Annotated in this window: 46 protein-coding genes (1 of these 46 running past the window's edge); 30 read left to right on the forward strand and 16 right to left on the reverse strand. The window is 67.2% G+C overall.

The window, feature by feature from the left end:
• Nucleotide 1: 1 nt before the first annotated feature.
• From V6B97_RS17445 to V6B97_RS11375, 3 genes are all read left to right on the forward strand, one after another.
• Nucleotides 2-118, forward strand: coding sequence for an integrase core domain-containing protein (locus V6B97_RS17445; RefSeq protein ID WP_442935459.1), 117 nt, complete (start codon nt 2-4; stop codon nt 116-118).
• 154 nt (nt 119-272) lie between these two features.
• Nucleotides 273-1,685: an EAL and HDOD domain-containing protein gene (locus tag V6B97_RS11370; RefSeq protein ID WP_333506627.1), complete on the forward strand. Its 1,413-nt coding sequence runs from the start codon at nt 273-275 to the stop codon at nt 1,683-1,685.
• A 2-nt stretch (nt 1,686-1,687) separates the two neighbouring features.
• Nucleotides 1,688-3,067: an L-serine ammonia-lyase gene (locus tag V6B97_RS11375; RefSeq protein ID WP_333506628.1), complete on the forward strand. Its 1,380-nt coding sequence runs from the start codon at nt 1,688-1,690 to the stop codon at nt 3,065-3,067.
• Between the two features lie 91 nt (nt 3,068-3,158).
• Here V6B97_RS11375 and gap read toward each other — a convergent pair whose 3' ends face one another.
• Nucleotides 3,159-4,157, reverse strand: a complete 999-nt coding sequence (gene gap / locus V6B97_RS11380) for a type I glyceraldehyde-3-phosphate dehydrogenase (protein ID WP_333506629.1) — start codon at nt 4,155-4,157, stop codon at nt 3,159-3,161.
• A 21-nt stretch (nt 4,158-4,178) separates the two neighbouring features.
• The gene (gene fba / locus V6B97_RS11385) at nt 4,179-5,102 is read right to left on the reverse strand and encodes a class II fructose-1,6-bisphosphate aldolase (protein ID WP_333506630.1); all 924 of its coding nucleotides are present in this window, start codon (nt 5,100-5,102) and stop codon (nt 4,179-4,181) included.
• An 868-nt stretch (nt 5,103-5,970) separates the two neighbouring features.
• Here fba and V6B97_RS11390 point away from each other — a divergent pair.
• From V6B97_RS11390 to V6B97_RS11400, 3 genes are read left to right on the forward strand one after another with little or no spacing between them, the layout of a single operon-like run.
• Nucleotides 5,971-6,648, forward strand: a complete 678-nt coding sequence (locus tag V6B97_RS11390) for a vWA domain-containing protein (protein ID WP_333506631.1) — start codon at nt 5,971-5,973, stop codon at nt 6,646-6,648.
• Entirely contained in the window at nt 6,638-7,399 is a 762-nt protein-coding gene (locus tag V6B97_RS11395) for a PP2C family serine/threonine-protein phosphatase (RefSeq protein ID WP_333506632.1), read from the forward strand. The genes V6B97_RS11390 and V6B97_RS11395 overlap by 11 nt, the downstream gene beginning before the upstream one ends.
• 2 nt (nt 7,400-7,401) lie before the next feature.
• Nucleotides 7,402-9,558, forward strand: coding sequence for a topoisomerase DNA-binding C4 zinc finger domain-containing protein (locus tag V6B97_RS11400; protein WP_333506633.1), 2,157 nt, complete (start codon nt 7,402-7,404; stop codon nt 9,556-9,558).
• A 298-nt stretch (nt 9,559-9,856) separates the two neighbouring features.
• Here the strand turns inward: V6B97_RS11400 and surE are convergent, their stop codons facing one another.
• Nucleotides 9,857-10,630, reverse strand: a complete 774-nt coding sequence (gene surE / locus V6B97_RS11405; RefSeq protein ID WP_333506634.1) for a 5'/3'-nucleotidase SurE — start codon at nt 10,628-10,630, stop codon at nt 9,857-9,859.
• Nucleotides 10,631-10,947: 317 nt separating this feature from the next.
• Between surE and V6B97_RS11410 the strand changes: the two genes are divergently transcribed.
• From V6B97_RS11410 to ipdC, 6 genes are all read left to right on the forward strand, one after another.
• Nucleotides 10,948-12,024 carry a 3'-5' exoribonuclease YhaM family protein gene (locus V6B97_RS11410; RefSeq protein ID WP_333506635.1) on the forward strand — a complete coding sequence of 359 codons (1,077 nt, stop codon included), beginning with the start codon at nt 10,948-10,950 and terminating at the stop codon, nt 12,022-12,024.
• Nucleotides 12,025-12,061: 37 nt separating this feature from the next.
• Nucleotides 12,062-12,712 (forward strand): dTMP kinase, encoded by a 651-nt coding sequence (gene tmk, locus V6B97_RS11415; protein WP_333506636.1) that lies wholly within the window; start codon nt 12,062-12,064, stop codon nt 12,710-12,712.
• A gap of 47 nt (nt 12,713-12,759) precedes the next feature.
• Nucleotides 12,760-14,079: a histone deacetylase family protein gene (locus V6B97_RS11420; protein WP_333506637.1), complete on the forward strand. Its 1,320-nt coding sequence runs from the start codon at nt 12,760-12,762 to the stop codon at nt 14,077-14,079.
• Between the two features lie 204 nt (nt 14,080-14,283).
• Entirely contained in the window at nt 14,284-14,970 is a 687-nt protein-coding gene (locus V6B97_RS11425) for a lactate utilization protein (RefSeq protein WP_333506638.1), read from the forward strand.
• A 191-nt stretch (nt 14,971-15,161) separates the two neighbouring features.
• On the forward strand, nt 15,162-17,297 hold the full coding sequence (gene sucD / locus V6B97_RS11430; protein WP_333506639.1) for a succinate--CoA ligase subunit alpha: 2,136 nt from the start codon (nt 15,162-15,164) through the stop codon (nt 17,295-17,297).
• A 59-nt stretch (nt 17,298-17,356) separates the two neighbouring features.
• Nucleotides 17,357-19,066, forward strand: coding sequence for an indolepyruvate/phenylpyruvate decarboxylase (ipdC, locus tag V6B97_RS11435; protein ID WP_333506640.1), 1,710 nt, complete (start codon nt 17,357-17,359; stop codon nt 19,064-19,066).
• 187 nt (nt 19,067-19,253) lie between these two features.
• Here ipdC and V6B97_RS11440 read toward each other — a convergent pair whose 3' ends face one another.
• The 3 genes from V6B97_RS11440 to V6B97_RS11450 form a co-directional block, all read right to left on the reverse strand.
• Nucleotides 19,254-19,811, reverse strand: a complete 558-nt coding sequence (locus V6B97_RS11440) for an ABC transporter C-terminal domain-containing protein (protein ID WP_333506641.1) — start codon at nt 19,809-19,811, stop codon at nt 19,254-19,256.
• A 217-nt stretch (nt 19,812-20,028) separates the two neighbouring features.
• Nucleotides 20,029-20,640, reverse strand: coding sequence for a hypothetical protein (locus V6B97_RS11445; protein WP_333506642.1), 612 nt, complete (start codon nt 20,638-20,640; stop codon nt 20,029-20,031).
• Nucleotides 20,641-21,230: 590 nt separating this feature from the next.
• Nucleotides 21,231-21,581, reverse strand: coding sequence for a YkgJ family cysteine cluster protein (locus V6B97_RS11450; RefSeq protein WP_333506643.1), 351 nt, complete (start codon nt 21,579-21,581; stop codon nt 21,231-21,233).
• 309 nt (nt 21,582-21,890) lie between these two features.
• Between V6B97_RS11450 and V6B97_RS11455 the strand changes: the two genes are divergently transcribed.
• Both V6B97_RS11455 and V6B97_RS11460 read left to right on the forward strand, forming a co-directional pair.
• Nucleotides 21,891-22,154 (forward strand): hypothetical protein, encoded by a 264-nt coding sequence (locus V6B97_RS11455; RefSeq protein ID WP_333506644.1) that lies wholly within the window; start codon nt 21,891-21,893, stop codon nt 22,152-22,154.
• A gap of 358 nt (nt 22,155-22,512) precedes the next feature.
• Complete coding sequence (locus V6B97_RS11460) at nt 22,513-24,225, forward strand: sensor domain-containing diguanylate cyclase (RefSeq protein ID WP_333506645.1); 1,713 nt, start codon at nt 22,513-22,515, stop codon at nt 24,223-24,225.
• A gap of 56 nt (nt 24,226-24,281) precedes the next feature.
• Here the strand turns inward: V6B97_RS11460 and V6B97_RS11465 are convergent, their stop codons facing one another.
• The 3 genes from V6B97_RS11465 to hpsG form a co-directional block, all read right to left on the reverse strand.
• A complete protein-coding gene (locus V6B97_RS11465) occupies nt 24,282-25,700 on the reverse strand; it encodes a sigma-54 interaction domain-containing protein (protein WP_333506646.1) in 1,419 nt (472 codons plus the stop codon).
• A 199-nt stretch (nt 25,701-25,899) separates the two neighbouring features.
• Nucleotides 25,900-26,829: a (2S)-3-sulfopropanediol dehydratase activating enzyme gene (gene hpsH, locus V6B97_RS11470; RefSeq protein WP_333506647.1), complete on the reverse strand. Its 930-nt coding sequence runs from the start codon at nt 26,827-26,829 to the stop codon at nt 25,900-25,902.
• 147 nt (nt 26,830-26,976) lie between these two features.
• Complete coding sequence (hpsG, locus tag V6B97_RS11475) at nt 26,977-29,472, reverse strand: (2S)-3-sulfopropanediol dehydratase (protein ID WP_333506648.1); 2,496 nt, start codon at nt 29,470-29,472, stop codon at nt 26,977-26,979.
• Nucleotides 29,473-30,018: 546 nt separating this feature from the next.
• Between hpsG and V6B97_RS11480 the strand changes: the two genes are divergently transcribed.
• From V6B97_RS11480 to V6B97_RS11555, 16 genes are all read left to right on the forward strand, one after another.
• A complete protein-coding gene (locus V6B97_RS11480; protein WP_333506649.1) occupies nt 30,019-30,855 on the forward strand; it encodes an amidohydrolase family protein in 837 nt (278 codons plus the stop codon).
• Between the two features lie 634 nt (nt 30,856-31,489).
• Nucleotides 31,490-32,614: an ABC transporter substrate-binding protein gene (locus tag V6B97_RS11485; RefSeq protein WP_333506650.1), complete on the forward strand. Its 1,125-nt coding sequence runs from the start codon at nt 31,490-31,492 to the stop codon at nt 32,612-32,614.
• A 121-nt stretch (nt 32,615-32,735) separates the two neighbouring features.
• Nucleotides 32,736-33,611, forward strand: a complete 876-nt coding sequence (locus tag V6B97_RS11490) for an ABC transporter permease (protein WP_333506651.1) — start codon at nt 32,736-32,738, stop codon at nt 33,609-33,611.
• Entirely contained in the window at nt 33,608-34,459 is an 852-nt protein-coding gene (locus V6B97_RS11495) for an ABC transporter ATP-binding protein (protein ID WP_333506652.1), read from the forward strand. Before V6B97_RS11490 ends, V6B97_RS11495 begins: the two co-directional genes overlap by 4 nt.
• A 190-nt stretch (nt 34,460-34,649) precedes the next feature.
• Nucleotides 34,650-35,459 (forward strand): ABC transporter permease, encoded by an 810-nt coding sequence (locus tag V6B97_RS11500; RefSeq protein WP_333506653.1) that lies wholly within the window; start codon nt 34,650-34,652, stop codon nt 35,457-35,459.
• A gap of 10 nt (nt 35,460-35,469) precedes the next feature.
• Complete coding sequence (locus V6B97_RS11505; RefSeq protein WP_333506654.1) at nt 35,470-36,432, forward strand: ABC transporter ATP-binding protein; 963 nt, start codon at nt 35,470-35,472, stop codon at nt 36,430-36,432.
• 246 nt (nt 36,433-36,678) lie between these two features.
• Entirely contained in the window at nt 36,679-37,416 is a 738-nt protein-coding gene (locus V6B97_RS11510; RefSeq protein WP_333506655.1) for a sulfite exporter TauE/SafE family protein, read from the forward strand.
• Nucleotides 37,417-37,936: 520 nt separating this feature from the next.
• The gene (locus V6B97_RS11515; RefSeq protein ID WP_333506678.1) at nt 37,937-39,547 is read left to right on the forward strand and encodes an efflux transporter outer membrane subunit; all 1,611 of its coding nucleotides are present in this window, start codon (nt 37,937-37,939) and stop codon (nt 39,545-39,547) included.
• 38 nt (nt 39,548-39,585) lie between these two features.
• A complete protein-coding gene (locus tag V6B97_RS11520; RefSeq protein ID WP_333506656.1) occupies nt 39,586-40,812 on the forward strand; it encodes an efflux RND transporter periplasmic adaptor subunit in 1,227 nt (408 codons plus the stop codon).
• Between the two features lie 30 nt (nt 40,813-40,842).
• On the forward strand, nt 40,843-43,989 hold the full coding sequence (locus V6B97_RS11525) for an efflux RND transporter permease subunit (protein WP_333506657.1): 3,147 nt from the start codon (nt 40,843-40,845) through the stop codon (nt 43,987-43,989).
• A 2-nt stretch (nt 43,990-43,991) separates the two neighbouring features.
• Entirely contained in the window at nt 43,992-44,672 is a 681-nt protein-coding gene (locus tag V6B97_RS11530; RefSeq protein ID WP_333506658.1) for a DUF3313 domain-containing protein, read from the forward strand.
• A 171-nt stretch (nt 44,673-44,843) separates the two neighbouring features.
• On the forward strand, nt 44,844-45,989 hold the full coding sequence (locus V6B97_RS11535; RefSeq protein WP_333506659.1) for an MlaE family ABC transporter permease: 1,146 nt from the start codon (nt 44,844-44,846) through the stop codon (nt 45,987-45,989).
• Nucleotides 45,986-46,924, forward strand: a complete 939-nt coding sequence (locus V6B97_RS11540; RefSeq protein WP_442935486.1) for an ABC transporter ATP-binding protein — start codon at nt 45,986-45,988, stop codon at nt 46,922-46,924. Before V6B97_RS11535 ends, V6B97_RS11540 begins: the two co-directional genes overlap by 4 nt.
• Nucleotides 46,924-47,907 carry an MlaD family protein gene (locus V6B97_RS11545; protein WP_333506660.1) on the forward strand — a complete coding sequence of 328 codons (984 nt, stop codon included), beginning with the start codon at nt 46,924-46,926 and terminating at the stop codon, nt 47,905-47,907. Before V6B97_RS11540 ends, V6B97_RS11545 begins: the two co-directional genes overlap by 1 nt.
• On the forward strand, nt 47,907-48,614 hold the full coding sequence (locus V6B97_RS11550; RefSeq protein ID WP_333506661.1) for a PqiC family protein: 708 nt from the start codon (nt 47,907-47,909) through the stop codon (nt 48,612-48,614). The genes V6B97_RS11545 and V6B97_RS11550 overlap by 1 nt, the downstream gene beginning before the upstream one ends.
• 121 nt (nt 48,615-48,735) lie before the next feature.
• Entirely contained in the window at nt 48,736-49,884 is a 1,149-nt protein-coding gene (locus tag V6B97_RS11555) for a GGDEF domain-containing protein (RefSeq protein ID WP_333506662.1), read from the forward strand.
• Between the two features lie 41 nt (nt 49,885-49,925).
• Here V6B97_RS11555 and V6B97_RS11560 read toward each other — a convergent pair whose 3' ends face one another.
• From V6B97_RS11560 to V6B97_RS11590, 7 genes are all read right to left on the reverse strand, one after another.
• Nucleotides 49,926-51,863, reverse strand: a complete 1,938-nt coding sequence (locus V6B97_RS11560; RefSeq protein WP_333506663.1) for a CobW family GTP-binding protein — start codon at nt 51,861-51,863, stop codon at nt 49,926-49,928.
• A gap of 189 nt (nt 51,864-52,052) precedes the next feature.
• A complete protein-coding gene (locus V6B97_RS11565; RefSeq protein ID WP_333506664.1) occupies nt 52,053-53,324 on the reverse strand; it encodes an MFS transporter in 1,272 nt (423 codons plus the stop codon).
• Between the two features lie 23 nt (nt 53,325-53,347).
• Nucleotides 53,348-54,292, reverse strand: a complete 945-nt coding sequence (locus V6B97_RS11570) for an MBL fold metallo-hydrolase (protein ID WP_333506665.1) — start codon at nt 54,290-54,292, stop codon at nt 53,348-53,350.
• A gap of 469 nt (nt 54,293-54,761) precedes the next feature.
• On the reverse strand, nt 54,762-55,961 hold the full coding sequence (locus V6B97_RS11575) for a threonine synthase (protein WP_333506666.1): 1,200 nt from the start codon (nt 55,959-55,961) through the stop codon (nt 54,762-54,764).
• A gap of 11 nt (nt 55,962-55,972) precedes the next feature.
• Nucleotides 55,973-56,356, reverse strand: a complete 384-nt coding sequence (locus tag V6B97_RS11580) for a RidA family protein (protein ID WP_333506667.1) — start codon at nt 56,354-56,356, stop codon at nt 55,973-55,975.
• Between the two features lie 27 nt (nt 56,357-56,383).
• Nucleotides 56,384-57,085, reverse strand: coding sequence for a helix-turn-helix transcriptional regulator (locus tag V6B97_RS11585; protein ID WP_333506668.1), 702 nt, complete (start codon nt 57,083-57,085; stop codon nt 56,384-56,386).
• Between the two features lie 221 nt (nt 57,086-57,306).
• Nucleotides 57,307-57,671, reverse strand: the 3' end of a protein-coding gene (locus tag V6B97_RS11590) for a twin-arginine translocation signal domain-containing protein (RefSeq protein ID WP_333506670.1). 808 nt of this gene lie beyond the right edge of the window; 365 of the gene's 1,173 nt are visible here — the last part of the coding sequence; its start codon lies beyond the right edge, outside the window — the gene reads right to left on this strand; its stop codon occupies nt 57,307-57,309.

Genomic DNA, 57,671 nt, shown 5'->3' on the forward strand with positions numbered 1-57,671 from the left:
CATACGAACAAAGGCTCTTTTCCGATGGCTCCACCGTTACAACAATCTCCGCCCCCATTCTGCCCTTGGGGGCAGAACTCCGGCAGAACGACTAGCGCAACGGGGAACAACCTGTTGACACTCTACACCTAACGGCTGCCGCACTCCCTCATGGCAGGCTCGTTTTTCTTACCAACGAACGAAGATCCTAATTTGGAAACAGCCCCTAGCGCGCCCCTGGCGCAGGGATGGGGGAACATCGGGGGGAAGGGATTTCGCTCATGCTCAGGCGCATGCGATCGTTGCTCGGCCTTGCGGATGCCGACGAACCGTCTTCCCTTGCCCCGTCACGAGCGGCGGCGCGGGCGGCCGATGGCACGGCGTCGTCCCGGTCGGCCGCCGAGGCCGCCCCGGCAACCTGCCTGGCGGACGCGGCCTGCGGCCCGGCGATGCTGGTGGCCCGGCAACCGGTGTTCGATGCCTCGGGAGAGGTGTGGGGCTACGAACTGCTGTTCCGCCAGCCCGACTGCCCCGAGTGCTACGGAGATGGCGTGGACGCCAGCGTGGCCACCGCCTCGGTCATGGCCGACGGTTTCGCCATGTCCCGCCCGGCCTTGGGGCCGGGCCAGCGCCTGCTGGTGAACTTCGGCGAGGACATGCTGCTGGCCGGTGCGCCGCGCATCCTGCCCGCCGACGTATGCGGGGTGGAAGTGCTGGAGACGGTGCCCGCCACCGAGGCCCTGCTGGGGGTTCTTGCCGACCTCAAGTCCGAGGGCTACCTGATCGTGGTGGACGACTACGCGGGGCAGCCCGGCATGGACGCGCTGCTGGACATGGCGGACATCGTCAAGATCGACGTGCTGGGCCGCCCGCTGACGGACCTTGCCCGCGACGTGGCCGGGCTGCGCGCCCGCCAGTGTCTGCTGCTGGCGGAAAAGGTGGAGGACCTGGCCACCCACCGCCAGTGCGAGGCCTTGGGATTCTCGTTGTTCCAGGGGTTCTTCTTCAGCCGGCCGGAACTGGTGCACGGCAGGCGGCTGGACAGTTCGCAGGCGGCCAAGATGCGCCTGCTGGCCACCCTGGCCCGCGAGGACGTGAACATCAAGGCCGCCACCGAGGTGGTGCGCTCCGACGCGGCCCTTTCGTACAAGCTGCTGCGCTACATCAATTCCGTGCACTTCGGGCTGCCGGTGAAGGTCACGTCCATCCAGCACGGCATCTCGCTGCTGGGCACGCGCAACCTGGTGCAGTGGCTGTGCGTCACCGTGCTTTCCGAATTCGACACCGGCCCCATGGCGCGCGAACTCATCGCGGTTTCGGCCCTGCGCGCCAAGTTCCTGGAACTGTGCGCATCCCGCGCCGCCGTGCGCGCCGGTCAGGAGCCGCCGCCCGCCGTGCCCCGGCCCATGCCGCAATCGGGGACGCTGTTCATGCTCGGGCTGTTCTCGCTGCTGGAACCCTTGCTGTGCCTGCCGCTGGCGGAACTGCTGCGCGCGCTGCCGCTGGTGGACGACCTGACCGAGGCCCTTTCCGCGCACACCGGCCCCTACGCGCCGTGGCTGGTCCTGATGGAACACTACGAGCGGGGCCGCTGGGACGAGGTGCTGGCCAGCGGGGCGGCCATGGGCCTGACCCAGGCCGACCTGGCCATGGCCTACGCGGGCGCGCTGGAATGGACCGCCTTCTTTCACGACAACCGGGAGTAGGAATGCAGCCCCTGGTCGCCACCATAGAGACGTCGCTGTTCGACATGTTCGAGGCGGGTCCCGGCCCGTCCAGCTCCCATACCATCGGCCCCATGAAGGCGGGACACGACTTCCGTTCCCTGTGCGCCGCCCTGCCGTCCGACGTGCTGGCCCGCGCGGCGGACATCCGGGTGCGGCTGTACGGTTCGCTGAGCGCCACGGGCGTGGGCCACGGCACCACCGGCGCGGTGCTGGCCGGGCTGCTGGGACACCGGCCTGCCACCTGCCCGCCGGGGCTGCTGGAATCGCTGCCCGCGCTGCCGGAGGCGGAACGCACCCTGCGCCTGGGCCCCGCCGCCATGGTGCTTTCCGAAGGCGCCGTGCTGCGCGACGCGGTGCAGCACGGCTACCCCTTCAGCAACACCCTGGTCATGGAACTGCTGGACGCGCACGGCGCGGTGCTGTGTAGTCGTGAGTACTATTCCGTGGGCGGCGGGTTCATCCAGTGGAAGGGCTGGCGGCCCGAGGAGCGCGGCAGGCCCGTGCATCCCTACCGCAGCATGGCGCAACTGCGCGCGCGGCTGGAGGAGACCGGGCTGACCATCCACGAACTGATCCTGGAGAACGAGATGGCGGTCACCGGCATGGGCCGCGCCGCCATCCTGGACCGGCTGGCCGCCATCATCGAACTGATGGAGGCCAGCGTGCGGCGCGGCATCGAGGACGGCGGCCCGCTGCCCGGCACCCTGGGTGTGCACCGCAAGGCCCGCGTGCTGCTGATGCGCGCCCAGCGGCTGCCCAACGAGGTGGATGCCTTCCTGGGGCGGCTGAACGCCTATGCCTTTGCCGCCGCCGAGGAAAACGCGGCGGGCGGGGTCATCGTCACCGCGCCCACCTGCGGCGCGGCGGGGGTGATGCCCGCGCTGCTCTACGCCATGCGCCACGACCTCGCCATCGGTGACCGGGCCGTGCGCGAAGGCGTGCTGGCGTCGGCCGCCGTGGGGTTTCTGGCCAAGCACAACGCGGGCATCGCCGGGGCCGAGATGGGCTGCCAGGGCGAGGTGGGCGTGGCCTCGGCCATGGCGGCCGCCATGCTGGCCCATGCGCGCGGCAACCCGGTGCACGTGGTGGAGAACGCGGCGGAAATCGCGCTGGAACATCACCTGGGCCTGACCTGCGACCCGGTGGGCGGCTTCGTGCAGATTCCGTGCATCGAACGCAACGCCGTGGGCGCGGTGAAGGCCTACAATGCCTGCCTGCTGGCCACCTGCGAAGACCCGCGCCACCACCGGGTGACCCTGGACAGCGTCATCGCGGCCATGGCCGAGATAGGGCGCGACATGAACGCCAAGTTCAAGGAAACCTCTTCCGGCGGGCTCGCGGTCAGCGTGGTGGAGTGCTGACCGGCCCTTTTCGTCCGATATCCGAAAGAGAGCGGCGTCCACCCCCTGCGGGATGGACGCCGTCATTGCTTCAATCGATCGGCGACAGCCCCTACAGGTCCTTGCCGACCATGCGCAGCAGCCGCACCAACTGGTTGGTGAAGCCCGCTTCGTTGTCGTACCAGATGATCAGCTTCAGCATGGTGCCGCCGATGACGCTGGTGCACGGCGCATCCACCACGCCGCCGTAGGTGGAGCCCATGTAGTCCACGGACACCAGCGGTTCTTCGGTGTAGCCCATGTTGCCCAGCAGCGGTCCCTCGGCCGCGGCCTTCAGCAGGGCGTTCACCTCTTCCACGCTGGTGGGGCGTTCCAGTTCGCAGGTCAGGTCCACCAGAGACACGTTGGGGGTGGGCACGCGCACGGCCATGCCGTCCAGCTTGCCCGCCAGCGCGGGGATGACCAGCGTGGTGGCCTTGGCCGCCCCGGTGGTGGTGGGAATCATGGACAGCGCGGCGGCGCGGGCGCGGCGCGGGTCCTTGTGCGAACCGTCCAGGATGCGCTGGCTCATGGTATACGAGTGCACCGTGGTCATCAGGCCGTGCTTGATGCCGAACGCCTCGTGGATGGTCTTGGTGGCGGGGGCCAGACAGTTGGTGGTGCACGAGGCGGCGGAGATCACGTCGTGCCTGGCCGGATCGTAGTCTCCATGGTTCACGCCCATGACCACGGTGACGTCGGCGTCCTTGGCCGGTGCGCTGATGACCGACTTCTTCGCGCCGCAGGCCAGGTGCTGGGCAAGACCGGCGCGGTCCTTGATGGTGCCGGTGGTTTCCACCGAGATGTCGATGCCGAGGTCCTTCCACTTCCATTCGCCCGCGCGCTCGCGGGTGACGGCGATGTGGCGCCCGTTGACGATGAGCCCGGCGTCGTCGTGGCCCACTTCGCCCCGGAAGGTGCCGTGGCACGAATCGTACTTGAACAGGCGGGCCAGCGAGGCGTTGTCGGCGCGGGCGTTGATGGCCGCCACGCCAAGGTCGTCGGTGTCGGCCAGCAGTCTGACGAGGTAGCGGCCGATGCGGCCGAAACCGTTCATCCCAAGCTTGATCATGAGTCCGTTCCCCTGAGACGGTTAGATCTTGTTCGAGCAGCCCAGCACGTTGCGGATCTTGTGCTGCACCATGTTCTTCACGGCGTCGCGCGCGGGCTTGAGGTACGAGCGCGGGTCGAAGTCGGCCGGCTTTTCCATGAAATGCTTGCGGATGGTGGCGGTCATGGCCAGGCGGATGTCGGTGTCGATGTTGATCTTGCACACGCCGAAGGTGGCCGCCTTGCGCAGCAGGTCTTCGGGCACGCCCTTGGCGCCGCCCACCTTGCCGCCGTAGGCGTTGGCCATGTCCACGAATTCCTGCGGCACGCTGGAGGCGCCATGCAGCACCAGCGGGTAGCCGGGCAGCATGGCGGTGATCTTTTCCAGCCGCTCGAAGTCCAGCTTGGCCTCGCCCGCGAACTTGTAGGCGCCGTGGCTGGTGCCGATGGCGATGGCCAGCGAATCGCAGCCGGTGCGCTGCACGAAGTCCACGGCCTGGTCGGGGTCGGTGTAGACCGAATGCTCGGCCGACACGTCGTCCTCCACGCCCGCCAGCTGGCCCAGTTCCGCCTCCACCCACACGCCGCGCGCGTGGGCGTATTCGACGACCTGCTTCGTGACGGCGATGTTCTCTTCATACGGCAGGTGCGAGCCGTCGTACATGACCGAGGTGAACCCGCCGTCGATGCAGTCCTTGCAGATCTGGAAGTCCTGCCCGTGGTCCAGGTGCAGCACCACCGGCAGGTCGGTGTCCAGCAGGGCCGCCTCGATGAGCTTCACGATGTAGTTCTGCCCGGCGTACTTGCGGGCACCGGCGGAAACCTGAAGGATCAGCGGGGCCTTTTCTTCGCCGGCCGCCTGCATGATGCCCTGGATGATCTCCATGTTGTTCACGTTGAAGGCGCCGATGGCGTACCCTTCCTTGTAGGCCCGCTCGAACATCTGCTTGGGACCGGTCAGCGGCATGGGTTCCTCCTGCTGCGCCGGACGGGCGTGCTGCCTGCTGGTCCGGCGGTGGAAATGAGTTCGTCGGTCGCGTTCCGCCAGGGGGCCGGGCGGGGGTGTGCGCGATCCGCGCCATGCCTTCGGAAGGCCCGCCCGTGGCACGTCCGCAGCCCTCCCGCAAGGAAGGGACCGCGTATGATGCCATGGCGCAGGGCGCGGGTATGGCCTCTCGACGAAGGCGCGGGAAAGATATCTGAATCCGTGGGAAAAATAAAGACGGGCCGCGTGGGGTGTCTGTTTATGACGGATGAAGTCAGGGGGGTGTCTTTGCGCTACGGGCGTTGGTGGAGAACTCATGCCGTCCGGGGTAAAGGGCGGAGAATCGTTCGTTCATGGCGTGCCAGCGCGGGCATCTCGTGGCGAGACAAAATATGGACGCCGGAAGTTTTGGCTAACGCTTGGGCATTGGCCGTAAGACCCGTGCTGTTTGTGACAAGCAGGAGGCACACTGGCTCGGCAAGTGCATACCTGTCGCGTGCGGCAATGATTTCGGTCACTCCAGAGTGGTCGATATGTTTTTTTGGGGGGTGGGTAACCGCCCCCTGAAGATTCTGATCACGAAGCACACGAAGAAGTGCTCGAATGGTATGGCAGAATCTTTGAACCTGAAGATATCGACCCGGAAGGTGTCAGCGTTTTGATGAAGCGTTTGGCAAACAGGAGAAAACAGAAAATGTGAGGCAAGGTCACTTCTCCGGACGGTTACGAGCGGTTACGATTGACGATGATAGTGACAAATGGCAGGCTAGAAGTGAACGCCTAAAACTACTGCGAAATTGACACTGCAACACAAAACTAAAATTAACGGGGTGAAGGGGGCGTGATTCCCATGAGTGAATTTGATCAACAACCATTCAGCGATGTGGAATTCGCGGAAAACCCAGAGCAGAGATGTCCTGTAATACTCCTATTAGATACATCTTATTCCATGAGCGGCAAGCCAATTTCGGAATTGAATGAAGGGTTAGCTACTTTGCGCCAAGAACTCATGAACGACGCCGTGGCCGCAAAGCGTGTGGAATTAGCTATGGTCACTTTTGGGCCAGTCGAGGTCAAATCCGACTTCGCTACAGTGGATCACTTCTATCCCGAAACGCTGGTGGCGGACAATGCGACGCCGATGGGCGAAGCGATTGTGACTGGGCTCACCATGCTCCGTCAGCGTAAAAAGCGCTACCGCGAGAATGGTGTTAAATATTACCGCCCGTGGGTGTTCCTTATTACCGATGGCGCCCCGACCGATAGTTGGGAGGAGGCTAAGCGACGGGTACACCAAGGCGAAGAGAGCAAGGAATTCATGTTCTATGCTGTAGGTGTGGAACAGGCGGATATGAACGTTCTTGGACAGATCGCCACGCGTCAGCCGCTCAAGCTGAAAGGGTTGGCCTTCAAGGAGCTATTCCAGTGGCTGTCCAACTCCCTAAGCGCTGTCTCTCAGTCCAACCCTGGTGATGCCGTCCCACTCGAAAACCCGGCCGCCCCGGACGGCTGGGCTGTTGCAGGGTGAAATTGTGGCCTGGCGGTGGGCGTCCGCGTCCGTAATCGGAACGTCGCACATTCAGAACGATGGCAGGCTGCAAGATGCCTACGCTGTTGCCGCATTCGAAAACGGTGGCATTTTCGCTGTTGTTTCGGATGGCGCAGGCAGCGCCAAATTTGGCGCGTACGGCGCATGGCTTACTTGCCGCTTCCTTTCGGTTCGATTTCGGGAATGGGTTCGCGTCAATCCAGACATGCCGTCGAATGAAGAATTGGCGGATTGGATTGATGAACTGCGGGACCGAATATCGGCAATAGCAACCCGGCGAGAGTCTACATCCCGGCAATTCGCCGCGACGTTGGCGGCAATCGTTGTCACGCCGAATGAGGCTGTAACGCTCCACATCGGCGATAGCGCCGTTGTCGGCCGGAAAGACACCGAATGGGAGGTGCTGTGCTGGCCCGAGAACGGCGAATATGCGTCCACCACTTATTTTGTGACCGATGATCCCGAACCGCGCCTGAACATCACTCGTCACCCACGCAAACACGATGCATTCGCACTGTTCTCCGATGGTGTCGGCGATCTGGCGTTGTTGCATCTGAAACAGAGCGCGCACGCCCGGTTCTTCGATCCCATGTTTCGACCGGTGGATGCCGCACCGGGTGAGGGCCGCCTTGTCGAACTATCGGCGGAACTCGCCACATATCTCGCCGGTTCATCGGTCTGCGAACGCACCGATGATGACAAAACGCTCATCCTCATATCCGGGGGCTGATCGTGCCGAGCGTAGTCATAGGAAAGGAACGGTTCACCGTTGGGGAGAGGCTGGGAGGTGGAAACGAAGGTGATGTTTTTCGCCTGAGTGGGAAGTCCGATCTGGCGGTCAAGCTCTACAAGCCGAACAATCGAGGCAGCCGCGAGGGTAAAATACGGGCCATGGTCGCCGAGGGGCTTGGTCAAGCGACGACACTGGTAACGTATCCTGTGGAGGTGGCAACATCGGCGACTGGGGAATTCCTTGGGTTCGCTATGCGGCTGGTGTCAACACACCGTGAACTACATGAGCTCTACAGCCCGAAATCCCGCCAGCATCATTTCCCGAAGTCGGATTATCGGTTTCTCGTCCACGCTGCATTGAACGTCGCGCGCGCCGTTGGGGTGGTGCACCAGGCGGGATGTGTCATCGGCGATCTGAACCATTCCGGTGTGCTTGTGGCGCAGGACGCCACAGTTGCCCTCATTGATGCCGACAGCTTTCAGTTCCGGCGAAATGGCAAGACCTACCCCTGTGTTGTTGGCGTTCCTGAATTCACTCCACCAGAACTGCACGGAATTCGCTTCGAAAACGTAGAGCGCACCATAGAGCACGACAACTTCGGGTTGGCGATTGCGATTTTCCACCTTCTTTTCATGGGCCGGCACCCCTATGCTGGGTGCTACAAGGGGCCGGACATCTCCATGGGCGAAGCCATCGCCCAGAACCGGTTTGCCTTTTCGCTCACCCGGCAAGCGGCAACACAGACAACACCGCCACCCGGTGCGCTGACACTCGACATATTCCCGGATGCTGTCTCCCGTGCTTTCGAGAACGCATTCGGACTGACACCGGGCGCGCGTCCGGGTGCGCTGGACTGGATTCACGCCCTCAACGCTCTGAAAGGCTCACTGAATCACTGTAGCAAGGTAAAGACACATTACTACCCCAGCGCCGCCGGTGGGTGTATCTGGTGCAAGCTGACCGCCAACAACGGCTTTGATATGTTCCCGGACCTGACCGCCGTGGAATCGAATATCCCGGTCGATGCGCGAGGCACAGAACAGGCAATCAGCGAGATTCTGGCATTTCGCTTCCCAACGGTCGCGGACTTGCTTCCCGCTGCGGCTACGCCGCGCGGTGCCAGCAATGCACTGAGCGAAGCTAGGAACGGAAAGCTCGGTCGTGCTTTCATGGGCTTGTTGATGATGGGCGGCGCAGCTGCTGGTTTCATCTACGTCGCCCCGGCGTGGTTTATATGGATCGTGCTGGCAATCTGGGGGTGGATCATCTTCTCCAACCGTGAAGTTGACCCCGGCCCGTTTCAACAGGCCTTCAAGAATGCCGATGAAAGGATGCAGCGCGAGTTGATTGCCTTTGTTAAACGTAACGGGATGACTGAGGTTGTGAAGGTGCGTGGCGATTTGGACGCCGCAATCGGTGCCTACAAGGGCCATGACGATGCGCTTGCCCGCGAACTCATGGTGATGAAGTCCAACCGGGAGTCGCGCCAGCGACAGGCCTATCTTGACCGTTTCTCCATCCGGCGCGCGAATATCTCCGGCATCGGTCCGGCGAAAACGGCAACGCTGATATCCTTCGGAATCGAGACTGCCGCCGATGTGAACCATTCCGCCGTGCTGCGAGTGCCGGGGTTCGGTGACGTGATGACCGGCAAGCTGGTGGCGTGGCGGCGGGAACATGAGTCCCGATTTAAGTATGACCGCACGCCGAACGCTCAGGACGTTGCCGACGAAAGGGCGTTGCGTGGACGGTTCGCGGCAGAAAAGGCGAAGCTGGAATCCACGATCCGCAACGGGCTGGGGGCCCTGAGAAACGCCAAGTCCCGGCTAGGCGCATTACCCACCAAGGCCAGAAGCGACAGGGCGCTGACCGAGACGCTTGCTGCTCGCGCCCAGGCAGAACAGGACCTGCGCGAGTTGGGTGCATCGATTCCGACATCAACCGTCTCGCTGATGATGACACCACCGATCAGTTTCACGCCGCCACCTTCCCAAATATCCCACGCCACAGCACCTGCACCACTACGAACAATTGCTACATCTAGCACCCCCGCTTGCCCGCTTTGTGGTTCCTCGATGCGGCAGCGGTCAGGGCGTTACGGGAAATTTTGGGGTTGTTCGCAATATCCACGCTGCAAGGGCACGCGGAATATCTGATGTAAGCTTGACTACGGCATCGCAGATGCGGTTGTGATTGGTAGCCGTGGAGTGAACTCTTAACTGCGATCTACGCTCCCTGTCTATTCTCGTACTCACACCTCTATGCCCAGTCCTCTCCCAAGATCGATCCCATGCGACAGGCAAGAGCTTGACTGGGGCGACGCTGCCCCAGTTCCATATCAATGTCGAGGGCTCGCTTGCGGTTTTCGAGTAGGGATTCCAACTGCGGATCACGTTCGATGCTCTCGGCCATGTTCAGAGGGACAAGGTAACAATTTCTGTTTTCTTGTCGTGGTCAGGCACCTTCCTTCGCCCCGTTGCCCTGCACCCTGGCCAGCACGTCCATGGCCGCGTGGTCGGTGAAGTCGAAGCGCAGCGGAGTGAGGGTGACCCAGCCTTCGGTCAGCAGGGCGCGGTCGGTGCCGGGGGCCACGGTCTCGGGCGGGATGGTGCCGTTCAGCCACCAGTACGAGCCGCCGCGCGGGTCCACCCGGTGGTCGTACCAGTCCTTCCACACCGCGCGGGTCTGGGGGCAGGCGCGCACGCCCTTGACCTGATCCATGGACAGGGCGGGGTAGTTCAGGTTCACCACGCAGCGGTCGGGCAGGGCCTTCCAGTCCAGCGCGGCCAGCAGCCCGGCGGCGTGGGCGGCCTGGCCGGAAAGGTCGGCGGGCCGGAACGAGTCGTAGGACACGGCCAGGGCGGGAAAGCCCATGTGCGCCGCCTCGGTGGCGGCGGACACCGTGCCGGAGTACAGGATGTCCGGACCCACGTTGGCGCCGGCGTTGATGCCCGACACCACGATGTCGGGCTTCTTGTCCAGCAGGCACGACAGGCCCAGCTTCACGCAGTCGGTGGGGGTGCCGTACACCCCGCGCCCGCGAAAGCCGTTCTCGCGGAATTCCTTCACCCGCAGGGGCAGGCTGATGGTCACGGCGTGGCCCACGGCGGACTGTTCGGTGACCGGGGCCACCACGTGCACCTCGTGCCCGGCGTCCAGCAGGGCCTTGTACATGGCGCGCAGGCCGGGGGCCTGGATGCCGTCGTCGTTGGTCAGGGCGATGATCATGGGGTATCCTTTTCGTGTGGGGCGGCGCGGTGGGCGTCAGCCCCGTGGTGCTTACGGTGTTGTTTCGCGGCGTGCTGCCCCGGAAACGGCGACGCCCCGGTGACAGGCAGATGGAGGCCAGACGGCGGTGCGGTGGCGGCCATGCGGGCGGCGTGCGGGCGCGCACCCGCCATGTATCCGGCTGCCCCGCGCATTGACAATGTGGCCGAAAAGCGGGCACCTTGCGGCAAATTGGCCGCATCCGCGCGGGCGCCTTTCTCGTCCGCGTCCGGTGGTTTCCTCCGGGTCACGGGCATGGCCGCTTCCTTACGACGCACATGGAAAAAAGACAAACCATACGAGATATCGCCGCCAACGACGAGGTGAGCGGGCTGTTCCTGCTCGGTTCGGCCACCCTGCAACAGTCGCGCAACGGCCCCTTCTGGCGGCTGGAACTGCGCGACGCCACCGGCAGCATGGAGGCCAAGATCTGGAGCCCCCAGAGCCAGGCCCATCCCGATCTGGCCGCCGGGCAGATCGTGGACGTGGAGGGCCGCTCCGGCACCTACCGCGACAAGGTGGAGGTGACCATCGGCCGCCTGCGCGTGCTGGACGACGCTGAGCAGGCCGGGCTGGACCTCGGCCTGTTCCTGCCCGCCAGCCCGCGCCCCGCGCAGGAAATGCTGGACGAACTCATCGGGCTGTGCAAGGCGGAATTCACCCACGCGCCGTGGCGCAAGTTCGTGCTGGCCGTGCTGCGCGACGAGGACATCGCCCCCCGCCTGCTGGCCGCCCCCGCCGCCAAGTCGGTGCACCACGCCTACGTGGGCGGCCTGGTGGAGCACATGCTGTCCGTGGCCAGGCTGGCCCTGCGCATCGCCGACCACTACCCGGAGCTTGACCGCCAGGCCCTGCTGGCCGGGGCGCTGTTCCACGACATCGGCAAGGTGTGGGAACTCACCGGCGGCCTCGCCAACGACTATTCCGACGAGGGGCGCCTTCTGGGGCACATCCACATCGGGCTGGAACGCATCGAGCCGCACCTGCGCAAGTCCGGCCTTGAGCTGGAACTGGTGACCCATTTCAAGCACCTGATCCTCAGCCACCACGGCGAGTACGAATTCGGCTCGCCCCGGCGGCCCAAGACGGCGGAAGCCATGGCCCTGCACTACGCGGACAACCTGGACGCCAAGATGGCCCAGTTCCGGGGGCTGTTCGCCAATCACGAGGAGGGCGCCACCGGCTGGACGCCGTTCCAGCCCACGCTGGGGCGCTTCTTGTACCGTCCGGCCCGCTCGCCCGAGGAACCCCGCCCGGCCCGCAAGGGGGCCGCGCCGCGCAAGGCCACGGCCGAAAGCCCGGAAGAATCCGCAAAGACCGCCCCGCAGGGTGCGCAAGCTACATTATTCGGGTAAGCCCCAACCAAAAGGCCGCCCTCTCCCGGAGCGAGCAATGTTCATCACCTTTGAAGGAATAGAGGGGTCCGGCAAGAGCACGGCCCTGGACCGCGTGCGGCAGACGCTGCTGGACGAAGGGCACGGGGTGCTGCTGACGCGCGAACCGGGCGGCAGCCGCCTGGGGCGCACGCTGCGCTCCATCCTGCTGGACCTGTCCAACGACGACATCGTGCCCGAGGCGGAACTGTTCCTGTACCTGGCCGACCGCGCCCAGCACGTGGGGCAGGTGATCCGCCCGGCCCTGGCCGAGGGCGTGACGGTGCTTTCCGACCGCTACGCCGATTCCACCGTGGTCTATCAGGGCTACGGACGCGGCCTGGACCCGGAACGGCTGCGCGAACTGAACGACATGGCCGTGGGCGGGCTGTGGCCGGACCTGACCCTGGTCTTCGACCTGCCGCCCGAAGAAGGCCTGCGCCGGGCCATGGCCCGCAACCTGCTTGAGGGCACCAGCGTTTCCGAAGGGCGGTTCGAGGCGGAGCACCTTGCCTTTCACGACCGGGTGCGCGAAGGCTATCTGACGTGGGCCGCGCTGCATCCGGCGCGGTTCCGGGTGGTGGACGCCACCCGCACGCCCGACCAGGTGTTCGAGGACGTCATGCGCGCCGTGCGGGCCGCCCTTGCGGCCGCGTCCGCGCACCCATGACACCGGCGCACGTCTAACTGCGGGCCGCGCCCGCGAAGGACATTCCCATGCTGGAAGCGAAGAACCGGCTGGGCATCATCTTCTTTCCGGCCTTCGACTGGGCCATCAGCGCCACCCACCCGGAACGCGAGGAACGGCTGCTCTACACGCAGGACCAACTGCGCGAGGAAGGGCTGTTCGACATCGCGGGCATCACCGAATACAAGCCGGAAATCGCCACCCGCGAAGACGTGGAGCGCGTGCACTTCTGCATTCCCGGCGTGGAGAGCGTGTGCACCAAGTCGCACCTGATCTCCGCCGGGGGGGCCATCACCGCCGCCCGGCTGGTGATGGAGAAGGAGGAGGAAAAGGCCTTCGCGCTGGTGCGCCCGCCGGGTCACCACGCCATGAAGGTGGTGCACGGCAACCGGGGGTTCTGCAACATCAACATCGAAGCCGTGATGCTCGAACACATCCGCGAGCACTACGGCCCGTTGCGCGTGGCCATCGTGGACACCGACTGCCACCACGGCGACGGCACGCAGGACATCTACTGGAACGACCGCGACACCCTGTTCATCTCGCTGCACCAGGACGGCCGCACCCTGTACCCAGGCACCGGCTTTCCGCACGAACTGGGCGGCCCCAACGCCATGGGCCGCACCCTGAACATCCCGCTGCCGCCCGGCACGTCCGACAAGGGCTTCCTGCACGCCATCGACAACCTGGTACTGCCGGTGCTGGAAGACTTCAAGCCCGACCTGGTCATCAATTCGGCCGGGCAGGACAACCATTTCTCCGACCCCATCACCAACATGAACTTCTCGGCCCGGGGCTACGCCATGCTGAACAAGCGGCTGAACCCCGACATCGCCGTGCTGGAAGGCGGCTACGCCATCCAGGGCGCGCTGCCGTACGTCAACCTGGGCATCTGCCTGGCCATGGCCGGGCTGGACTTCGACGGGGTGCGCGAGCCGGAGTTCGACCCGGCCGCCATCGCCCAGCCGGACCAGGTGACCGCGTACATCGAACGGCTGTGCGACGAGATGCTCAAGGTGTGGCGCAAGCCCCCGGCCCTGCCCAAGCAGGGCGAACGCTCCGGCGACTGGTGGGTGCGCACCAAGGACATCTACTACGATACCGATGGCATCAGCGAGAGCCAGGTGGAGTCGGTGCTGCTGTGCCGGGACTGCTCGGGCACGGTGAAGATAGAGACGTGGTCCACGGTGAACCCGCTCAGCGTGGGCATAGAGATTCCCATCGGCGCCTGCGACAGGTGCGCGGGCATCGGCCGCCGCCTGCTGGAAGAGGCCCACCTGAAGGGCAACTACCGCTACGTGCAGTGCATCGACCGAAAGGCCAAGCGGTATACCCGTTATGGTTTTTGAGCTATGCCCGCAAACTGTCCTTTTTCCCGCTGGCTGCGTCAAACTTCGCCTGCCATGTCGGTCGAATACGATAAGAGTATACTCCCTCATGGCAGGCTTGTTTTCCTTGCCAGCGGGAAAAAATCCTAGTTTGCGAAGGTAGCCACGCCACGAGCATTTTGTGCGTGTTCAACGTCGCTTAATTTATCAAAAGAGAGACACGCTATGAGCAAGACCGCCGCCAAGACCGCCAATCCGCCCGCAAATCCTGTGGACACCTTCTGGACCATCCGCCTGGCCACCGCCAAGGAAGCCCTTGAAGCCAACAACTTCGAGGTGTCCATGGCCGAAAACCTGGCCGACGCGGCCCGCATCTTTCTGGAAGACATCCTGCCCGCCTCGGGCGCGAAGTCCGTATCCTTCGGCGGTTCCATGAGCGTGGGCAAGAGCGGCGTGCCCGACGCCCTGCGCGCCATGGACGCCATCGAACTGCTGGACACCATGAACTACAAGCTGCCCGCGGCGGAGATGTACGAACTGCGCCGCCAGGCCCTGCTGGTGGACCTGTTCCTGTCCAGCACCAACGCCCTCACCGTGGACGGCAAGCTGGTGAACCTGGACATGATCGGCAACCGGGTGGGCGGCATCAACTTCGGGCCGAAGAAGGTCGTGCTGTTCGTGGGCCGCAACAAGGTGGTGGACAGCGTGGAGGACGGCATGCGCCGCATCAAGGAATTCTCCGCGCCCACCAACGCCATCCGCCTGGCCAAGAAGACCCCGTGCACCAAGGTTGCGGAATGTATGGACTGCAAGAGTCCGGACCGCATCTGTAACGTCTGGACCATCACGGAAAAGGCTTTCCCGGCCAAGCGTATCCACGTGATTCTCATCAACGAGGATACGGGGCTGTAGGTCCGGCCCCGGATTCGGGGCACTCGCTGACACGAGGCTGGTTGAGTTACGCCGTCCCTGAAAGGGTGATGCACGGAACGTCCTTCGGGATGTTTCAGGGTGCAGGGGGGGCGACACGGGCCGGACCGGGGCGCGCGGCGTCCCCGGTCCCCTGGCGGCCCGCGCACCGCACGCCGCACGCAGGGGGACGGATGTTCCTGAACGAACACCAGAGCAAGAAGCTGTTCGCCGCGGCGGGGATTGCCGTCCCCGCCGGGGATTGTCTGGGGCCGGAAGACGTGGACGCCTATGCGCCGCCGTTTTCCGGCCCCTGGTACGTCAAGGCGCAGGTGCTCACCGGCGGGCGCGGCAAGGCGGGCGGCGTGCTGCGGGCCGACACGCCCGATGCCTTGCGCCACACCGCGCGGGCCATCCTGGGCATGACCATCAAGGGCCACCCGGTACCCTTCGTGCGGGTGGAACCGGCCACGGACATCCGCAAGGAGTGCTACCTGTCGTTCATGCTTTCGCGCCAGCGGCGCGAAATGCTGCTGACCACCAGCCACCGGGGCGGCATGGAGGTGGAATCCACGGCCGAGACCCGCAAGCCGCTGGTGCAGCGGGTGCCGCTGGACGCGGGCCTGCGCGAGCATCACCTGCGGGCGGCGTTCTTCGAACTGGGGGCGGACCCGGCAGGCTGGACGGGCTTCCGCGACCTGGCGGAGCGCCTGTTCCGCGCCGTGCGGGACGACGGCCTGCTGCTGGCCGAAATCAACCCGCTGGTGCTCACCGGGGAAGGGCAGTGGGTGGCCCTGGACGGCAAGGTGGAACTGGACGACAACGTGGTGGACCTGCGGCCCGACTTGCAGGGCTACCACACGCCCGAACATCAGGGCGCGGAAGAGAACGCCGCGCGCGAGGCCGGGCTGAGCTACGTGGGCCTTTCCGGCTGGGTGGGTCTGCTGGTCAACGGCGCGGGCCTGGCCATGGCCACCATGGACCTGCTGAATTTTTCCGGCCTGCCCGCCGCCAACTTCATGGACCTTGGCGGCGCGGCCGACGGCGCGCGAATGCGCCGGGCGCTGGACCTGCTGTTCGCCAATCCCAAGGTGCGGGCGGTGTTCATCAACCTGTTCGGGGGCATCGTCTCCTGCGCCGGGGTGGCCCGCGCGCTCATGGAAGCGCTGGGCACGGAACGCGCCGCCCAGCCCGTGGTGGTGCGCATGGCCGGGCACGAATCCGCCGAGGGGCGCGAACTGCTGCGCGCCTTCGCCCATCCGGACGTGATCATCGCCGACGAGGTGGCCGACGCGCTGGACGCCCTGCGGCGGCTGGATGAGGTGAACCGGGCCAATCGGGCATCGGGCGCTTCCCCTGCCACCCCGCCCGCCGCCGCGTATCCGCTGGCCGACGAGGCATGGCCGCTGCCCCCCGCTGCCCGCAAGGGCTACCGCCGCTCCGGCAGGCGCGGCGTGCCGTGGCTGGGGCCGGATACCCAGGTGCTGGTGCAGGGCATCACCGGCAAGGTGGCCCAGCGCCACGTGCAGCTGATGCAGGAATACGGCACGCGCATCGTGGCCGGGGTCACCCCGTTCAAGGGCGGGCAGTCGGTGCTGGGCGTGCCGGTGTACGATTCCGTGCACGAGGCGTGCAGGCACCACCGCATCGACGCCTCCATCATCTTCGTGCCCGCGTCCTTCGCGCCCGACGCCGTGCTGGAGGCGGCGGCAGAGGAAATCCCGTGGGCGGTGTGCATCACCGAAGGCATTCCGCAGCGGGCCATGCTCTCCGCGCTGAAGAACGTGCCGCCGTCGCCCACCCGCGTGGTGGGCCCCAACACGCCGGGGCTCATCGTGCCGGGGGCCACCAAGATCGGCATCATGCCGGGCTACGTGTTCACGCCGGGGCCGGTGGCCATCTTCTCGCGCTCGGGCACTCTGACCTACGAGGCGGCGGCCCGCCTTTCGGCGGCGGGCATCGGCCAGTCGCTGTGCGTGGGGGTGGGCGGCGATTCGTTCATCGGCAGCGACTTCATCTCGCTGTTCGAGTGCATCCGCGACGACGACGCCACCGAGGCCGTGCTGGTGCTGGGCGAGGTGGGCGGCACGGCGGAAGAGGACCTGGCCCGCTGGGTGACCGCCACCGGCTTCGCCAAGCCGGTGCTGGGCTTCATCGCCGCGCGCACGGCCCCGCCCGGCCGCCGCATGGGCCACGCCGGGGCCATCCTGGACGAGGCCACCGGCGGGGTGGAGGGCAAGTTGCAGGCCATGCGCGACGCGGGCTTTGCCGTGTGCCCCGACCTGGCCAGCCTGCCGGAGCGGGTGGCCCGCGCGCTGGGGCGCGGGTAGGAGATCGGCGGCGGACGCCCGGCGTGCCGTGCCGGACAGCAAGCCTCACGAGGAACCGCATGAACATCACCGAAGCACTGCTGCACGCCCTGAAGGAACGCGGCGCGCGCGAGGTCTGGGGCATTCCCGGCGATTTCGCGCTGCCGTATTTCAAGATCATTGAGCAGACCGGCATCCTGCCGCTGGTCACCCTGACCCACGAGCCGGGCCTGGGCTTCGCGGCCGACGCCGCCGCGCGCATCCGCCGGGGGCTCGGCGTGGCCGCCGTCACCTATGGGGCCGGGGCCATCAACATGCTGAACGCCGTGGCCCAGGCCTTCGCGGAAAAGTCGCCGCTGGTGGTCCTGTCCGGCGCGCCGGGCACGGCGGAGCGGGCGCGCGGCCTCCTGCTGCACCATCAGGTGAAGACCGTGGGCTCGCAGTTCCGCATGTACCAGGAGGTCACCTGCGACCAGGGCATCCTGGACGACCCGGCCACCGCGCCCGCCATCATCGGGCGGGTGCTGCGCAATTGCCTGGAGCATTCCCGGCCGGTGTACCTGGAGATTCCGCGCGACATGCCCGCCGTGGCCTGCGGCCCGGTGGCCCCGCATGCGCCCACCCCCTGCGACGAAGAGGCCGTGGCTGCCTGCGCGGCGGAAGTGCTGGCCCGGCTGCGCTCGGCCAGCCGCCCGGTGCTCATGGTGGGGGTGGAGGTGCGCCGCTACGGCCTGGAGGACCGGGTGGCGGAACTGGCCGACCGGCTGGGCGTGCCCGTGGTCACCAGCTTCATGGGGCGCGGGCTGCTGGCGGGCAAGTCCTGCCTTCAGGGCACCTACATGGGCGTGGCGGGCGACGCCGACATCACCCATGCCGTGGAAGGCTCCGACGGCCTGCTGCTGCTCGGGGTGATCATGTCCGACACCAACTTCGGGGTCTCGGCCAGCCACATCGACCGCCGCCGCCTGATGCACGCCGAGGACCGCGAGGTGCGCATGGGCTTCCACACCTACCACGACATCCCGCTGGAAAAGCTGGTGGATGCGCTGCTGGCGGCCCTGCCCGAAGGCGCGCGGACCTGCCCGACTCCGGCGGTCCCGGCGGACACAAGCGGGGGCGGCATGGACGGCTCCGATGCGCCCCTGGGCCGCAACGTGGTGTACCGGCGCGGCTTCGTGGCGGACGACGCCCCGGCGACGCCCGACGACATTGCCGTGCTGCTCAACGATTTCTACGATTCCGTGGCGGCGGGGCGGGGCGCCGGGCCGGACCCGTTCCCCTGGCCGCTGGCCTGCGACATCGGCGACTGCCTGTTCACCGCGCTGTCGGTGCGCCCTGTGCCCATGGTGGGGCCGGGATACTACGCCAGCATGGGCTTTGGCGTGCCTGCGGGCATGGGCTTGCAGGTGACCACCGGCCGCCGCTCGCTGACCCTGGTGGGCGACGGGGCCTTCCAGATGACCGGCATGGAGCTTGGCAACTGCGCGCGCCTGGGCATCGACCCGGTGATCGTGGTGTTCAACAACGCCTCGTGGGAAATGCTGCGGGTGTTCCAGCCGGAAACCTCGTACAGCGCCATCAACACGCTGGACTTCGCCGCCTTTGCCGATGCGCTGGGCGGGCGCGGCCACCGCGCGGCCACCCGGCGCGAACTGGCGGCGGCCTTCGCTGCGGCCACCACGGAGCGCGGGCGCTTCCAACTCATCGACGTGCGGCTGGAAAAGGGCGCCATCTCCGGCACGCTGGCCAACTTCGTGGCCGGGGTGAAGCGGGTGGCCGGCGTGAAGTAGCCGGGGGGGGGGCCGTTCCGGTTCCCTCGCGTGACGAGGCCGGGCAGCGCCCGGCGCGCAACGCAAACGAAGCGGGGCGCGGTCTCATGGACCGCGCCCCGCGTGCGTCGCGGAACAGGGGGAACAGGGGGAACAGGGGGAGCGGGGGGATGCGGGCGGAAGCCCCGTCCTGCTTGTCCTGCTTGTCCTACTTTCCCGACTTGCCCAGCGAGGCGTAGGACACCGCGCCGCCTCCGCCCCCGCCCGAGGCCTGTTTGGCGGCCTGGGCCTGCAATTCGTTGATCTGCTGCTGCAACTCGTTGATCTGCTGGTACAGCGGACGGGTGACCGATTCCTTCACCCCGTCGGGCATGGCGCCCTGTTCCACCTGCGAGATCTGCTGTTGCAACTGCTCGATCTTCTTCTCCAACTCCTCGATCTGTTTGGCCGTGGAATCGCCGCCCGAGTCGCCTGCGGCGCCGCTGGCTCCGGCGGTCGAGGTGGACGACGCGTCCGCGTCATCGCCGGTCAGGGCACCCGCCTCGGCCAGGGTGCCCGCTTCCTGCGCCGCGTCGGCCTCGGCCTGCTGGCGCGCGGCCAGCATTTCGCGGGCAAGGCGCATGGCCTCCTCGGACAGGGACACCCGGTCGCCCGATTGCGTGGCGGTGACGCTCTGAGTGGCGCGCCGGGTGGAGGAGATGCCCGAGATGAAGTCGGTGGACGACACCCCGTAGCCCTGCATCAGTTCCATTCCCCAATCGCTCATGACCGCATCCTCCGTGCATGGATGGCGGCAGCCCGGCCCGGTGCGCGGAAACGCCCGGCAGGACCTGCCGCCTTTTTCGGCGTGCCCTGCGGTATGCAAAAGCCGTTCAAGGGGAAAACGTTTCCCTGCGCGGCACGGCCGTGCGCGGGCGATGCGCGGGGGGCGGCCGGAACCGGACGTATCCGGAGCGGACTGGCGCGGCGCGGCGGGCGCAGGCTCAGTCCGCGGGTTCGGGCCGGTGGCGGCGGGTGGGGGAATAGATGATGGCGTTCATGGAACTGCCGGGAATGTGCTCGAACCCGAAGCCCAGGTACCACGCGGTCAGCGTGCGCTGGTCCAGGCAACCGCCGCCGTGGGCCAGGGGCAGGGCGTTGGCCACGATGTGCAGCCCGTGGAGTTCGGCGATGGCCACCAGCAGGGCCATGGCCCGCGAACCGTGGCCCGCCCGGCGGGCATCGGAATGTATTTGCAGCAGCGACATGCGGTCCTGCCAGAAGCACACCAGCATGCGCACCGGTCCCAGCTGCCGGAAGCCGGACCGGCTGCCCGGCACGGGGGTGGTGTGGCGCAGATAGCACTGGCGGGCGGCCTGGGTGGCCGGGGGCAGCCCGTCCGCCCCAGTTTGCGTGGTCGGCGCGGTCGGCCCGGTCGGCCTGATTGGCGTGGTCGGCGCGGGGTGCGGCGCGGTCGCCGGGGATGTTCCGTGCGCATGGAGTCTGGTGGCGTCAGACGCGCCCGGCGCCACGGGGGGAGGCACCGGGCGGCGGATGGCGGCGTTGCGGGACGGGGTGGCTGCGGCATGGGGGGGCGCTGGCTGCGGCTGCGGCATGGGAGGGGACCTCTTGCTGGGTATGGCTGTGTGAATGGGCGTGGCCGACGGGCGGACGACGCAAAAGTCCCCCCTTTCCGTTGCGGAGAAAGGGGGGACGTCCGTGGCCGGAATGGCCGATGTGAACAGGACTACCCCCCGTGCGCCTCGCGGGCGGCACGGGGGAAGAGGCCGCGCGGGGCGGCCGGGGAGCGGAAGGAACCGGAGCGGACGCCATGGCCGCACGGGACGGCCCGGTGCGCCACGCACTGTGCATGCCGCGCATCGGCGCGGAAGGAGATGCTTCCGGTGGTGGTGGTCTGTTGCTGCATGGTCAGGATGGGTTCCCGCACGTCTTGAAGGGGCGTGCATGGCGAATCGAGGATACCCGCCATGATTCCATGGCGCGGACAGGAAGTCAAGCCGGTTCGCGGAATTTCATGACTGTCCCTGCTTGTGCGGCGCACTGTGTCATGCGGCACTGCGGAATGGACAGGGATGCTGCGCAGATGTCGCATTGCATCCCGCACGAGGCGCACGTTGCGGTGAAAAATACTGCAAGGTATATCCCGCGCAGTATGCAGTGTGCATCGGCATGGCGGCGGCCGCCGTCAGGGCAGGGCCATGCACCCGATGCGCCGGGCCTGTTCGCATCCGGCCGGGTAGTCGCGGCAGCGGGCGGGCTTGGTTTCGTGGATGGCGCAGGCGGCCAGCCCGTCCGGGGTGCGGCGCAGCCACGGGCAGTGGCCGTCGTCGCCGCCGCCGCTGCCGCCGCCGTCGGCGCGGGGCGACAGCCAGACCTCGTGGACCGTGCCTCCCTCCTCCCCCGGATCGGGCGTTTCGCCCACCCGGCGCAGGATGTCCTCCCGCCCTTCATGCCGCCAGCGGGCCACGTCCTGCGCTTCCACGGTCAGCAGGTGCAGGGCGGTACAGCACTTTCCGCAACGCACACAGGTCGGCATGGCGGCCTCCGGCGGGCTGGGGTTTCGGGCCTGTCCCACCGTATCGCGGATGTGGGCGCCGCGCCATGAAAATGCGTACCACGCAGATTGGCGCGCAACAGCCCCCGTGCGAACCATTTTTCCGCAAAAACACGGGCATGGCGTGTTGCCAGCGGGGTGCGCCCGGTGTATCGGCAGGAACAGCCGGCGGCTACGGATGCATCACGGAATGCATCCGGTCCGTACCATCCTGCACGGCGTTCCGTGCGCGCCGCCGCCATCGCATCGCACCGCAATAGCACCGCAACATCGCCCGGAGGTATGCCTTCCATGTCACATCTCTCGCAGACGGATCCCGACGGCCTTGAAATCCATGACGTTGACTTCATCCAGACCGACGGCATGACGGAAGGGACGGGGACGCTGGTCATCGAGATGACCCTCGACGACGAACGCGAGGTGACGCGCATTCACCGGAACGTTCCCGAACATCTCTACGAGGCCTGGGAACAGCATGACTTCGACCCCGAGATGTACGTGGCGGAGATCGAGGACGCCTTCCCCTTCGACGAGGAAGACGACGAGGACGAGTAGTCCGGGCCCCGGCTGCCGAAGGTGGCCCGCGACCTGGGAATGTCCCGCGCGAGCACGGTGCGTTTCCTGGAATGGCTTGACATTCTTGTGGTATGCGCCCCGGAGGTTTTGGCCGCCGGGGCGCTTCGCGCATGTCCGGTTCGCGGTGTCGCGGCCGTCCGTCCGCGATTCCGGAGGTTCCGGGGCCCCGTCCCCGGCGTCCCGGTGAGTGACCGGTCCTGACGGAGAGATTGCCTGCTCTTGCCCGCTGTGGCTATTGTGGGGGAAAACGATCCGTGCGGCCGGCCCGTTTCGCGGGCATCCCGCCACAGGGGGGGGGCGGGGCATGGCGGCATGAAGCGTCCTGGACGGAGGAGCCATGGCAATGTCGGAGCACTACCGGAACACGCCGACCATGGGAGTACGCGGCTGGCTGCTGCTGCTCGCCCTGGTCACCGGCCTGCCCGCCACCATTTTTTCGGTGTTCGCCATGATCGAGCACGTGCGGACGCAGCAGGAAAAGACCAACGCGGAGTTGCGGCGCCAGGTGCTGGCTGTGGCCCTGGCCGTCGATGCGGACCTTTCGGCCAAGGCGGCCATGCTGCATGCCCTTGCCGCCTCTCAGGATCCGGAGCGTGCGGATATCGGGCAGCTGTACCGCCAGGCCAGGGGTGTGGGCAGCGTGCAGGGGGACGTACAGTCGCTGGCGCTGGTGGATCGCGAGGGAGGCCAGGTTTTCAGCACCTGGGTCCCGCTGGGCACCCGGCTGCCCCCTACCGGCGACGTGGAATCGGCCAGGCGGGTCCTGGACGAGGATCGTCCCGTGGTGTCCGGCTTGTTTCAGGGCAGCATCACGAACCGCCCGGTCACGGCGCTGGGCGTGCCGGTACAGGTGGCCAGGGGGGTCCGGCATGCGTTGCGCATGCACATAGGGGTGGAGGAATACACCCGTTTGCTGGCGGAGCAGCATCTGCCGGAAGGGTGGACCGTCACGCTGGTGGACGCCAACGGCGTGATCCTGGCCCGGACGCTCCTGCCCGAGCAGGCCGTGGGCAAGCCCGTAGGCCCGAGGCTGCGCGACGTGCTCGAATCTTCCACGGTCATGGAGGCGGGCAACCGCGAAGGCGTCCCCGTACGGTTCACCATCGCGCCGGTGGGGCAATGGGGCTGGCATGTGGTGGTGCAGGTGCCCGTTGCCACGCTGCACATGTCCATGCGCGCGTACCTCGTCCGGCTGGCGGCCATAGGCGCCGCCTGCATCGTCGTGGGCTTTGCCGGGGCGTGGCTGCTGTCGCGCCGTTTCATCGCCGAGGTGGAACTGGCGGCCCGCTCGCGCCTCCTGCCCGGGGAAGACGGTGAGCCCGCCCGTCCGACACTGGTGCGCGAACTGCGCCAGGTGGGGGACGAACTGGCCGCCGCCCGCGAACGCGAGGAAATGGCCCTGCGCGACGGCCTGACCGGCCTTGCCGGGCGGGCGCTGTTCCTGCGCCATGCCCGGCGGCTGCTGGAATCCAGCCGCGACGACCCGGCGTTGCGGCTGGCCGTCATGTTCATCGACCTCGACGGGTTCAAGCAGTTCAACGACCGGTACGGCCATGCGGAGGGCGACAGCGTGCTGCGCCGCACCGCGCGGGTGCTGGAGAGCGCGGTGCGCTCGTCCGACGTGGTCGGCCGCCTGGGCGGGGACGAGTTCGTGCTGTGTCTGGCCCTGCAGGCCGACACCGCCTGCGAGGTGGCCCGCAGCGTGGCCGCGCGCATCGTGGCCGGCGTGGCGCGGATCGGATTCGGCGTCGGGTGCAGCGTGGGCATCTCGCTGGGCCAGGCAGGGGGGTACGACGTATCCGATGCCGTGGCCGAAGACCTGCCAGGTGCCGGGACGGGCGGCGGGCCGGAGGCCGCGCGGGACGGCGTGTCCGGCGACAATGTGAGCGGGGTGAGCGGGTCGAGCGGGGCGGGCGCCGTCGACGACGCATTGTCCGACGCGCCGGCCCCCCTGGGCGCCCTGCTCGAAGAGGCCGACAAGGCCATGTACGTGGCCAAGCAGGCGGGCAAGAACAGCTATCATCTGCGCGACATGTCCACCTGCGACTAGGACGCCGCAAGGCGGCGGGAACGCCCCGGACGGCGCCGTGCATCACCTGCGTCCTCTCAGCGGCCGGGCTGGCCGCCCGCCCCGTCCCTCTCGTCGTCGGGGCGCTGCTCGCGCAGCTTGCGGAAGATGGTGGTGCGGCTGACCTTGAACATGCGCGCCACCTTGTTCACCGAGCCGTGCCGGGCGATGGCCCGTTCCAGGATTTCGCGCTCGATCTCGTCCATGATCTCGCGCAGGGCGCGCGGCTCCTGCATTTCCGGCATGGAGTAGGCGTGGCCGGGGCGGCAGGCCTCGGCCATGTGCGGGGGCAGGTCGGCGCAGGTGATGGTGGGCCGGTCGCCGGTGACCACCATGCTCTGGATGAAGTTCTGCATCTCGCGCACGTTGCCGGGCCAGCGGTAGTTTTCCAGCGCCTCCAGCGTCGATTCGGCGATCTCCATGGACCGCCGGTACTTGGCGGCGTAGCGTTCCAGAAAGTGCCGGGCCAGCGGGGCGATGTCCTCGCGCCGTCCGCGCAGCGGCGGAATCTGCACCACGGCCACGCTCAGCCGGTAGAACAGGTCGCTGCGGAACTTGCCGGTGCGCACGTCGTCGTCCAGGTCGCGGTTGGTGGCGGCGATGATGCGCACGTCCACCTTGCGCGGCTGGGTGGCGCCCACCCGGGTCACCTCCTGGTCCTGGAGCACGCGCAGCAGCTTGGTCTGCATGGTCAGGGGCAACTCGCCGATCTCGTCCAGGAACACCGTGCCGCCGTCGGCCATCTCGAAGTAGCCCGCCTTGCCCTTGGCGTTGGCCCCGGAAAACGCCCCCGGCACGTACCCGAACAGTTCCGACTCGATGAGGTTCGGCGCGATGCTGCCGCAGTCCACCTTCAGGAACATGCGTTCGCTGCGGGGGCTGTGCTCGTGCGCCAGGCGGGCCAGCACGTCCTTGCCCACCCCGGTTTCGCCCAGCAGCAGGAGCGTGGCGTCGGTGCCCGCCACGCGTTGCAGCCGGGCCACCAGCGAGAGCATGGACTCGCTGCGGAAGATGGGGTGCGTGGGCGAGGCGTTGGTCTGGATCATGCTTTCCAGACGTTCGTGGAATTCGTCGATGAGCTGCTTCTGCTGGGCGATCTGGTCGCGGAACTGGGTGATCATGGTGATGTCCCGCGCGAAGGTGACCACCAGGCACACCTCGCCCGCCTCGTCCAGCACCGGGTAGCCGCGCAGGATGATCTTCTTCTCGCCGCGCACGTTCTGCACCGAGGTGGACGGGCGCCTGGAACGCACGATCTCGGGGTTGACGATGCGGTCGAAAACCCCTTCCTCCACCAGCGCGTTGACGTTGCGGCCGCGCAGGTCCTGCTGCCGCAGGCCGGTCAACTGCTCGTACATCCGGTTGACCAGCAGGGTGGTGCCGTCGCGGTCCGAGATGTAGATACCGTCGCTGAATATGTCGATGATGCTCTTGAAATGCTTGAGTATCTTTTCCATGGTGCGGCCTTGGCCCCCTGGCGGGATGCGGCGGTGCGCGGGCGGGAACGGAAGACGCCGCATGCCCCATTGCCGTGCGCCCATTGCCGTGTGAGGGACGCCGCGCGGCGGATGCCGTGGCGGGACGGGGCTGCGGTAACCGTACGGCAGGACGCGGGGGCGTGCAAGACGCCGCTGGCTGGCCGACCGCCGGGAGGGTCTAGCTCCGCCCCCGGCGGGCGGCCACCAGGCGCAGCAGCCCCGACATGCGCGCCTCGTCCAGCCTCGCTTCGCCCATGGGGGCTTCGCGCCCGAGGAAATGGTACTTCTGGGTGCCCAGCCGGTGGTAGGGCAGCAGGTGGTATTCCACGTGGGGGTATGGCGCTAGGAAGTCGAGGATGGCCTCGATGTCCGCATCCCCGTCGTTGAAGCCGGGGATGACCGGCGTGCGCACCATCACGTGCAGTTTGGGATGGTGCTCCATGACCCGGCGGAAATTTTCCAGGATCAGGTCGTTGGCGACGCCCGTGCCTTCCTCGTGCCGGGCCGGGTCCATGTGCTTGAGGTCGAACAGCAGGGTGCGCGAAAGGCGGCAGGCCTCGTCCAGCACTTCCCACCGGGCGTGGCCGCAGGTTTCCACGGCCGCGCCGATGCGGCGTTTGCGCGCCTCGCGCAGCAGGGCCAGGGCGAAGTCCTCCTGCACCAGCGGTTCGCCGCCGGAAAGGGTCATGCCGCCGCCCGAGCGGGCGTAGAACGGGCTGTCCTGCTCCACGGTGCGCAGCACGTCGGCCACGGTGCGCCGCGCGCCGTAGGTGATCAGCGCGTTGGAGGGACAGACCGAGGTACAGTCGCGCGTGCATTCCACGCACAGGGCCCGGTCGATGACGATGCGGTCGTCCTCCCCGCGCGAGATGGCGCCGGAAAAGCACATCTCCACGCAGCGCACGCAGTGGGAAAGCCCCAGGCACCGCCCCTGGTTGTAGGCCAGTTGGATGCGCGCGGCCTGCGATTCCGGGTTGGAGCACCAGTGGCAGCGCAGCGGGCATCCCTTCAGGAACACCACGGTGCGGATGCCCGGCCCGTCGTGCACGGAGTATTTCTGGATGTTGAAGACGATGCCGGTGGCGTTGTTGTCGTCCGTGGGGGTCATGCGGAAATCCGGTGCGCCCGGCGTGCGGGGTTGGCGTGCTGCGTGTTGTGCGTGACCGGCGCGCCGTGCGCCTGGACGGGCGCCCCCTCCGTGCCTCCCGGAAGGGGCGCCCCGTGGCCGGCGGGCCCGGCCCGCCGGCGTCGCGGACTACATGGTGCCGTGTTCGGTACGGGCGATGAGGTCGTTCTGCAGGTCGGGCGACAGGTCCACGAAGTAGGCGCTGTACCCGGCGATGCGCACGATGAGGTTGCGGTACTTTTCGGGGTCGCGCTGGGCGGCCAGCAGGGTTTCGCGGTTGATGACGTTGAACTGCACGTGCCACAGCTTCAGGTCGCAGAAGGTGCGGATGAACGAGACCAGCTTCTGGGTGCCGTCGTCGCCTTCCAGGCACTTGGGCGTGAACTTGATGTTCAGCATGCGCGCCGCGCGCGCCCGGTAGCCGTAGTTCTTGGAGTGGAAGTTGGACAGCAGCACCGCCGTGGGGCCGTTGACGTCGGCCCCGTGCGAGGCGGACGAGCCATCGGACAGCGGGGTCCACGCCTTGCGGCCGTTGGGGGTGGCGCTGACCACCTTGCCGAACGGCACGTGCGAGGTGAACGGCACGTAGCGCACGTCGTTGTGCATGCCCAGGTCCTTCGAATAGCGGGCGCCGTATTCCACGGACAGCAGGTCGATGTCGCGGGCGATGGCGTCGGCGTAGTCGTCGTTGTTGCCGTAGCAGGGGGCGTTGCGCAGGATCTGGCGCACGTCCTCCCTGCCCTCGAAGTTGCATTCCAGGGCTTCGACCACCTGGGCCATGGTCAGGGTGCCGTCCTCGAACACCACCTTCTTCAGGGCCGCCAGCGAATCCACCACGGTGCCGTAGCCGATGTACTCGAAGTAGCCGAGGTTGATGCCCTCGGGAATCTGCGGGGTGTGCAGGTCCAGGCAGTGCTTCATGCACAGGTCGTGCAGGGTGGAGCCCATGGGCTGCGCGAAGTGGCGGGCGCGCAGGTTGTTGATGATGTGCTGCTGCATGAAGGCCGTCTTCAGGAACAGCCTGTGCTGGGCCACGTAGGCGTTCCACAGGTCGTCCCAGGTCCTGAATTCGCGCGGGTCGCCGGTGTGTTCGCCAAGGTCGGCGTCGCCGTACTTCTTCATGCGGCCGTTGTAGAGCACCATTTCCAGCGCGGCGGCGAAGTTGATGTACGCCCCGCCGGAGGTGTAGGTGTCGCGGTTGGGCATGCGCGCCTCGGTGCAGCCCGACACGGCGTAGTCGTACGCCTCCTCGAAGGTGGCCCCCTTGGAGACGTAGAGGGGGATGATTTCCTCATCGTTGATCAGCTTGGGAAAGCCCGAGCCATCCTTGATGGTTTCCGCCACTTCCCACAGGTAGCGTTCCGGGGCGCGGGAATGGATGCGCGCCGCAAGGTCGGGGTAGTGCAGCGGGAATTCGCGCTTGGACTTCAGGAACAGGTAGGTCAGGTCGTTGGTGGCGTCGCTGCCGTCGGGGGTCTGGCCGCCCACGGTCACCGCCTCCCAGTGGGCGTAGCCTTCGTTGAAGGCCCCGCCGGTGGGCGAGATGTACAGGTCGATGAACTGGGCCATGCCCACCCACATGCACTCGATGAGTTCGAGGGCGGCGTCTTCGGTCAGGCGGCCTTCGGCCATGTCCTTGGCGTAGAACGGGAAGAAGTACTGGTCCATGCGCCCGTTGGAGACGATGGTGCCGGTCTTCTGCTCCATGCGCGAGAACATCTGGGTGAACCACTGCGCCTGCACCGCCTCGCGGAAGGTGCGGGCGGGATGCTCGGGCACGCGTTCGCAGATGTCGGCCATGGCCAGCAGTTCGGCCTTGCGGGCGGGGTCGGTTTCCGCCGCCGCCTTTTGGCGGGCCAGGGCGGCGTGGCGGCGGGCCCAGGTGACCACGGCGTCGCACACGATGGTCACGGCTTCCAGGAAGGGGCGCTTCTCGCAGTTGTCGGCGGGGCTCAGCGGGTCCAGGGCGGCCAGCTTGTCCAGCGCTTCCCGCTTCAGGCCGCCGAAGCCCTTTTGCAGCACCTTTTCATAGTCGTGCACCCACTGGATGGACGAGCGGAACGACGAGGTCTCGTTGACGATGAACCGCGAGTGCAGCCCGTCGGGGTCGTCGTAGGTCAGCTTGTGCACCTCGGCGGGCAGGGCCATGTTCAGGTGTTCGTGGTAGGTGCGGCCCTTCCAGAACGGGGCGATCTCGTCCACCACCACCCGGGCGTCCTCGGGCGTGATGGTGAAGGGCGATTCCACGCGCTTGGGCAGGTCTTCGATGGCCAGCCCCAGGAAGTCGCCGTCCAGTTCCGGGTACAGGATGCCGTAGCGGCCCTGCGCACCGGCGCGGCCCGCCAGCAACTGGTGGTCGTCGATGTACACGGTGATGTTCTCGGCCACGTGCAGCATGGCTTTCGCCCAGCGCAGCACCAGCGGCTGCCCCTCTGTGGCGCGCATGGACCGGGTGAAGTACCTGGCGCGCTCCACGTCGATGCGCGGGCGCAACCCCTCGAAGGATTCGAGGATGGTGAACACCCGCCGGTGCCCGGCGCGGAAGCGGTCCTCCTTGCCTTCCATCTTGTCGTACAGGCGCTGTTCGTGCGGGGTCATGACCTCGCAGCATTCGGGATTGCGCATCTCGTTCACCTCTGATCCGTTTTGATGTTGTCTCGGCTGGCCGTCCCCATACGGCGGACGGCGGCCGGTGGCAGAAAAATATCCCTCGCCGGGCGCCCTGGTTACCGTGGCCATCCATGCGCAAGCTGGATATGGGGCGGCGTCCTTTCCGGGCGTGTACCGGCGCTCTTGTCCGGTGGCGTCGCCGCGCACATTGCACCGACCGTGCCAAGGCGGCGGGAGGGCGCGGGGGACGACGGGCAGACCGGAGATGGGCAATGCGGACGGGCCGTTGGCGCGGGCTGGCGCCTGTGGACGTGCCCGGGCAGGTCGCGCGCGGGCCATGCTCCGGCCGGGCGGCAGGGGCGGGCATGTTGCATTCCCGTAACATGCCCGCGCCGGATGAATGGGAACAGGGGGTTGCGTGGGTATCCGGCATGATGCGCGGGCGCAACATGGGGACATGGATGCAACGCGGGGGGCTCCGGAGGCGCTTCGCATCGCGCGGCCGGGGCGGCATGTCTCTTGCTTTTCGGGGCGCACCACCCCTTACCTCAGGAGCGCCCCATGCCCGTCATCGACTTCCGCTTCCGCCCCAACACCCCGGAAACCATCACCGGCATCGCCACCAGCAACATGTTCAGGGCCGCCTGCGCGGCCATCGGCTTCGAGCGGCGCAAGCCCCAGCCGCTGGAGGACATCGTGGCGGCGCTGGAGGCGCGCGGCGTGGAGCGCTGCGTGATCACCGGCCGCGACAGCGAGACCACCTACGGTTCCCCGTCCAACAACGGGAGCGTGCTGGCCTTCGTCCGGGCGCATCCGGAGCGGTTCATCGGCTTCTGGGGGGTGGACCCGCACAAGGGCATGGCCGCCGTGCGCGAGCTGCGCCACGCGGTGGCGGACCTGGGCATGCGCGGGGCCGCCATCGACCCGTATCTGGCGCACCTGAGGCCCGACGAGGCGCGCTACTACCCGGTGTACGCGGCCTGCTGCGACCTGGGCATTCCGGTGGTCATCACCACGGCCCCGCCGCCGCAGGTGCCCGGCGCGGTGATGGGCCATACGGATCCGCGCCACGTGGACGTGGTGGCGCGCGACTTTCCGGAACTGCGCATCGTCATGAGCCACGGCGGCTATCCCTTCGTGAACGAGGCCATCTTCGCCTGCCTGCGCAACGCCAACGTGTACATGGACTGTTCGGAATACGAGCTGGCGCCCATGGCCGAAGCCTACGTGCAGGCCATGAACACCCTGATTCCCGACAAGGTGGTGTTCGCCAGCGCGCACCCGTTCATCGAGCAGGCGGATGCGCTGGACATCTACGCCCGCATGGACCTGTCCGGCGAGGTGCGGGAAAAGGTGATGTACCGCAACGCGTTGCGCGTTCTGGGCGAGACGTCATGAGGCCGGGGGCGGGCCGTATCCGGTCCGGTGACGTGGCGGAGTCGGGGATGAAAGCGTTAAAATTTTCTCAAGTTGATCTGTGGTTGTAAGCGGCAGGTCGCTTCCCGGCCTCCGGGACGTCATCATGGCCATCAATACTCCGGTATTGATGGCCTTTCTTGTCGGAGCTTCACGTGGCCGCGTGTGCCGTGGGCGCGTGCGCATGGCCGGAGAATTGGTTGCATTTCTGCAACCTAGTTCCACTTATGGAACTATGGTTAATAATATGCTGTAACTAAAGGAATAAAATGCGGATTGCCATGTTCCGGATTGAGGGGGGCGCACAAAAATGCAACCTGTGTTGCGCCGGACAGGGGGGCAATCCCGGCGATTGTGTCGAAAGGGAACAATATGCGGCGGTGAAATGTGTTGTAACTCGCTTTGGTATCGTACTTGCTTTCCGGTCGGCAGGGGCTGCCAGCCTCGTGCGGACCATGCCCCGCACGAGCCACGCCCGAATGAATCGCGCCCCAGACGAATCACGTTCTGAACAGGGGGGAACCCCTGAGTTGTACTGGAAATGGAACGGACCCCGGCCGGAGCCACCCTGACCCGCCGGACCGACCCGAACACCCCGGACCGCAGGAGAAACACGATGCGAAGACTGCCATGGCGCTTCATCACGGGCCTTACCCTGCTCACCCTGCTCACGCTGTCCCTTGCCTCCACGGCAATGGCCGAGAAATTCGTGGTGGGCTACCAGCCTTATGACACCATCTCGTACCAGGCCATCGTCAACGCGGAACTCGGCCTGTGGAAGAAGTACGTGCCGCAGGGCACGGAAATCGAATTCCAGGGCGCGCTGCAAGGCACCGTGGTGGCCAACAACATGTTGGCCGACAAGGCGCACGTCGGCTACATGAGCGTGATGCCCGCCACCATCCTGTGCTCCAAGCCCGAGCAGGCCGAGATCAAGATGGTGGCAACCCTCGGCATGTCCGAGGGCACCCGCTGCTCGCTGGTCCTGGTCCGCAAGGACGCCCCCCGCTTCGAATCCGTCGAGGCTTTGGCCCGCTGGATGGACGGCAAGGTCATCGCCGCGCCCAAGGGCAGCGCGTCCGACCAGTACCTGATGCGCTTCTTCGAAAAGTACAACGTGAAGCCGAAGGAATACCTCAACCAGTCCATCGAGGTCATCGGCACCAACTTCCGCATCGGCAAGATCGACGCCGCCTCGCTGTGGGAACCCACCCTGTCCCGCATCGCCGACAACGTGGGCGAGGGCGTGGCGCGCATCGCCGCCGACGGCCGCGCCTGCGACAACCCCGACCTCGGCATCCTGGTCATGCGCAAGGACTTCATGGAGAAGCACCCCGAGGTGGCCAAGGGCTACCTGCGCGCCGAACTGGAAGCCCAGCGCTACCTGCTGGACCCCGCCAACTGGACCAACGTCATCGAAATGGTCTCCAAGCACGCCAGCGGCATCCCCAAGACGGTGCTGTGGTACTCGCTGTACGGGCAGATTCCGGCCGACTCCAAGGAAACCGTGCGCGAATGGAAGTCGTTCTACTTCAACGAACTCGAGCGCAAGAACATCGCCGAGGTGGCGCCCTTCCTGCTGAAGGACAAGCGCATCAAGTCCCTGCCCCCCGAAGGCACCGTGGACGACGCCATGGCCCGCGCCGTGGTGGCCGAGGCGGGCATCACCCCGGTCAGCGGCAGCGTGACCCTGGGCGTGATCAAGGGCGCCCCCGCCAGCGCCAGCCCGTTCAAGGAGTAAGGACCCACGGTCCACCTTCCCGCGGCGGGCGTGGGACGCACATCCCGCGCCCGCCGGACGGGCCGCCCCGGCCGCTTCCTTCCCAAAACGGGCCGGACGGCCAACCAAGCCGGAGGAATTCGTGAGCACCGCAAGCGCCGCCACCGCCACCCGCAACGACGCAGCGCCCAGTTCCCTGGAGGTGAGTCTGTTCTGCCTCCGGGAATGGCTGAAAAGCGCCGCCCCCTATCTGAACCTGCTGGGCATCGTCGGCTTCATCTTCCTGTGGTACCTGCTGACCGAAAGACTGAAGGTGCCGTGGTTCAACAAGCTGCCGGGTCCCGTGGGCGTGTACCAGGAATGGGTGTCGCCGGATCCGTCCTACGGCATCTCGCTGTACACCCCCGAATACTACCAGCACATCCTGACCAGCATCTGGCGGGTGTTGCAGGCCTTCTTCCTGGCCACGTTCCTGGGCGTGCCCGTGGGGCTGATGATGGGCTGGAAGAAGACCTTCAAGGACTACACCTTCCCGCTGCTGGAGACGTTGCGCCCCATCCCCATGCTGGCGTGGGTGCCGCTGTCCATCCTGATGTGGCCGGGGCGCGAGGCGTCCATCATCTTCCTGACCTTCCTGGGGTCGTTCTTCGCCACGGTGCTGAACACCCTGCTGGGCGTGGAATCCATCGACGAGGTGTACTTCCGCGCGGCGCATTCGCTGGGCGCAAGGCCCCGCCACGTGTTCCTCAAGGTCATCCTGCCGGGGGCGCTGCCGTTCATCTTCACGGGGCTCCAGATCAGCATGGGCTTCGCCTGGTTCTCGCTGGTGGCCGGCGAGATGCTGGCCGGGGAATACGGCCTCGGCTACCTGATCTGGAATTCGTTCATCATGGTGCAGTACCCGGTCATCGTCATCGCCATGGTGACGCTGGGGGTCATCGGCTGGCTGAGCAGCGCGCTGATCCGCATGGTGGGCGACCGGCTGATGCAGTGGAAGGTCAGGGAGGAAATCCGATGAACACGGCAGAAGCGCTTCCCATGCCCGCGCCGCGCGGGCAGATCAGCATCCGCAACGTGTCCAAGGTGTACGACCCGGACGGGGCCAGGGTGCTGGCGGTGGACAACTGCTCCATGGAGATCGCGGCGGGCGAGTTCTGCGTGGTGGTCGGCCCCTCGGGCTGCGGCAAGACCACGCTGCTCAACGCCATCGCCGGGTTTCACGGCATCACCTCCGGCGAAATACTGCTGGACGGCAAGCTGCTGTGCGCCCCCGGCAAGACGCCCCCGCCCGGCTCCGACCGCATCGTGGTCTTTCAGAACGGGGCGCTGTTCCCGTGGTACAACGTGCTGGAAAACGTGACCTTCGGCCCGGTGGTGCAGGGCGTCATGCCCGAGCGCGAGGCGCGCGACAAGGCCCGCGAACTGCTGTCCCAGATGGGCTTGCAGGGCATCGAGAACAACTACCCCAGCGAGATATCGTCGGGCATGCGCCGCCGGGTGGAGATAGCCCGGGCCATGATGACCGACCCCAGCGTGCTGCTGCTGGACGAGCCCTTCCGGGCCATGGACGCCCTGACCAAGACGGTGGTCCACCAGTTCCTGCTCGACGTGTACGACCGCAGCAACAAGACCATCTTCTTCATCACCCACGACCTGGAAGAGGCCATCTTCCTCGGCACCAAGGTGTACATCATGACCACGCGCCCGGCCCGCATCAAGACCGTGCTGGACGTGGACATCCCGAGGCCGCGCGACTTCCGCGTGCTGTCCTCGTCGAAGTACATCAAGCTGAAGAAGGAATGCATCGAGGCCGTGCACGAGGAAGCCCTGAAGGCGTTCAGGGCGGGCGAACGCGAAATGGCCTGATCTCCAAATTGTCTTTTCGCCCGTTGGCGTCGTCAAACGTCGCCTGCCATATCGGTCGAATACGATAAGAGTATGCTCCCTCATGGCAGGCTCGTTTTCCTCGCCAACGAACGAAAATCCTGCTTTGGAGACAGTCCCGGTATTCCGGACCGCCGCCTCGTACACCACCGGACACCAGCGGAGACACATCATGACCACAGCCGTACTCGCGCAAGGGTTCAACTGGACCCGCTGCCGCAGGAAGATCGCCAACATATCCACGGCGCGCGGCATCGCCGCCATCGTCGTGTTCACCCTCGTCTGGGAACTGTGCACCTGGCTGCACGTGCCCATCATCGGCAACGTGCCCTCGCCCTCGTCGGTGCTGGCGGCGCTGGGCAGGCAACTGGTCAGCCAGGAATACTGGCTGTCCTGGCGCGACAGCTGCCTGCGCATCCTGTCCGGCTTCGTGCTGGCCCAGGTGCTGGGCATTCCGCTGGGGCTGCTGATGGGCATGAACCGCACCGCGCGCGAGCTCATCTACCCGGTGTTCGAGATCATGCGTCCCATTCCGCCGCTGGCCTGGGTGCCCGCGTCGGTCATCTTCTGGCCCACGTCGGAAATGTCCATGATGTTCGTGGTGTTCCTGGGCGGGTTCTTCACCGTGGTGCTGAACATCGTGGGCGGCGCGCGCAGCATCGACATCCGCTACATCCGCGCGGCCCACTCGCTGGGTTCGTCGCGCTCGGACATCTTCTGGCGGGTGATGCTGCCCGCCACCCTGCCCAGCATCGTGGTGGGCATGACCGTGGGCATGGGCATCACCTGGGCGGTGGTGGTGGCGGCAGAGATGATCGCCAGCCGTTCCGGCCTGGGCTTTCTGACGTGGCGCGCCTACGTGGCGGGCGAGTACCCGCTGATCGTCATCGGCATGATGAGCATCGGCATCGCGGGCTACATGTCGTCCGCGCTGATCCGCTTCATCGGCAGCAGGCTGACGCCGTGGCTGCGGGTATTCTAGGAGGGGCCGAATGAACACCGCGACGACGCAATTCGCGCCCGGCATGGGCGCCGGTGAAATGGTGGTGGAGAACGTGGCCAAGGGCTTCGGCGTGGGGCCGCTGCGCAAGCAGGTGCTGCGCAGTTGTTCCTTCGTGCTCGAAAAGGGCAGGCTCACCGTGCTCATCGGGCCTTCCGGCTGCGGCAAGAGCACCCTGGTCAACGCGCTGGCGGGTTACGAAACGCCCGATTCCGGCAAGGTGCTCATCGACGGCCAGCCGGTGACCGGGCCGGGGCCGGACAGGCTGGTGGTGTTCCAGGAAACAGCGCTGTTCCCGTGGATGACCACCTTCGAGAACGTCAGCTACGGCCCCCGCGTGCAGCGCAAGCTGCCGGAACGGGACTACGCCGAAGAAACCATGAAGCTGCTGGAACTGGTGGGCCTGAAGGACTTCAAGGACAAGTATCCGGCCCAGCTTTCCGGCGGCATGCAGCGCCGCGCCGAACTGGTGCGGGCCATGATCAACCGGCCCAAGGTCATGCTGATGGACGAGCCCTTCCGGGGGCTGGACGCCATGACCCGCGCCCTGATGCAGGAATACTACGTCCGGCTGTTCGAGGAACACCGGGGCACCAACCTGTTCGTGACCTCGGAACTGGAAGAGGCCATCTTCCTGGCCGACACCCTGCTCATCCTCACCAACCGGCCCGCCTGCGTGAAGAAGGTGCTCCAGGTGAACCTGCCCCGGCCGCGCACGTTTGACATGATGACCTCGGCCGAGTACCAGCGCTGCAAGTTCGAGGCGCTGGAACTGCTGCACGAGGAGGCCATGAAGTCGTTCGCCTCGGGCGCGGTGAACGCGGCCGACTTCCTTGAAGCCTGCTCCCAGATGGGGCAGGATCAGGCGCAGCCCACCTGCCTGGGACTGGACGACATGGCCCCGCCGGATGTACCGGCTGAACCGCGGGCCGACGAAGCGGTGTCCGGCCGGTAGCCGGCCAGTAGCCGGGCAGACGCTTCCGGCCGCATCTGGCGCATCTGGCCGCATCTGGCCGCATCTGGCAATACAGGGCGGTATCGGGCAGTATGGGGGCGGTCCCTGACCATTGCGGCGGGCCGCCCCGACCTGTTTCGGGCGTTCGCGGCGGACCGTCCATATGGCTGCCCCGACGGCTGCCCGCGCGGCGGCTGGCGGCTTCAGCATCTTCAACCGGCGCACGCCCTGCGCCACGTGCGCTCCATGACCGAAGGACTGCTCATCGCCATGCTGGGCTGGTGGCTCGGCGGCTTCATCAACAACATCGTCGGCTTTGGCGCGGCGCTGGTGGCCCTGCCCGTGGTGGCCCTGGGCAACGACATGGCCGTGGCGGTGCCCAGTTCCGGGCTCATCGTGCTGGCCCTCAACGTGCAAATGGCCTGGAGCTACCGGCACCACCTGAACGGCGACGCGGGCGTGTGGCCGCTGGCGGCGGGGGGGCTGCCGGGAGCCCTGGCTGGGGTGCTGATGCTGCGCCACATTCCCGATGCCGGGCTGCGCCTGGGCCTCGGCGGGCTGCTCATGGCCTACGCCTTGTGGGGGCTGCTGTGTTCGCAGCCCGGCCGCCGGGCGCTCCATGGCGTGTGGGCGGCCGTGGCCGGGTTCTTTTCCACCAGCCTGGGCACGGCCTACGGCATCAACGGGCCGTCGCTGGCCATCTACCTTTCCTTCCGGGGAGGCACCCCGCAGGAAACCAAGGCCGCGCTGGGCGTGTTCTTCATCGTCAGCGGGACCATCATCGTGGCGGCGCAGACCCTGGCCGGGGTGCAGTCGGCGGAAACGCTGCTGCAGTTCGCCGCCTCGCTGCCGTCGGTCATCCTTGGCGGGTGGGCGGGCATCGTCCTGTCCAGGCGTCTGCCCGACGGCAACCTGAACGGCGCGCTGTTCGTGATGCTGCTGGTCATGGGCGCCAACCTCGTCCGGCAGGGGCTGGGGTTCTGAGGCGGCGCGGAAAAGCGCCGCACCGTCCGTTTTCCGCCCTTCCCCCGCCTGCGCGGCGCGCCCGTCATCGGATTCGCCGCCCCTTCCGCACCTGTCTTCCATGTACGCTTGCGCACCGTTTGCTCCGGTGCCGCCCCAACCCGCCTGGCGCAGCCCCGCGGCGGTCTGTCCGCTTTTTCATACGCTTTTTTTCCGCAATGTTGTCATTCAGATAGGGCATGGTTTCCTTCCCCACGGGCATGAACGTCTGGCCCTGGAACGCAATGCGTGTACGGGCGGGAAAATTATCATGCACTATCTGTCCAGATCGGACTAGACTCCTTCCCCCTCCATAGTGTCGATCCGGTTCTTTCCGGTTTTTCCGTCCTTTCCGACAGGGCTTGTCCATTTTTTTTCCCTGAGAGGGGGAAGAAGTGTGAAAAACTAATTGCTCTAACGCCGTAACCATGGATAATGATAAGTAGACTTATCTTGTCCTTTCTGCCTGCGGAAAAGAGGATGGCCCATGACGCTATTGTCCATGCCGCTGCTGCCTGTCCGTTCTTTCGTTCCTGAGGCATGTTCTTCCGCAGCCATTGTCCGCTGCCTGTTGCTTTTGTTTCTTCCTTGCATGCTGTTTGCCTGCGCCAAGGTGGGGCCCGACTTCAGCCCCCCGGACGCCGCCATGCCCGCCGGATGGCAGGATGCCGCCGCGCCGGGCGTCTCCGTTGGCCGCGAGGTGAGCGAGGAATGGTGGCGCACCTTCGGGGACCCCGCCTTGGATGGGCTGGTGGCCGAAGCCCGCGGCGGCAACCTTTCGTTGCAGGTGGCCGCCTTGCGGGTGCTGGAAGCCCGCGCCCGCCTGGGCGTTGCCGTGGGCAACCTGTACCCGCAGCGCCAGCAGGCCACCGGCGGCCTGACCTGGACCCATCCCAGCGACCGCGCGCCCACGGCCCCCCAGCCGGGCACGGGCAGGAACAACCCCGACTACGTGCAGACCAGCGTGGGGCTGGACGCCGCGTGGGAGCTGGACTTCTGGGGCAAGTACCGGCGCGGGGTGGAGGCAGCCGACGCCGACCTGCGCGCCGCCGCGGCCGACTACGAGGCGGCCATGGTGGCCGTGACGGCCGAGGTGGCCCGCGCCTACGTCCTGTACCGCACGTTGCAGCAGCAACTGGCCATCGCGGACAACAACGTGGCCATCCAGCGCGAAAGCCTGCGCATCGCCACGGCCCGCTTCAACTACGGGGCCACCAGCGAGCGCGACATGCGCCAGGCCCTTTCGCTGCTGCGCGATACCGAAGCCTACATCCCCAGTCTGGCCCACTCGCTGCGCGAGGCCCGCAACGCCCTGTGCGTGCTGCTGGGCAAGCCGCCGCAGGACATCTCCGGCCAACTGGGGCTGGCCCCCATTCCCATGGCCCCGCCCGGCGTGGCGCTGGGCATTCCCGCCGACCTGCTGCGCCGCCGACCCGACGTGCGCAAGGCCGAATACGCGGCCGCCGGGCAGTGCGCCCGGCTGGGCGTGGCCAAGGCCGACTTCTATCCGGCCATCTCCCTGGGCGGCTTCGTGGGGTTCAGCGCCAGCAACGTGGGCGCCTTCAGCACGGGCGACACCTTCTCGCACGGGTTCACGGCCTACGGCGGCCCCAGCCTGACGTTGCCGCTGTTCAACTACGGGCGCATCGTGAACAACGTGCGGGCCCAGGACGCCCGGTTCCAGCAGGCCCTGACGGCCTACCGCGAAACGGTGCTGGCCGCCCTGCGCGAAACCGAGGACGGCATCGACCGCTACCTCAATGCGCAGGGCAGGGCGGCCCTGCTGGCCGAAAGCGCCGCCGACGCCGCCCGGTCGCTGGAACTGGCCATGGTCCAGTACCAGGAAGGCTCCACCGACTTCACCACGGTGCTCACCGCCGCGCGCGACCTTTCCACCCGTCAGGACGCTCTGGCCCAGGCCGGGGGCGAGATCAGCCAGAGCCTGGTGGCCGTGTTCAAGGCGCTGGGCGGCGGCTGGCGCACCCTGCCCGAGGGCGGACCCATCCCGCTCGAAACGCTGCGCGAGATGCGCGCGCGCACCGACTGGGGCGCGCTGCCCGGCGAGAAGGGCGCCGTGCCCGCCGGTGGCGATGTCCGCCTGCCCGACCTCTAGAAGCCCACGGAACACACCCCGTTCGCATGGAGATTCCGATGACGCGCCATCCCCTCGTTTTTCAGGTTCTCCGCCCGGCGTTTCTGGCCCTGCTTTCCGTCCTCGCCGTCATTCCCCTTGCCGGGTGCGATTCGCGCAACGCCTTCGTGCCGCCCCCGCCGCCCAGGGTGACGGTGGCGCCGCCCAAGGTGGGCCCGGTGATCGAGTACATGGAGTTCACCGGCACCATCGCCCCGGTAGAGTCGGTGGACATCACCGCCCGGGTCACCGGCGTGCTGCGCACCGCGCAGTTCCGCGACGGGGCCATGGTCCGCAAGGGCGACCCGCTGTTCCTCATCGAGCCGGAACCGTTCCAGGCGGCCCTGCAACGGGCCGAGGCGGAACTGGAAGTGCAGCGCGCCGCGCTGGACCGGGCCGAGACGGAACTGGCCCGCAGCCGCAAGCTGCTGTCCGAGAAGGCCGGGTCCGAGGCGGACGTGGTGCGCTGGCAGCAGCAGCGGGACAGTTCCAAGGCGGGCATCAGCCGGGCCAGCGCCCAGATCGAGACGGCCCGCATCGACCTTGGCTACACGCGCATCGCCGCCCCCTTCGACGGCCAGATGACCCGCCGCCTGGTGGACCCCGGCAACGTGGTGGGCCCCGGCGCGGTGACCCGGCTGGCCACCATCGTGCGCCGCGACCAGGTGCACGTGTACTTCAACATCAATGAACGCGACCTGCTGCGGCTGATGGGAGACAAGCCCAAAAACGGCAAGACCGGAGCGCCGCCGGAACTGTCCCTGGAACTGGCCCTGGCCGACGAGGAAACCTTTCCCCATGCGGGCAGGCTGGAATACGCCGACCCCACGGTGGACCCGTCCACGGGCACGCTGCTGCTGCGCGGGATCTTCCCCAACACCGGGGGGCGGCTGGTGCCCGGCCTGTACGCGCGCATCCGCGTGCCCATGGGCAGGCGCGACGCGGCGCTGCTGGTGCCGGAACGCGCCCTGGGGCAGGACCAGTCGGGCTCGTACGTCATCGTCATCAACGCGCAGAACGTGGCCGAGCAGCGCCCGCTGAAGCTTGGTTCGCTGCATGACGGCTACCGGGTGGTGGAAAAGGGGCTGGAGGCGGGAGACCGCGTGGTGGTCAACGGCATGCAGCGCGCCCGGCCCGGCAGCCCCGTGGACCCGGTGACGGCCGACGCGGCGGCCCCCGGCGCGGGCCAAGGCGGCAAGGGAGACGGCAAGGGAGACGGCAAGCCCGCCGCCAGGCCCGCCGGATAGCGGCACCACACTCCCACCTGCGAGGCCCCCATGTTCGCCAAGTTCTTCATCGACCGGCCCATCCTCTCCAACGTCATCGGCATCGTGCTGATCCTCATCGGCGTCGTGTCGCTGCTCACGCTGCCCATCTCGCAGTATCCGGACATCACCCCGCCCACGGTGGAGGTGAAGGCCATCTACCCCGGCTCCAACTCGCTGGTGCTGGCCGACGTGGTGGGCGCGCCCATCGAGCAGGAAGTGAACGGCGTGGAGGACATGCTGTACATGTCGTCCAAGAGCGCCAACGACGGCACGTATTCCCTCACCATCACCTTCGCCCTGGGCACCGACATCGACATGGCCACGGTGCTGGTGCAGAACCGGGTCAACGTGGCCATGGCCCGCCTGCCCGACGAGGTGAAGCGCCAGGGCGTGACGGTGAAGAAGAAGTCCACCGCCATCCTCCAGGTGGTGACGCTGACCTCGCCCGACGGCAGCCACGACGACCTCTACCTGAGCAACTTCGCCTCGCTGCGGGTGCGCGACGAACTGGCGCGCATCCCCGGCGTGGGCGAGGCCATGGTGTTCGGCGCGGCCAGCTATTCCATGCGCGTGTGGCTGGACGCCCCGCGCCTGAAAAGCCTGGGCCTGACCACCAGGGACGTGGTCAACGCCATCAGCGAGCAGAACGTGCAGGTGGCCGCCGGGCAGATCGGCGCGCAGCCCGCGCCCGACACCCAGAACTTCCAGTTCACGGTGCAGACGCAGGGGCGGCTTTCCGAGGTTTCGGAATTCGAGGACATCATCATCCGCACGGCCACGGGCGGCCCCACCGGCCGCACCGTCCGGGTGCGCGACGTGGCCCGCGTGGAACTGGGCGGCCAGACCTACGACCTGTACGCCGAAAAGAGCGGCAAGCCCGCCTCGCTGGTGATCATCTACCAGCTGCCCGGCGCCAACGCGCTGGACGTGGCCGGAAAGGTCACCGCCGCCATGCAGCGCCTGGGCAAGGAGTTCCCGCCCGGCGTGGCCTGGGACATCCCCTACGACACCACCCGCTTCGTCGAGGCGGCCATCGAGCAGGTGTACCACACCCTGTTCGAGGCGGCCGTGCTGGTGCTGGCGGTGATCCTGATCTTCCTGCAGGACTGGCGGGCCACGCTGGTGCCCGCCACGGTGGTGCCCATCACCATCCTGGGCGGGTTCATGGCCATGATGGCCCTGGGCTTCTCGGTGAACCTGGTCACCCTGTTCGGCATCATCCTGGCCATCGGCATCGTGGTGGACGACGCCATCATCGTGGTGGAAGGGGCGGCGCACCACATGGAGCACGGCGATTCGGCGCGCGACGCCACCGTGAAGGCCATGGTGCAGCTGTTCGGCCCCATCATCGGCATCACTCTGGTGCTGTCGTGCGTGTTCCTGCCCGCGTCGTTCATGTCGGGCATCACCGGGCAGCTGTACCGCCAGTTCGCGCTGGTCATCGCCTCCACCGCGCTGGTCAGCGCGCTGCTGGCCGCCACCATGACCCCCGCCCAGTGCGCCCTGTTCCTGAAGCCCATCGTGCCGGGGCGCAACGCCTTCTACCGGGGCTTCAACAAGGCGTACGACGCGGTGGAGCGGTTCTTCGTCGCGCTGCTGAAGACCATGGTGCACCACGCCTGGACCACCATGCTGGTCTTCGTGGGGCTGATCTCGGTCACCTTCTGGTTCTTCTCGTCGCTGCCCACGGGCTTTCTGCCCGACGAGGACCAGGGCTACGCGCTGATGGCGGTGCAGTTGCCGGGCGCGTCGTCGCAGTCGCGCACCCGCGAGGTGACCGCCAAGCTCGACGCCATCCTTGCCGAAACACCGGGCGTGGCCAACTGGATCACCTTCGGCGGCATGTCCATCCTGAACAACGCCAACACCCCCAACTCGGCCACGGTCTTCGTCATGTACAAGGACTGGGCCGAACGGGGCGACCTGACGCAGGACAAGCTGGTGGCCGACCTGCGCCGCAAGACCGCCGCCATCCAGGAAGGCATGGTCCTGGTGGTCACCCCGCCGCCCATCCAGGGGCTGGGCAACGCGGGCGGCTTCGAGATGATGGTCCAGGACCGCGCCGCAACCGGGGCGCAGGCGCTGGAAAACGCGGCCTACGAGATGATCGGGGCCGGCCGGGGGCAGTCGGGCCTTGCCGGGGTGGCCACCACCTACACCGCCCGCACCCCGCAGTTGTACGTGGACGTGGACCGCACCAAGGTCAAGGATCACGGGGTGCAGCTGAGCGACGTGTTCAGCACCATGCAGGCCTACCTGGGCTCGTCGTACGTCAACGACTTCAACAAGTTCGGCAAGGCGTACCAGGTGCGCGTGCAGGCCGACAGCCGCTACCGGCTGGAGGCGGGGGACATCGGGCGGCTGGAGGTGCGCAACGCCGACGGCCACATGGTGCCCCTGGGCGCCATGACCGGCGTGCGCGACGTGGTGGGGCCCGACGTGGTGACCCGCTACAACCTGTACCCGGCCGCCTCGCTGATCGGCTCCGCCGCGCCGGGCTTCAGTTCCGGGCAGGCGCTGTCCCTGATGGAGGACATGGCCAGGCGCACCCTGCCGTCCACCATGGGCTTCGAGTGGACCACCATGGCCTACCAGGAAAAGGCCACCGGCAACGAGGCCTTCGCGGTGTTCGGCCTGGCGGTGCTGCTGGTGTTCCTGGTGCTGGCCGCCCAGTACGAAAGCTGGTCGGCCCCGGCGGCCATCATCCTGGTGGTGCCGCTGGCGCTGCTGGGCACCTGCATCGCCGTGTCCGCGCGCGGCATGGACAACAACGTCTACACCCAGATCGGCATCGTGCTGCTCATCGCGCTGGCGAGCAAGAACGCCATCCTCATCGTGGAGTTCGCGCGGGAGTTGCGCATGCACAAGGGCATGTCCATCCCCGAGGCCGCCGTGGAAGGCGCGCGCGCCCGGCTGCGGCCCATCCTGATGACCTCGTTCGCGTTCATCCTGGGCGTGGTGCCGCTGCTCACCGCCTCGGGCGCGGGCTCGGCCAGCCAGCGGGCCCTGGGCACGGCGGTGTTCGGGGGCATGCTGGCCTCCACCTTCCTCGCCGTCATGTTCGTGCCGGTCTTCTTCACCGTCATCCAACGCCTGAGCGAGCGCGGCACGCCGCCGAGCGCCAAGGCGCAACCCGACAACGCCCATCAGAGGTAGCCATGACCATCGTTTCCCGCATCACGTCGTGTATCGCCCTGGCCCTGCTGCTCGCGGTCACCGGCTGCGCAGCGCACAAGATGGAGGCGGAGCCCTCCGGTTTTCTCAAGGACTACGGCAAGCTGAAGCAGGGGCGCGACGACCAGGCCGGGCTGATCTGGATCAAGTCCGGCGTCAACGCCAAGGACTACGACGCCGTGCTCATCGACCGGCCCAAGGCCTGGATCAAGCCCGACGCGCCGTTCAAGGGCGTGGACGCCAAGGAACTGGACGCGCTGCTGACCCTGTTCGGCGATGCCCTGGTGCGCGAGGCGGGCAAGAGCTACCGCGTGGTGGCCGAACCCGGCCCGCGCGTGCTGGTGCTGCGCACCGCCCTGACCGAACTGGTGCCCGGCGAGCCGGTCAGCGGCACGCTGACGTCCATCATTCCCATCGGCATCGCCGTGTCCGGGGCCAGCCGGGCCGTGAGCGGCGAGCACATCGGCGTGGGCGAGGCCGCCATGGAAATGGAGATGCTTGACGGCGGCAGCGGCGCCCAGCTTGCCGCCGCGGTGGACCGCCGCAGCGGCACCAAGGCCCCCCTGCGCGGGTCCATGCAGGATGCCCAGGACGCCTGCGAGTACTGGGCCAAGCTGCTGGGCAAGCGGCTGGCGGAATTCAAGGCGGGCAACCTGCGCCCGTAGGCCCCGTGCGGGGAGTGGGGGTTGACCCTTCCCCCGCGGGGAGCGCATGACTGTCGGGGGCGGCGGGCGCGCGGGCGGCCGCGTTGCTCGTCCCCCCATGCGCAGGCTGCGCATCGCACCCGTCCCGTCGGCGCTCGTTCCGGCAGCGTCCGGCCCGCAACAGGTTGCCACATGCCACATCCCGCCACACTCACCGTCACCAGTTCCGGCACGCCGGGGGGCGCCAGCCTGCGCCTTGCCGTGGGCGGGGCCTGGAACCTGGCCGCCCCGCCGCAGGCCGCCGCCCGCGCGGCGGCGCTGGCCCGGCTGCGCGAGCCGGGCGTCGCGTCCGTGGTCCTGGCGGCCGAAGACCTGGACGCCTGGGACAGCAGCCTGGCCATCTTCGTGGCCGGGGTGATCCGCGCCTGCCGCGAACGCGACCTTGCCGTGGACATCAGCGGCCTGCCCGCCGGGCTGACCCGGCTGGTGGACCTGGCCTTCGCCGTGCCCGAGCGCGCCGGGGCCGCCCGGGGCGATGCGCGGCCGGGCCTGCTGGAGCGCATCGGCGGGGCGGTGCTGGCCCTGCCCAGGCCCGTGGGATCGACCCTGGACTTCATCGGCGAGGTGGCCTCCGCCCTGTCCCGGCTGGCACGCGGCCGGGCGGACATGCGGCGGCGCGACCTGTTGCAGTTCATGTCCGAAAGCGGCTCCGCCGCGCTGCCCATCGTCTCGCTGATCAGCCTGCTGGTGGGGCTCATCCTGGCCTTCGTGGGGGCGGTGCAACTGCGGGTGTTCGGCGCGCAGATCTACGTGGCCAGCCTGGTGGCCATCGCCATGGTGCGGGTGATGGGGGCCATCATGACCGGCATCACCATGGCCGGGCGCACCGGGGCGTCCTATGCGGCCATCCTGGGCACCATGCAGGTCAACGAAGAGGTGGACGCCCTGGCCACCATGGGCCTGCGCCCGGTGGAACAGCTGGTGCTGCCGCGCCTGCTGGCCCTGGTGGTGATGCTGCCGCTGCTGACCATCTACGCGGACGTCATGGGCATGCTGGGCGGGTTCATCGTGGGGGTGTTCATGCTGGGCCTGAGCCCCATGGAATACCTGAACGCCACGCGCGAGGCCATGACCATGGCCAACGTGTGGATAGGCATCACCCACGGGGCGGTGTTCGGCGTGGTGGTGGCGCTGTGCGGCTGCTACCACGGCATGCGCTGCGGCCGCAGCGCCTCGGCCGTGGGCGCGGCCACCACGGCGGCGGTGGTCAGCGGCATCGTGTCCATCATCGTGTGCACCGCGTTCATCACCGTGGCCTGCGAGGTGTTGGGCATATGAGCCGGATCACGCAACTTCCCGCGCAACTTCCCACGCAATTTCCCGCCACCCGGCCCCCCGCGCCGCACATCCGGGTGCGCGACCTGACCGTGGCCTACGGCCCGTTCGTGCTCATGCGCGGGCTGAACTTCGACATCGGGCGCGGCGACATCTTCATCATCATGGGCGGCAGCGGCTGCGGCAAGTCCACCCTGCTCAAGGTGCTGGTGGGGCTGAAGCAGCCCGCTTCGGGCACCGTGCACTACGGCGCCACCGACTTCTGGGGCGGCTCTCCGGCCGTGCGCGACGAGGTGATGCGCCGCGCGGGCATCCTGTACCAGAGCGGCGCGTTGTGGAGTTCCATGACCCTGGCCGAGAACGTGGCCCTGCCGCTGGAGCAGTACACCAGCCTTTCCCCGTCCGAGGTGGCCGACGTGGTGGCCTTCAAGCTGGCCCTCGTGGGGTTGGCGGGCTTCGAGCGGTTCTACCCTTCGGAGATCAGCGGCGGCATGCGCAAGCGGGCCGGGCTGGCCCGTGCCCTTGCGCTGGACCCGGAGATCGTCTTCTTCGACGAGCCGTCGGCCGGGCTGGACCCGGTGAGCGCCCGGCTGCTGGACGACCTGATCCTGGAACTGCGCGAAAGCCTGGGCACCACCATCGTGGTGGTCACCCACGAACTGGCGTCCATTTTCGCCATCGGCACCAATTCGGTGTTCCTGGACGTGGAAACGCGCACCATGACCGCCAGCGGCAACCCCAACGACATCCTGCGCGAGGCGCGCGACCCCAAGGCCGTGCGCTTCCTGACCCGGGGCGAATCGTCCATGGGCGCGGCGCGCAGGCCCGAACCGCGCGCCGCGACATCGATGGACGCCGGGGTGGACGCCGGGGCGCAGGCGGCGGACGACGACGCAACCGGACCGGATGCATCATCCAGCGGCAAGGAGGAACGGTAATGGCGCGCGAAGCCAACAAGGCCATGCTCGGCGCGTTCGTGGTGGGGGCGCTGGCGCTGCTGGCGGCGGCGGTGCTGCTGTTCGGCTCCGGCAGGTTCATGAAGGACCGGCCGCAACTGGTGCTCTATTTCAAGGGGTCGGTGCGCGGGCTGAACATCGGCGCGCCCGTGGTCTTCCGGGGGGTGCCCGTCGGCAGCGTGACGGAGATCCGCCTGATCCACGACCCCGACACCCTGGCGTTCTTCATCCCGGTGTTCATCGAGTTCGAGCCGGAGCGCATCCTGAACATGAAGGACGGCACCGTGGTGGAGCGCAAGGGCGACTACCGGGTGCTCGGGCAGCTCGTCGAGAAGGGGTTGCGGGCACGGCTGGCGTTGCAGAGCTTCGTCACCGGGCAATTGATGATCGAACTGGATTTCGAACCGGGCAGTGAACTGGTGCTGCGCGGCGACGGCAAGACACCCGAACTGCCCACGCTGCCCTCGCCCATGGAGGAACTGACCCGCACCCTCCAGAACCTGCCCATCGAAAGCATCATGGCCCAGTTGAACGAGGCCGTGACCGGGCTGAACAGGATGGTCAACTCGCCCGTGGTGGCCGACACCGCCGCCAGCCTCAACGAGACCTTGCAGGAAGTGCGCCGGCTGGTGGCCTCTGTGAACACGCAGGTGGGCCCCGTGGGCCAGTCGCTGGCCGGGGCGGCGCAGCGCTACGGCGCGCTGGCGGACAAGCTGGACCGGCAGTTGCCGGACACCCTGGCCCAGGCCACCCGGACGCTGGAATCGCTGTCGGCCGCGTCCGCGCGGGCGGAGGCGGCCCTGGCCGCCGCCCACTCCACCATCCGCGACGATTCGCGCACCATGACCGAGGTGCAGCAGGCCCTGCGCGAGATGGGAGCCGCCGCCCGGTCGCTGCGGGCCCTGGCCGAATACCTGGAACGTCACCCCGAGGCCTTGCTGCGAGGCAAAGGAGAGTACCGCTGATGAACGCCGCCGTGCATCGCCGAGGCCCCGCGTCCCGTTCCGGGCCGCTGCCCGCCCCTGTCCTGTTGGCTGCCCTGTGGGCGGTCCTGCTGCTGGCGTGCCTGTCGTTGTCCGGCTGCGCGGGCAGCAGCGCCGCCACGCGGTTCTACCTGCTCTCGCGCCCGGCGGGTGGCGTTGCCGGCGGCGTGTCCGGCCTGTCTGGCAGGCCTGGCGTGTCTGGCGAATCGGGCGCGCCGCAGGCGCGGGTGGCGGTGGGGCCTGTCAGCGTGGCCTCGTACCTGGACCGCCCGCAGATCGTCACCCGCGAGGGCGACGGGGTGCGCCTCGGGCTGGCGGAGTTCGACCGCTGGGCCGAACCGCTGGCCGAAAGCCTGCCCCGCGTGCTGGCGGAGGACATCTCCCGCGCGCTGGGCGGCGGCCGGGTGCTGGTGTTCCCCGGGACCGGGGCCGCCAGGGCCGAGGACGCCGACATCCGCGTGGCCGTGGACGTGAACCGGCTGGACGGCAGCCTTGGCGGCACGGTGGTGCTGGACGCCTGGTGGGCGCTGCTGGACCGTTCCGGCGCCACGCTGCGCCGGGGCAGGGTGGTCGAGCGCCGTGCCGCCGGTGGCGACTACGCCGCCATGGTCACGGCGCAGGGGGCGCTGGCGGCCACCCTGGCCGACACCGTGGCGGCCGCCGTGCGCGAAGTGCTGCCCAGGCCCTGATCCGCCCCCCGGATACGTGACGGCGGACAGCGTGGATATCCACGCCGGACCGGCCGCCACAGGCCGACAGGTCGGCCGGTCGGGCTGGTCGGGGCGAACGGCAAGACGAGAGGGTAGAACCATGGCCTCCCTGTCCATGGCGCTTTGCGTGCTGTGCGCCGTTACCGTGGCGCTGCTGCTGGTGCACGGCCATCTGGACGGCGACCGGCACGACCTGCGCCTGCTGGCGTGGGGCAAGGGCATGCAGGCCGCGGGCTGGCTGGGCTTCGGCTTTGCCGCCACGCTCCCGGAGGTGTTGCCGCCATTCCGTTACCTGCTGCTGCTGGGGTTGGGCGTGGAGGCGTTGGCCATCGTGCGGGTGCGCACCGGCCGTCCGGAGCGGGGACTGCCCTGGCTGATCGCGCTGGCGGCGCTGCACGCGCTGCTGGCCGTGTCCGTGTCCGGACGGGCCTTCGAGGTGCGGGCCTTCGCGCAGACCCTGGCGGCGGCCGCGCTGTTCCTGCCCTGCGGTGTATTGCTGCTTGCCGCGCGCGACGTGAAGTCGTTGCGACTGTACCGGGTGACCGGCGGCGCGTACCTGCTGGTGGCGGCGTTCACGCTGGCCAGGGGCGGCTATCTGCTGGCCCGGCACGAGGGGGCGGACATGCCCGCCGTGCCGCACATGGAGATGGTGGGCCTGCTGCTGTTGCAGGCGCTGGCGTTCATCGGGTGCGTGTGGTTCGTGGTGGTGCTGCGCGAACGGTACGAGGCGCACATCCACCGCCTGGCCACCATCGACCCCCTGACCGGGCTGCCCAACCGCCGCCACTTCCTGTCCGCCGTGGAACCCCTGCTGGCCCTTGCCGCGCGCAAGGGCACGCCGGTGGGGGTGATCATCTTCGACGTGGACCACTTCAAGCGGATCAACGATACCCATGGCCACCCCGTGGGCGACGCGGTGCTGCGTTGCATCGGCGAGGTGCTGCCCACGCTGGTGCGCGGCTACGACGCCATCTGCCGCCACGGCGGCGAGGAGTTCGCGGTGCTGCTGCCCGACGCCGACGACGCCATGACCGACCTGGTGGGCGAGCGCATCCGCCAGGGGCTGGAGCGGGCCGGGCGACTGGCGGCGGAGGAGGGCAGTGCGGTGGTGTTCACCGTGAGCGTGGGCGGCGCCTGCCGCGTGCCGGGCGGCCCGCAGGACCTGGACGGCATGCTGGCCGCGGCCGATGCGGCCCTGTACGAGGCCAAGCACGGCGGCCGCAACGCCTACCGGCGGCACGGGGGCTGACGGGGCGGCGGCATCGCGGAGTCCCCGTCACGGGTGGGGAATCACCGCTCCGCGTTCGCTCCCGCCCGCGTCCCGGTCCCGCCCTTGTCGTCGTTGTCACCCCTGTCACCCCTGTCGCCGCCGGGGGCATCGCCGTTGCCGAAGTCTCTTCCCCCCTTGCCGATGAAGGTCAGGAAGCGTTCCGCGTCGGCGTGGCCGGGCAGCGGCGTTATGCTCATGCGGCCATCCACGGACTGGGCCAGCATGGGGGCGTCGTGCCCCGCCACGTCCACCACGCCCTTGATGCGGAAATAGCGCCTCGATTCCCATTCCAGCAGGGATTCCAGCTGGGACAGGGCCATGGGGGCATGCACCCGCACGGTCTCGGCCGCGTAGCCGTCGTCGGCGTGGGTGGCAGGGCCGCCGGGGAACGCGGGGTCCCTGAACCGGGGCAGGCCGCGCGGCCGCCTTTCCGGCCGCGGGGCGCCCGCCTCCGTCAGCAGGCCGAAGGGGATGGCTCCTTCCGTGGCCTCGTGCAGCATGGCCCCGGGGTTGATGCGGGCCGCCATGGCGTGGGCGGCCTCGATGTGTTCCGGCCCGGCGATGTCGATCTTGTTGAGCACCAGGATGTCCGCCGCGGCCACCTGGTCCCTGGCCACCCTGCTTTCGCGCAGGGCGTTGGCGAACGAGACGGTATCCACCACGGTGATCACCGCGCCCCGGTCCACCAGGTCGGACACCTCGTGCAATTCGTCGAGCAGGTTCAGGGGGTTGGCCAGCCCGCTGGTTTCCAGCACCACCACGTCCGGGGTGAACCGGTCCAGCACCTGGGCCAGGCCGTGCCGCAACCGCCCGGACAGGGAGCAGCACACGCAGCCCTCGTCGGCCTCCACCACGCGGCAGCCGTCTTCCAGCAGCTTGCCGTCAAGCCCCACGGCTCCGATCTCGTTCTGGATGACCGCCACGAAGCGGTCGCGTTGCAGGTTGTATTCGACGAAGTGGCGCAGCAGCGTGGTCTTGCCGGACCCCAGAAACCCCGTGAGCACCAGCAGCGGCGGGCGCGGCCCCCCGCCGCAGGATACGGTCCCGGCGGCCTTTGCGCCGCCCATCCAGCCGGGACGGTGCGCGGTCATCCACGGCTGGGCGTGCAGCGGGCCCGTGTCCGCAGGCCGCCACGGCGCGGCGCGGCCCTCTGGCGGGGTGCCGTAGGCCAGGGCCACGGAGATGCGCCGGACGCCGGGCGCGGGCACGTTGCGGTATTCCCCGGCGCGGGTGAACCGGCCCTGCCAGCCGGGCCGCACGGCGTAGCGGCAGGCCACGGGCGCTTCGCCCAGCACGAAGCTGGCGCTGGCCGCCAGGCAGCGGAACAGGCGCAGGGCCATGCCGAAGGACGGGATGTCGCTTTCCGCGTCTCCGGGATGCACCACGTAGGGATCGGCCGTGCCCGTGCCACGTGCCGTTCCTTCCGGTGCGGGGGTGGAGTCCGGGGGCATGCCTTCGGACTGGCGAATACCATCGGCGGCGATGACGCGGGTGCGCGACAGGCCGGACAGTTCCAGCCGCAGCATCCCGCCCAGCCTGCCCGCCGCCACGCGCAGCGTGCCCACCCGGAACAGGGTGCGCATGGCGTGCGCGGACGGAAATTCGCGGACGTTGTCCCAGTAGTCGGGAAGCAGGGTGGCCACCCCGGCGGCCAGGGAAAAGCGCTCGGCGCGCGGTTCGTCGGGGTGGGGGAAATAGTGCAGCGAAAAGGCGCCCGCCAGCGTGCCGCCGGACATGCGCTCGCCTTCGAACAGCATGCCGAACACGCCGGGGCTGCCGTGCAGCTTGCAGGTCCAGCCTTCGCCGTGGGCGACGGTGGGGCGGATGCCCCGCCACCCCAGGGCGCGGGCCTCGGGCCGGTGAAACTGGGTGCGCAGCAGCAGGGCGCGCAGCATGCCCGCCGTCCAGCAGCCATGTCCCTGATCGATGGGAACGGGAGTGATCACGCGCAGGTCCATTGGGTCCCCCTTGCGGGGCCGTGCCCCGCCCCGTCCGGCCTGATGCTGCCGGTCCGAGGATAGCCGTTCGGCGATGTTTGCCCGGCGACCGGCCGGGCGGCGCATGCCGGTGTGCCCCGGCATGCCGCTGCTCTCGCGGGCATGCCGGGGCGTCCGGATGTGGCGGTTTCCAGGCTGACGGAGTCGGAGTTATTCCAGTTCCCGGCCCGTGGTTTCGGGCAAGAGAAGCACCAGCACCAATCCCAGAAGGAAACACGCCCCGATCAGCAGGAAGGCGGGGCCGAGCCCGTACACGCCGGCAAGGCTGCCGATGATGAAGGGAGCGAAGGCGCTGATGGCGCGCGCCGAATTATAGATGATGCCTTGCGCCGTCGCCCGCATGCGTGTGGGAAAGAGTTCGGCGATGAGCGGGCCGAATCCGGATGCGAAACCTGCCCCGAAGAAGACCAGGAAGGGGCCGATGCACAGCAGGGCTATGGGATCCCGGGTCATGGAATAGATGGGCACGAGGATGGTGGCCACAAGGAAGAAGATGGTGAATGCCTTTTTGCGGCCGATGGCGTCGGCTATGAAGCCGAACAGCACGTATCCGAACCATCCTCCCACCTGCATGACGATGACCCAGGTGGCGCTTTTGAAGATGTTGAGACCAGCCCCGCCCTGCTCCGGCGGCAGGGAAAGATAGCCGGGGATCCAGCTGAAGAGGCCCCAGTAGGTGAACAGGTGCATCAGGCTGAGGCCGAAGGCGAGGAACGTGTATTTGCGGTTTTGGGCCGAAAAAAGCTCGGCGACATTGGCCAGGATGTTTCTTTCCTTCTTGGCGGACTTTTCCTTTTCCTTATGCTCGACCCATATGGCGGGCTCTTCGACGTGACGCCGGACCCACAACGTGAAAAGCGCCGGCAAGATCCCAACGAAGAAGACGACCCTCCAGCCGAAGTGCGGCAGCACGATGGCGGTGACCAGTGCGGCCGCCGCGTATCCCAGGGCCCAGCAGCTCTGCATCAGTCCCATGGCCTTGCCTCTGTGCTTGGCGGGCCAGGTTTCGGTCACCAGGGCTGCCCCTGCGGTCCATTCCCCGCCCATGCCCAGGCCCAGGATGAAACGGAAAACGAGCAATTGGGTCATGGTCTGCGAGAAACCGCACGCGGCTGTGAACACGGAGTAGGTAAGGATGCTCAAGGTAAGGGAGAACTTCCGTCCCCACTTGTCCGCGATGAGACCGAACAGCATGCCGCCGATGCCCGAGGCGACCAGGGTGGCCGTGGTCAGCAGGCCCGCCTGGCTTGTGGTGAGCTGCAGCTCGGCCATGATGTGAACGATGACCATGGCGTAGAGCATGACGTCCATTGAATCGAGGGCCCAGCCCAAGCCGCCGGCGATGACCGTACGCCATTGCCTGGGAGAGACTTCCTGGTGCCATTTTGCCGCGGGGATGGTAATTGCGGTTTCCGTTGACATGCATTGCCCCTCATATCGGAAAATTACAGGGTTTTCTGCCACACTACGCTGTTGCCATGCGCATAGCGGACTATCTTTCCGCGTTGCATGAGAGCAACCATCCATGCCTGGATGGAATTTTCGGGAATGGGAGAGAATGAGTCGAACGGATCTTCAGGAAAGATACGTCTTCGAAGATCGCTGATGGTTCGTGACGTATCAAGCAGGGACAGTATGGACATTTCAAGGTGCAGATGTCGTCCAATGATTTGATCGAGCCAGATGGCGGCATCGGAGATGCCGAGATAGTGGCCGTGCCCGCAGTATGACGGTTCGAGATCACGAATGCGGCGCAGGCTGGCCAGGCAATGTTCGGCGTTGCCGATGGGATAGGGGCGGCAGGGATTCACCCAAAAGGTCAGATCGCCAGTATAGACGCTGCCGCTTGCCGGAACATGCACGCTCAGGCTGCCGGGTGAATGCCCCGGCGTATGCAGAAGACGCAGTTCAAGACCATCGAGATCCAGGGAGACGTCTTCAGAGATGAAAAGATCGGCGTTCACGGGCACGGTGAAGAATCGTTCCATTGCGCCGCGCATGTTCCTGATGGTTTCGTCGGTGAAGCCCAGATCGAGCCAGGCGTCCTGCATGGAACATCCATAGGCCCGGCCCATGGCGTCCGGATCGAACAGGATCAGGGGGGTTTCCAGCAGGGGGCGGTCAAGGGCGTGGGCCACGACGAGGCCGCCAAACTCCTCCCGCAACCGGTGCGCGTTGCCCACATGGTCATAATGGTCGTGCGTGAGCACGATGTATCTGGGCTTCACATGGTGGGCACGGAGCGCGGCCGCCAGAACCGCGTAGCAGGCATCATGCCTTCCCGTGTCCACAATGCAGGCCGATTTGCCCTTGATGATCACATAGATGGAAGAAACGGTTCCTTCCTGTCTGTTTTCTTCCGCTGTCTGGGCGTGGGGGCCGCAGACCATGAAGCCATCTGGCGTCGGGTGAACGCTGAAAGGAGTGTGGGGAGAGGGAGGGGGCATCCATAACCTCCAGTAGTGCGGAGTTCGAGAAGACAAGGGCGTGGCGGCCAGGCGCGCTGATTGATGCACGTCTGTTCCAAGGGGGTTGAGGAATGACGCTCCGGTATGTGCAGGCATGGGGCCTGCAAGCCGGTGCCATTGGCGGGGGACTTCGGCTCCCGTTACGCCGGGCGGCGCGGTGGCAGTCGCGGCCGCCCGGCCCAACGTCCTGGTCACTCTCGCGCTCTTCGCTTGCGCGTTGCGCCTTCTGGCTGCCCACGCGCCCCTAGGGGCTGTTTCCAAATTAGAATTTTCGTTCGTTGGCAAGGAAAACGAGCCTGCCATGAGGGAACATACTCTTATCGTATTTGACTGAAATGGCAGGCGAAGTTTGACGCAGCCAACGGGCGAAGGGACAATTTAGAAACAGCCCCTAGTCGATGTCCTGGTCCGGCCGAAGGATAGGCGGGTTGCATTCCACGGTTTCCGGGTACTTCAGGCCCGTGCCGGTATTCAGCAGCACGACCTTGTCGGAACGGGCGATCCAGCCCTTGCGGCGCAACTCCAGCGCTGCGGCCAGGGTGGCGGCGCCTTCGGGGCAGATGAAGGCTCCCTCGCGTCTCGCGATCATCTTCTGGGCCTTGAGGAGATCGTCGTCGCTGACGGCGATGGCGCAGCCCCGGGTCTTGGCGATGGCGTCCAGGACCAGGAAATCTCCCAGGGCCTTGGGCACGGTGATGCCGAAGGCGCAAGTCCTGGCGTTTTCCCAGAAGGCCGACTCCTTTCCGCCCTCTTCGTATGCCTTGACGATGGGCGCGCACCCCGTGGCCTGCACGGCCACCAGGCGGGGCAGCTTTCCGTTGATCCAGCCCATGGCCTGGAGTTCGCGCAGACCCTTGTAGATGCCGATGAGACCCACGCCGCCGCCCGTGGGGTAGAGGATCACGTCCGGGACCTCCCAGCCGAACTGCTCGGCCAGTTCCAGTCCCATGGTTTTCTTGCCCTCGATCCGGTACGGCTCCTTGAGGGTGGAGGCGTCGAACCAGCCGTGTTTCTTGACCGCGCGGGCCACGATCTTGCCCGCATCGGAAATGAGTCCGTCGACCAGGAAGAGCGAGGCCCCGGTGACGGCGATTTCCTTGCGGTTCATCTCCGGAGCATCCTTGGGCATGACGATCACCGAACGGATGCCCGCCGGAGCGCAATAGGCGGACCAGGCGCCGCCTGCATTGCCGTTGGTGGGCATGGCCAGGGTTTCGATGCCCAGTTCCTTGGCGCGGGATACGCCCACGGTCGCGCCGCGCGCCTTGAAGGTGCCGGTAGGGATGACGCCCTCGTCCTTCATGTACAGTTCGGGCATGTCCACGTCCGCGCCCAGGCGCTCGAAGTGGATCAGCGGGGTCATGCCCTCGCCGAGGCTGACGATGTTGCGCCCATCGCGCACGGGCAGGAGTTCGCGGTAGCGCCAGAGCGTGGGGGGGCGCTTGGCCAGATCGTCTTTGGTCAAGGCCGCGGCGGCCTTGTCCAGGTCGTAGGTCACGAGCAGGGGAGCCCCGCACTCGCAGAGCTGGATTGCCTTTTCGCTGGCATAGGTGGCCCGGCACTTGGGGCAGAGCAGATTCTTTACGAACATCTTGTATTTCCTCAAGATTGCAGATGGGCGACAGCTTCGATCTCGACCTTGGCCCCTCGCGGCAGGGCGGCCACCGCCACGCAGGAACGGGCAGGGGCGTTGGCCGGGAAGTAGGTGGCGTAGACCTCGTTCACGGCCGGAAACTCGGCCATGTTCGTGATGAAGACCGTGGTCTTGACCACGTTCTCCAGGGATGCCCCGGCGGCCTCGAGTATGGCTGCCAGGTTCTCCAGGCTGCGGCGGGTCTGGGTTCCCACGTCCGTGCCGTCCACCTCCCCGGACTCCGGGCTGAGGGGAATCTGGCCCGAGGCAAAGATGAAGCCACCGGCCTTGATGGCTTGGGAATAGGGCCCGATGGCCGCGGGGGCCTGTTTGGCGGCGACGACTTCCTTCATGTGATGCTCCTTTTGTTCGGGGCGGCCTCAGTGCGAGCCGTTCTTGACTTGGCGTATGTAGTTGTAAACCGTGTAGATGGACACGTTTATGGCCTGGGCCACGTAACTGACCATGCCCTTGATGAGGAACGCGCCCTCTCCGTCCAGAATGCGGATGAGTTCGAGCTTTTCCTCCCGGTTCATGATCGAGGGGTGTTTGCCGGCCTGGCGGATGGCCGCTTCCATGACCGCGTCGTTCGTCTCGTTGATGTACGCCGCGAAGGTTTCGCCCACGCCCTTGTTCTCCTGGGTGTCCACGCGGGTGAGATCCTCGATGGCGCTCTGCGCGGCCTCGAATTCCGAGAGGTCGAAGTTGATGCAGAACGCGCCGATAACCCGGCCCGCACTGTCCCGGATGAAGCTGGTGGAGGACTTCAGGCGGTGGCCGCCACGCGAGGTGCTCGGGTAGTTCACCATGTCGCGCACCGCGTCGCCTTCCTTGCGCCACGCCTTGATGACCAGGTTGGTGATGGGAGCGCCAAGCTTGCGCCCCGTGATCGTGCCCTCGAGGTGGATGAGGGAGTGTTCCAGGTCCTGGAAATCGTGCAGGGCGATCTCGCAGTTGCGGCCGAAGGTGCGGACCACGGTGCGGGCGATCTGCTTCATGTTCTCGAAGATGACCGCGCGTTCGGATGGATCGCCGGGCGCTTTGGCGGCGGGTGGCTGGGGACGGTTTTTGGAGGTGGTCATGACATGCTCCTTGTGATCGCGTTCATGAGGAGCATGGCGTTGCTGCACCCTTCGTGTCAACAATTTTTTGTAAATCACAAATTTTTTGTAAACTGCGGGCGGCCCGCCCCCACGCCATTCAGCCCGCTGGCAAACAGGTCAGGCGGTCCGGGACGGCATGCCCCTGCCCGCGCGCATGCGGCGGGCAGGGGCGTCTGCTCATTCGTTTTCCGGCTGGCCGGTTACGCCTTGGCGAACCGGATGCTGTCCCCGTTGCCGAGATAGGCCTTGTCCTTGGTGCGGAACCGGGCGGTGCCCTCCACCACCGGGTAGCCCGCGTCGATGAACTTCTTGGCGGTGACGATGCCGGTGCAGTGGTTGCAGCCCACCTTTTCCAGGTTCCACTTGCGCAGTCCGATGACCAGGTCGTCGTACTTGGGGTCCCAGTCCTCGAAGGGCGAGATGTGCAGCCCGCCGTACAGGCCGTGGAACCGGTCGTGTTCGTAGGCCAGTTCGCGGTAGGCGGTGTCCGCGAACAGGATGATGCCCTGGTGGCAGCATCCGGTGATGCTGACCAGCCCCAGGTCCGCCACGTTGAAGTACAGCG

Origin of the sequence: Nitratidesulfovibrio sp. 1201_IL3209 (assembly GCF_036763125.1) — a bacterium.
Classification (GTDB): domain Bacteria; phylum Desulfobacterota; class Desulfovibrionia; order Desulfovibrionales; family Desulfovibrionaceae; genus Cupidesulfovibrio.

Excerpts from the sequence above, each read along its gene's own strand:
- V6B97_RS11390 (WP_333506631.1), top strand. The coding sequence starts at position 5,971 with ATGAGTGAATTTGATCAACAACCATTCAGCGATGTGGAATTCGCGGAA.
- tmk (WP_333506636.1), top strand. The coding sequence starts at position 12,062 with ATGTTCATCACCTTTGAAGGAATAGAGGGGTCCGGCAAGAGCACGGCC.
- V6B97_RS11460 (WP_333506645.1), top strand. The coding sequence starts at position 22,513 with ATGGCAATGTCGGAGCACTACCGGAACACGCCGACCATGGGAGTACGC.
- V6B97_RS11465 (WP_333506646.1), bottom strand. The coding sequence starts at position 25,700 with ATGGAAAAGATACTCAAGCATTTCAAGAGCATCATCGACATATTCAGC.
- V6B97_RS11515 (WP_333506678.1), top strand. The coding sequence starts at position 37,937 with ATGCCGCTGCTGCCTGTCCGTTCTTTCGTTCCTGAGGCATGTTCTTCC.
- V6B97_RS11510 (WP_333506655.1), top strand. The coding sequence starts at position 36,679 with ATGACCGAAGGACTGCTCATCGCCATGCTGGGCTGGTGGCTCGGCGGC.
- V6B97_RS11420 (WP_333506637.1), top strand. The coding sequence starts at position 12,760 with ATGCTGGAAGCGAAGAACCGGCTGGGCATCATCTTCTTTCCGGCCTTC.
- hpsG (WP_333506648.1), bottom strand. The coding sequence starts at position 29,472 with ATGCGCAATCCCGAATGCTGCGAGGTCATGACCCCGCACGAACAGCGC.
- sucD (WP_333506639.1), top strand. The coding sequence starts at position 15,162 with ATGTTCCTGAACGAACACCAGAGCAAGAAGCTGTTCGCCGCGGCGGGG.
- ipdC (WP_333506640.1), top strand. The coding sequence starts at position 17,357 with ATGAACATCACCGAAGCACTGCTGCACGCCCTGAAGGAACGCGGCGCG.
- V6B97_RS11550 (WP_333506661.1), top strand. The coding sequence starts at position 47,907 with ATGAACGCCGCCGTGCATCGCCGAGGCCCCGCGTCCCGTTCCGGGCCG.
- gap (WP_333506629.1), bottom strand. The coding sequence starts at position 4,157 with ATGATCAAGCTTGGGATGAACGGTTTCGGCCGCATCGGCCGCTACCTC.
- V6B97_RS11485 (WP_333506650.1), top strand. The coding sequence starts at position 31,490 with ATGCGAAGACTGCCATGGCGCTTCATCACGGGCCTTACCCTGCTCACC.
- V6B97_RS11495 (WP_333506652.1), top strand. The coding sequence starts at position 33,608 with ATGAACACGGCAGAAGCGCTTCCCATGCCCGCGCCGCGCGGGCAGATC.
- V6B97_RS11500 (WP_333506653.1), top strand. The coding sequence starts at position 34,650 with ATGACCACAGCCGTACTCGCGCAAGGGTTCAACTGGACCCGCTGCCGC.
- V6B97_RS11370 (WP_333506627.1), top strand. The coding sequence starts at position 273 with ATGCGATCGTTGCTCGGCCTTGCGGATGCCGACGAACCGTCTTCCCTT.
- V6B97_RS11565 (WP_333506664.1), bottom strand. The coding sequence starts at position 53,324 with ATGTCAACGGAAACCGCAATTACCATCCCCGCGGCAAAATGGCACCAG.
- V6B97_RS11540 (WP_442935486.1), top strand. The coding sequence starts at position 45,986 with ATGAGCCGGATCACGCAACTTCCCGCGCAACTTCCCACGCAATTTCCC.
- surE (WP_333506634.1), bottom strand. The coding sequence starts at position 10,630 with ATGATCATCGCCCTGACCAACGACGACGGCATCCAGGCCCCCGGCCTG.
- V6B97_RS11545 (WP_333506660.1), top strand. The coding sequence starts at position 46,924 with ATGGCGCGCGAAGCCAACAAGGCCATGCTCGGCGCGTTCGTGGTGGGG.
- V6B97_RS11440 (WP_333506641.1), bottom strand. The coding sequence starts at position 19,811 with ATGAGCGATTGGGGAATGGAACTGATGCAGGGCTACGGGGTGTCGTCC.
- V6B97_RS11585 (WP_333506668.1), bottom strand. The coding sequence starts at position 57,085 with ATGACCACCTCCAAAAACCGTCCCCAGCCACCCGCCGCCAAAGCGCCC.
- V6B97_RS11580 (WP_333506667.1), bottom strand. The coding sequence starts at position 56,356 with ATGAAGGAAGTCGTCGCCGCCAAACAGGCCCCCGCGGCCATCGGGCCC.
- V6B97_RS11570 (WP_333506665.1), bottom strand. The coding sequence starts at position 54,292 with ATGGTCTGCGGCCCCCACGCCCAGACAGCGGAAGAAAACAGACAGGAA.
- V6B97_RS11480 (WP_333506649.1), top strand. The coding sequence starts at position 30,019 with ATGCCCGTCATCGACTTCCGCTTCCGCCCCAACACCCCGGAAACCATC.
- hpsH (WP_333506647.1), bottom strand. The coding sequence starts at position 26,829 with ATGACCCCCACGGACGACAACAACGCCACCGGCATCGTCTTCAACATC.
- V6B97_RS11425 (WP_333506638.1), top strand. The coding sequence starts at position 14,284 with ATGAGCAAGACCGCCGCCAAGACCGCCAATCCGCCCGCAAATCCTGTG.
- V6B97_RS11450 (WP_333506643.1), bottom strand. The coding sequence starts at position 21,581 with ATGCCGACCTGTGTGCGTTGCGGAAAGTGCTGTACCGCCCTGCACCTG.
- V6B97_RS11530 (WP_333506658.1), top strand. The coding sequence starts at position 43,992 with ATGACCATCGTTTCCCGCATCACGTCGTGTATCGCCCTGGCCCTGCTG.
- V6B97_RS11520 (WP_333506656.1), top strand. The coding sequence starts at position 39,586 with ATGACGCGCCATCCCCTCGTTTTTCAGGTTCTCCGCCCGGCGTTTCTG.
- V6B97_RS11375 (WP_333506628.1), top strand. The coding sequence starts at position 1,688 with ATGCAGCCCCTGGTCGCCACCATAGAGACGTCGCTGTTCGACATGTTC.
- fba (WP_333506630.1), bottom strand. The coding sequence starts at position 5,102 with ATGCCGCTGACCGGTCCCAAGCAGATGTTCGAGCGGGCCTACAAGGAA.
- V6B97_RS11445 (WP_333506642.1), bottom strand. The coding sequence starts at position 20,640 with ATGCCGCAGCCGCAGCCAGCGCCCCCCCATGCCGCAGCCACCCCGTCC.
- V6B97_RS11535 (WP_333506659.1), top strand. The coding sequence starts at position 44,844 with ATGCCACATCCCGCCACACTCACCGTCACCAGTTCCGGCACGCCGGGG.
- V6B97_RS11505 (WP_333506654.1), top strand. The coding sequence starts at position 35,470 with ATGAACACCGCGACGACGCAATTCGCGCCCGGCATGGGCGCCGGTGAA.
- V6B97_RS11575 (WP_333506666.1), bottom strand. The coding sequence starts at position 55,961 with ATGTTCGTAAAGAATCTGCTCTGCCCCAAGTGCCGGGCCACCTATGCC.
- V6B97_RS11455 (WP_333506644.1), top strand. The coding sequence starts at position 21,891 with ATGTCACATCTCTCGCAGACGGATCCCGACGGCCTTGAAATCCATGAC.
- V6B97_RS11560 (WP_333506663.1), bottom strand. The coding sequence starts at position 51,863 with ATGGACCTGCGCGTGATCACTCCCGTTCCCATCGATCAGGGACATGGC.
- V6B97_RS11555 (WP_333506662.1), top strand. The coding sequence starts at position 48,736 with ATGGCCTCCCTGTCCATGGCGCTTTGCGTGCTGTGCGCCGTTACCGTG.
- V6B97_RS11410 (WP_333506635.1), top strand. The coding sequence starts at position 10,948 with ATGGAAAAAAGACAAACCATACGAGATATCGCCGCCAACGACGAGGTG.
- V6B97_RS11525 (WP_333506657.1), top strand. The coding sequence starts at position 40,843 with ATGTTCGCCAAGTTCTTCATCGACCGGCCCATCCTCTCCAACGTCATC.